Annotated in this window: 53 protein-coding genes and 1 tRNA gene (2 of these 54 running past the window's edge); 33 read left to right on the forward strand and 21 right to left on the reverse strand. The window is 72.8% G+C overall.

The genetic code is table 11. The annotated features are described in order from the left end of the window. The 4 genes from AC4MBH_RS10260 to AC4MBH_RS10275 all read left to right on the forward strand — a co-directional run. On the forward strand, positions 1–970 hold the 3' portion of the coding sequence (locus tag AC4MBH_RS10260) for an aldehyde dehydrogenase family protein (RefSeq protein WP_491794755.1). The gene continues 530 nt to the left of window position 1, outside the view; only the last 970 of its 1500 coding nucleotides appear in the window; its start codon lies beyond the left edge, outside the window; the stop codon is at positions 968–970. Continuing rightward, complete coding sequence (gene eda / locus AC4MBH_RS10265) at positions 970–1623, forward strand: bifunctional 4-hydroxy-2-oxoglutarate aldolase/2-dehydro-3-deoxy-phosphogluconate aldolase (protein ID WP_491794756.1); 654 nt, start codon at positions 970–972, stop codon at positions 1621–1623. The genes AC4MBH_RS10260 and eda overlap by 1 nt, the downstream gene beginning before the upstream one ends. Beyond that, positions 1620–2717, forward strand: coding sequence for a sugar kinase (locus AC4MBH_RS10270; protein WP_491794757.1), 1098 nt, complete (start codon positions 1620–1622; stop codon positions 2715–2717). The genes eda and AC4MBH_RS10270 overlap by 4 nt, the downstream gene beginning before the upstream one ends. 235 nt (positions 2718–2952) lie before the next feature. After that, positions 2953–4578, forward strand: coding sequence for an FMN-binding glutamate synthase family protein (locus AC4MBH_RS10275; protein ID WP_491794758.1), 1626 nt, complete (start codon positions 2953–2955; stop codon positions 4576–4578). Positions 4579–4602: 24 nt separating this feature from the next. Here AC4MBH_RS10275 and argS read toward each other — a convergent pair whose 3' ends face one another. Beyond that, entirely contained in the window at positions 4603–6345 is a 1743-nt protein-coding gene (gene argS / locus AC4MBH_RS10280) for an arginine--tRNA ligase (protein WP_491794759.1), read from the reverse strand. Between the two features lie 230 nt (positions 6346–6575). On the opposite strand from argS, the gene AC4MBH_RS10285 reads away from it, so the two are divergent. Continuing rightward, positions 6576–6866, forward strand: coding sequence for a response regulator transcription factor (locus AC4MBH_RS10285; protein WP_491794760.1), 291 nt, complete (start codon positions 6576–6578; stop codon positions 6864–6866). 20 nt (positions 6867–6886) lie between these two features. Here AC4MBH_RS10285 and AC4MBH_RS10290 read toward each other — a convergent pair whose 3' ends face one another. From AC4MBH_RS10290 to AC4MBH_RS10300, 3 genes are all read right to left on the reverse strand, one after another. Next, a complete protein-coding gene (locus tag AC4MBH_RS10290; protein ID WP_491794761.1) occupies positions 6887–7498 on the reverse strand; it encodes a hypothetical protein in 612 nt (203 codons plus the stop codon). Further along, on the reverse strand, positions 7495–8841 hold the full coding sequence (locus AC4MBH_RS10295; RefSeq protein ID WP_491794762.1) for an MFS transporter: 1347 nt from the start codon (positions 8839–8841) through the stop codon (positions 7495–7497). Before AC4MBH_RS10295 ends, AC4MBH_RS10290 begins: the two co-directional genes overlap by 4 nt. A 70-nt stretch (positions 8842–8911) precedes the next feature. Next, positions 8912–9895 (reverse strand): GNAT family N-acetyltransferase, encoded by a 984-nt coding sequence (locus AC4MBH_RS10300; RefSeq protein WP_491794763.1) that lies wholly within the window; start codon positions 9893–9895, stop codon positions 8912–8914. 63 nt (positions 9896–9958) lie between these two features. Between AC4MBH_RS10300 and AC4MBH_RS10305 the strand changes: the two genes are divergently transcribed. Continuing rightward, a complete protein-coding gene (locus AC4MBH_RS10305) occupies positions 9959–10927 on the forward strand; it encodes an MsnO8 family LLM class oxidoreductase (RefSeq protein WP_491794764.1) in 969 nt (322 codons plus the stop codon). A gap of 167 nt (positions 10928–11094) precedes the next feature. Continuing rightward, entirely contained in the window at positions 11095–11532 is a 438-nt protein-coding gene (locus AC4MBH_RS10310) for a hypothetical protein (protein ID WP_491794765.1), read from the forward strand. A gap of 108 nt (positions 11533–11640) precedes the next feature. Here the strand turns inward: AC4MBH_RS10310 and AC4MBH_RS10315 are convergent, their stop codons facing one another. Next, positions 11641–12174: a hypothetical protein gene (locus AC4MBH_RS10315; RefSeq protein ID WP_491794766.1), complete on the reverse strand. Its 534-nt coding sequence runs from the start codon at positions 12172–12174 to the stop codon at positions 11641–11643. Between the two features lie 84 nt (positions 12175–12258). Further along, entirely contained in the window at positions 12259–13149 is an 891-nt protein-coding gene (locus tag AC4MBH_RS10320; protein ID WP_491794767.1) for an oxidoreductase, read from the reverse strand. Between the two features lie 101 nt (positions 13150–13250). Between AC4MBH_RS10320 and AC4MBH_RS10325 the strand changes: the two genes are divergently transcribed. Further along, positions 13251–14126 (forward strand): helix-turn-helix transcriptional regulator, encoded by an 876-nt coding sequence (locus AC4MBH_RS10325; RefSeq protein WP_491794768.1) that lies wholly within the window; start codon positions 13251–13253, stop codon positions 14124–14126. Between the two features lie 7 nt (positions 14127–14133). On the opposite strand, the gene AC4MBH_RS10330 is transcribed toward AC4MBH_RS10325, so the two are convergent. The 5 genes from AC4MBH_RS10330 to AC4MBH_RS10350 form a co-directional block, all read right to left on the reverse strand. Continuing rightward, on the reverse strand, positions 14134–14739 hold the full coding sequence (locus AC4MBH_RS10330; RefSeq protein WP_491794769.1) for a response regulator transcription factor: 606 nt from the start codon (positions 14737–14739) through the stop codon (positions 14134–14136). Next, on the reverse strand, positions 14736–15836 hold the full coding sequence (locus tag AC4MBH_RS10335; RefSeq protein WP_491794770.1) for a sensor histidine kinase: 1101 nt from the start codon (positions 15834–15836) through the stop codon (positions 14736–14738). The genes AC4MBH_RS10330 and AC4MBH_RS10335 overlap by 4 nt, the downstream gene beginning before the upstream one ends. A 9-nt stretch (positions 15837–15845) precedes the next feature. Then, entirely contained in the window at positions 15846–16280 is a 435-nt protein-coding gene (locus AC4MBH_RS10340; protein WP_491794771.1) for a DUF6069 family protein, read from the reverse strand. A 156-nt stretch (positions 16281–16436) separates the two neighbouring features. Further along, positions 16437–16754: a hypothetical protein gene (locus AC4MBH_RS10345; protein WP_491794772.1), complete on the reverse strand. Its 318-nt coding sequence runs from the start codon at positions 16752–16754 to the stop codon at positions 16437–16439. Beyond that, positions 16747–17046, reverse strand: a complete 300-nt coding sequence (locus AC4MBH_RS10350; RefSeq protein WP_491794773.1) for an ArsR/SmtB family transcription factor — start codon at positions 17044–17046, stop codon at positions 16747–16749. The genes AC4MBH_RS10345 and AC4MBH_RS10350 overlap by 8 nt, the downstream gene beginning before the upstream one ends. Positions 17047–17230: 184 nt before the next feature. Between AC4MBH_RS10350 and AC4MBH_RS10355 the strand changes: the two genes are divergently transcribed. The 4 genes from AC4MBH_RS10355 to AC4MBH_RS10370 all read left to right on the forward strand — a co-directional run bounded on the left by AC4MBH_RS10355 (position 17231) and on the right by AC4MBH_RS10370 (position 20886). Beyond that, positions 17231–17740 (forward strand): SigE family RNA polymerase sigma factor, encoded by a 510-nt coding sequence (locus AC4MBH_RS10355; RefSeq protein ID WP_491794774.1) that lies wholly within the window; start codon positions 17231–17233, stop codon positions 17738–17740. Beyond that, positions 17737–18747: a hypothetical protein gene (locus AC4MBH_RS10360; RefSeq protein WP_491794775.1), complete on the forward strand. Its 1011-nt coding sequence runs from the start codon at positions 17737–17739 to the stop codon at positions 18745–18747. The genes AC4MBH_RS10355 and AC4MBH_RS10360 overlap by 4 nt, the downstream gene beginning before the upstream one ends. Before the next feature lie 63 nt (positions 18748–18810). Further along, positions 18811–19737 (forward strand): nuclease-related domain-containing protein, encoded by a 927-nt coding sequence (locus AC4MBH_RS10365; protein ID WP_491794776.1) that lies wholly within the window; start codon positions 18811–18813, stop codon positions 19735–19737. Between the two features lie 141 nt (positions 19738–19878). Beyond that, positions 19879–20886, forward strand: coding sequence for a zinc-dependent alcohol dehydrogenase family protein (locus tag AC4MBH_RS10370; RefSeq protein ID WP_491794777.1), 1008 nt, complete (start codon positions 19879–19881; stop codon positions 20884–20886). A 38-nt stretch (positions 20887–20924) separates the two neighbouring features. On the opposite strand, the gene AC4MBH_RS10375 is transcribed toward AC4MBH_RS10370, so the two are convergent. Both AC4MBH_RS10375 and AC4MBH_RS10380 read right to left on the reverse strand, forming a co-directional pair. Next, positions 20925–21872: a GlxA family transcriptional regulator gene (locus tag AC4MBH_RS10375; protein WP_491794778.1), complete on the reverse strand. Its 948-nt coding sequence runs from the start codon at positions 21870–21872 to the stop codon at positions 20925–20927. Positions 21873–21979: 107 nt separating this feature from the next. Continuing rightward, complete coding sequence (locus AC4MBH_RS10380; RefSeq protein ID WP_491794779.1) at positions 21980–23242, reverse strand: serine hydrolase domain-containing protein; 1263 nt, start codon at positions 23240–23242, stop codon at positions 21980–21982. Between the two features lie 133 nt (positions 23243–23375). Here AC4MBH_RS10380 and AC4MBH_RS10385 point away from each other — a divergent pair, with 133 nt between their 5' ends. Together AC4MBH_RS10385 and AC4MBH_RS10390 are read left to right on the forward strand one after the other, a co-directional pair. Further along, positions 23376–24521, forward strand: coding sequence for a sensor histidine kinase (locus tag AC4MBH_RS10385; RefSeq protein ID WP_491794780.1), 1146 nt, complete (start codon positions 23376–23378; stop codon positions 24519–24521). Beyond that, positions 24518–25219: a response regulator gene (locus AC4MBH_RS10390; protein WP_491794781.1), complete on the forward strand. Its 702-nt coding sequence runs from the start codon at positions 24518–24520 to the stop codon at positions 25217–25219. The genes AC4MBH_RS10385 and AC4MBH_RS10390 overlap by 4 nt, the downstream gene beginning before the upstream one ends. Before the next feature lie 165 nt (positions 25220–25384). On the opposite strand, the gene AC4MBH_RS10395 is transcribed toward AC4MBH_RS10390, so the two are convergent. Both AC4MBH_RS10395 and AC4MBH_RS10400 read right to left on the reverse strand, forming a co-directional pair. Beyond that, on the reverse strand, positions 25385–26413 hold the full coding sequence (locus tag AC4MBH_RS10395; protein ID WP_491794782.1) for a glycosyltransferase family 2 protein: 1029 nt from the start codon (positions 26411–26413) through the stop codon (positions 25385–25387). 13 nt (positions 26414–26426) lie between these two features. Further along, complete coding sequence (locus AC4MBH_RS10400; RefSeq protein ID WP_491794783.1) at positions 26427–27971, reverse strand: glycosyltransferase family 39 protein; 1545 nt, start codon at positions 27969–27971, stop codon at positions 26427–26429. Between the two features lie 354 nt (positions 27972–28325). Here AC4MBH_RS10400 and AC4MBH_RS10405 point away from each other — a divergent pair, with 354 nt between their 5' ends. The 15 genes from AC4MBH_RS10405 (at position 28326) to AC4MBH_RS10475 (ending at position 46838) form a co-directional block, all read left to right on the forward strand. Beyond that, positions 28326–30344, forward strand: coding sequence for a hypothetical protein (locus AC4MBH_RS10405; RefSeq protein ID WP_491794784.1), 2019 nt, complete (start codon positions 28326–28328; stop codon positions 30342–30344). Beyond that, positions 30344–31264, forward strand: a complete 921-nt coding sequence (locus tag AC4MBH_RS10410; protein ID WP_491794785.1) for a glycosyltransferase family 2 protein — start codon at positions 30344–30346, stop codon at positions 31262–31264. Before AC4MBH_RS10405 ends, AC4MBH_RS10410 begins: the two co-directional genes overlap by 1 nt. Continuing rightward, on the forward strand, positions 31261–33357 hold the full coding sequence (locus AC4MBH_RS10415) for a hypothetical protein (protein WP_491794786.1): 2097 nt from the start codon (positions 31261–31263) through the stop codon (positions 33355–33357). The genes AC4MBH_RS10410 and AC4MBH_RS10415 overlap by 4 nt, the downstream gene beginning before the upstream one ends. Continuing rightward, on the forward strand, positions 33354–34058 hold the full coding sequence (locus AC4MBH_RS10420) for a class I SAM-dependent methyltransferase (protein WP_491794787.1): 705 nt from the start codon (positions 33354–33356) through the stop codon (positions 34056–34058). The genes AC4MBH_RS10415 and AC4MBH_RS10420 overlap by 4 nt, the downstream gene beginning before the upstream one ends. Beyond that, positions 34051–34977: a lysylphosphatidylglycerol synthase domain-containing protein gene (locus tag AC4MBH_RS10425; protein WP_491794788.1), complete on the forward strand. Its 927-nt coding sequence runs from the start codon at positions 34051–34053 to the stop codon at positions 34975–34977. Before AC4MBH_RS10420 ends, AC4MBH_RS10425 begins: the two co-directional genes overlap by 8 nt. Before the next feature lie 216 nt (positions 34978–35193). Beyond that, positions 35194–35667, forward strand: a complete 474-nt coding sequence (locus tag AC4MBH_RS10430) for a MarR family winged helix-turn-helix transcriptional regulator (RefSeq protein WP_491794789.1) — start codon at positions 35194–35196, stop codon at positions 35665–35667. Between the two features lie 440 nt (positions 35668–36107). Beyond that, positions 36108–37583, forward strand: coding sequence for an MFS transporter (locus AC4MBH_RS10435; RefSeq protein ID WP_491794790.1), 1476 nt, complete (start codon positions 36108–36110; stop codon positions 37581–37583). Positions 37584–37890: 307 nt separating this feature from the next. Beyond that, the gene (locus tag AC4MBH_RS10440; RefSeq protein ID WP_491794791.1) at positions 37891–38472 is read left to right on the forward strand and encodes a DedA family protein; all 582 of its coding nucleotides are present in this window, start codon (positions 37891–37893) and stop codon (positions 38470–38472) included. A gap of 194 nt (positions 38473–38666) precedes the next feature. Further along, positions 38667–39446: a phosphatase PAP2 family protein gene (locus AC4MBH_RS10445; RefSeq protein ID WP_491794792.1), complete on the forward strand. Its 780-nt coding sequence runs from the start codon at positions 38667–38669 to the stop codon at positions 39444–39446. Positions 39447–39686: 240 nt separating this feature from the next. Continuing rightward, positions 39687–41900, forward strand: a complete 2214-nt coding sequence (locus AC4MBH_RS10450; protein WP_491794793.1) for an MMPL family transporter — start codon at positions 39687–39689, stop codon at positions 41898–41900. A 117-nt stretch (positions 41901–42017) separates the two neighbouring features. Beyond that, a complete protein-coding gene (locus tag AC4MBH_RS10455; protein ID WP_491794794.1) occupies positions 42018–43244 on the forward strand; it encodes a sensor histidine kinase in 1227 nt (408 codons plus the stop codon). Continuing rightward, positions 43237–43917 (forward strand): response regulator, encoded by a 681-nt coding sequence (locus AC4MBH_RS10460; protein ID WP_491794795.1) that lies wholly within the window; start codon positions 43237–43239, stop codon positions 43915–43917. The genes AC4MBH_RS10455 and AC4MBH_RS10460 overlap by 8 nt, the downstream gene beginning before the upstream one ends. A gap of 483 nt (positions 43918–44400) precedes the next feature. Next, positions 44401–45603: a MalY/PatB family protein gene (locus AC4MBH_RS10465; protein ID WP_491794796.1), complete on the forward strand. Its 1203-nt coding sequence runs from the start codon at positions 44401–44403 to the stop codon at positions 45601–45603. A gap of 65 nt (positions 45604–45668) precedes the next feature. Continuing rightward, positions 45669–46307, forward strand: a complete 639-nt coding sequence (locus tag AC4MBH_RS10470; RefSeq protein WP_491794797.1) for a CGNR zinc finger domain-containing protein — start codon at positions 45669–45671, stop codon at positions 46305–46307. A gap of 375 nt (positions 46308–46682) precedes the next feature. Then, positions 46683–46838, forward strand: coding sequence for a hypothetical protein (locus tag AC4MBH_RS10475; RefSeq protein ID WP_491794798.1), 156 nt, complete (start codon positions 46683–46685; stop codon positions 46836–46838). A gap of 56 nt (positions 46839–46894) precedes the next feature. Here AC4MBH_RS10475 and AC4MBH_RS10480 read toward each other — a convergent pair whose 3' ends face one another. The 6 genes from AC4MBH_RS10480 to AC4MBH_RS10505 all read right to left on the reverse strand — a co-directional run bounded on the left by AC4MBH_RS10480 (position 46895) and on the right by AC4MBH_RS10505 (position 50852). Then, positions 46895–47404 (reverse strand): hypothetical protein, encoded by a 510-nt coding sequence (locus tag AC4MBH_RS10480; RefSeq protein ID WP_491794799.1) that lies wholly within the window; start codon positions 47402–47404, stop codon positions 46895–46897. Next, on the reverse strand, positions 47401–47898 hold the full coding sequence (locus tag AC4MBH_RS10485; RefSeq protein ID WP_491794800.1) for a SigE family RNA polymerase sigma factor: 498 nt from the start codon (positions 47896–47898) through the stop codon (positions 47401–47403). The genes AC4MBH_RS10480 and AC4MBH_RS10485 overlap by 4 nt, the downstream gene beginning before the upstream one ends. A gap of 161 nt (positions 47899–48059) precedes the next feature. Next, positions 48060–48647, reverse strand: a complete 588-nt coding sequence (locus AC4MBH_RS10490; RefSeq protein ID WP_491794801.1) for a hypothetical protein — start codon at positions 48645–48647, stop codon at positions 48060–48062. 224 nt (positions 48648–48871) lie between these two features. After that, positions 48872–48944: transfer RNA gene (locus AC4MBH_RS10495), tRNA-Ala, on the reverse strand. Between the two features lie 103 nt (positions 48945–49047). Beyond that, positions 49048–50349: a hypothetical protein gene (locus AC4MBH_RS10500; protein WP_491794802.1), complete on the reverse strand. Its 1302-nt coding sequence runs from the start codon at positions 50347–50349 to the stop codon at positions 49048–49050. Beyond that, a complete protein-coding gene (locus tag AC4MBH_RS10505; RefSeq protein ID WP_491794803.1) occupies positions 50346–50852 on the reverse strand; it encodes an RNA polymerase sigma factor in 507 nt (168 codons plus the stop codon). The genes AC4MBH_RS10500 and AC4MBH_RS10505 overlap by 4 nt, the downstream gene beginning before the upstream one ends. An 88-nt stretch (positions 50853–50940) precedes the next feature. Between AC4MBH_RS10505 and AC4MBH_RS10510 the strand changes: the two genes are divergently transcribed. The 4 genes from AC4MBH_RS10510 to AC4MBH_RS10525 all read left to right on the forward strand — a co-directional run. After that, positions 50941–52605: an ABC transporter ATP-binding protein gene (locus AC4MBH_RS10510; RefSeq protein ID WP_491794804.1), complete on the forward strand. Its 1665-nt coding sequence runs from the start codon at positions 50941–50943 to the stop codon at positions 52603–52605. Further along, positions 52602–54356, forward strand: a complete 1755-nt coding sequence (locus AC4MBH_RS10515) for an ABC transporter ATP-binding protein (RefSeq protein ID WP_491794805.1) — start codon at positions 52602–52604, stop codon at positions 54354–54356. The genes AC4MBH_RS10510 and AC4MBH_RS10515 overlap by 4 nt, the downstream gene beginning before the upstream one ends. Positions 54357–54390: 34 nt before the next feature. Then, positions 54391–55188 (forward strand): siderophore-interacting protein, encoded by a 798-nt coding sequence (locus AC4MBH_RS10520; protein ID WP_491794806.1) that lies wholly within the window; start codon positions 54391–54393, stop codon positions 55186–55188. A 345-nt stretch (positions 55189–55533) separates the two neighbouring features. Next, on the forward strand, positions 55534–57153 hold the 5' portion of the coding sequence (locus AC4MBH_RS10525) for a DEAD/DEAH box helicase (RefSeq protein WP_491794807.1). Its footprint extends 510 nt past the window's final position; the window shows 1620 of its 2130 coding nt (coding positions 1–1620); the start codon lies at positions 55534–55536; its stop codon lies beyond the right edge, outside the window.

Here is a 57153-nt window from a genome sequence, read left to right on the forward strand (position 1 = left end):
CATGGCCTGCTTCAAGATCGTCCCGTCCATCACCGCGGGCAACACCGTCGTCCTCAAGCCGGCCGAGCAGACCCCGCTGACCGCGCTGCGGCTCGGCCAGCTGCTGCTCGACGCGGGCCTGCCCGCCGGCGTCGTCAACGTGCTGCCGGGCTTCGGTGACGCCGGTGCCGCGCTGGTCGACCACGCCGACGTCGACAAGGTCGCCTTCACCGGCAGCACCGAGGTCGGCAAGAAGATCGCGGCCGGCGCCTCGCGCAACCTCAAGAAGGTCTCGCTCGAGCTCGGCGGCAAGGCGCCCAACATCATCTTCGCCGACGCCGACCTCGACGCGGCGATCGCCGGGGCCGCCCTGGCCGGCTACTTCAACGAGGGCCAGTGCTGCGTCAACGGCTCGCGCCTCTACGTCCAGCGCTCCGTCTTCGACCAGGTCGTCGAGGGCGTCGCCGCCGCGGCGCGCCAGATCACCGTCGGCAACGGGCTCGACCCGGCCACGACCATGGGCCCGCTCGTCTCGCAGGAGCAGCACGAGAAGGTCATCGGCTACGTGCGCGGCGCCATCGCCGACGGTGCGACGCTCAACGCCGGCAGCGGGGAGCCCGCGGCCGACCGCGGCTACTTCTTCGCGCCGACCCTGATCACCGGTGTCACCGAGCAGATGGCGATCCAGACCGACGAGATCTTCGGCCCGGTGGTCACGGCGATCCCGTTCGACACCGAGGACGAGGTCGTCGCGGCCGCCAACAACACCGTCTACGGCCTCGCGGCCGGCGTCTGGTCGGGCGACCTCGGCACCGCCCACCGGGTCGGTTCCAAGCTGCGCGCCGGCACGGTGTGGCTCAACACCTGGCACGCCGACGACGTCACGCTCCCGCGCGGTGGCTTCAAGCAGTCCGGGTGGGGCCGCGAGCTCGGGTCGTTCGGTCTCGACGACTACACCGAGCTCAAGACCGTCATCGCCGAGCTGCGCTGATGGTCGATGTCCTCCAGGGCCACCGGGTCGTCCCGGTGGTCGTGCTCGACGACCCCGGCAAGGCCGACGACCTGGGCGCCGCCCTGGTCGCCGGCGGTCTGCCGGTCGCCGAGGCGACGTTCCGCACGCCCGGGGCGGCCGCTGTCCTGCGGCAGCTCGCCCAGCGTCCTGACCTGCTGGTCGGCGCCGGCACGGTGATCACCGCCGACCAGGTCGACCAGGCTCACGACGCCGGGGCCCGGTTCGTCGTCTCGCCCGGACTCAGCGACGCCGTCGTGCTCCGTTGCCAGGCGCTCGGGCTGCCGGTCTTCCCGGGGGTCAGCACCGCCTCGGAGATCATCCACGCGCTCGACCTGGGACTCGACACGGTCAAGTTCTTCCCGGCGGAGGCGTGCGGGGGACTGGCCACGGTCAAGGCCCTGTCCGCGGCGTTCCCCCAGGTCCGCTTCGTCCCCACCGGTGGGATCACCGCCGAGAGCGCGCCGGCCTACCTGGCCCACCGCGCCGTCGCCGCCGTCGGCGGCAGCTGGATGGTCGCTCCCGACCTGCTCGCCTCGGGGCAGTGGGGCGAGGTGACCGCACGCTGCGCCGCCACGGTCGGCGTCGTCGAGCCCGCCCCCGTCCCGCCCGTCCCGCAAGGAGCCCCCGCATGAAGCAGGTCCGTCCCGTCGAGGAGTGCGAGCTCGACATCGTCGCGCTCGGAGAGGTCATGCTGCGGCTCGACCCGGGTGAGGGCCGGGTGCGCACCGCGCGCCGGTTCGAGGCCTGGGAGGGCGGCGGGGAGTACAACGTCGCCCGCGGCATGCGCAAGGTCTTCGGCCTGCGGGCCGGCGTGGTCACCGCGCTCGCCGACAACGAGATCGGCCGGCTGGTCGAGAACCTGATCATGCAGGGCGGTGTCGACACCTCGCTGATCCGCTGGGAGGAGTACGACGGCATCGGCCGCACCGTGCGCAACGGGCTCAACTTCACCGAGCGTGGGTTCGGCGTGCGCGGCGCCGTCGGCGTCTCCGACCGCGCCCACACCGCGATCGCCCAGATGACGCCGGGCACGATCGACTGGGACGACCTGTTCGGCCGGCGCGGCGTGCGCTGGTTGCACACCGGTGGCATCTACGCCGCCCTGTCCGAGAACGCCGCCGCCGTCGCCGAGGAGGCGATGGCCGCCGCGCAGAAGCACGGCACCGTGGTCTCCTTCGACCTCAACTACCGCCCCAGCCTGTGGGCCGGCATCGGCGGCACCGACTTCGCGCGCGACGTCAACACCCGGCTCGCCGGCCACGTCGACGTGATGATCGGCAACGAGGAGGACTTCACCGCAGCCCTCGGCTTCGACGTCGAGCACGTCGACGAGGACCTCCGGACGCTGCCGATGGACAGCTTCGCGGCCATGGTCGGCACCGTCGCCGAGAAGATGCCGTGGCTCTCGGTCATCGCCACCACCCTGCGCACCGTGCACACCGCCAGCGACAACGACTGGCAGGCCATCGCCTGGTCGCCCGAGACCGGGGTGCTGCAGTCGGCCCCGCGCGACCACCTGGCGATCTACGACCGGGTGGGCGGCGGCGACGGGTTCGCCTCGGGCCTGGTCTACGGGCTGCTGTCCGGGGCCGAGCTCCAGCACTGCCTCGAGCTCGGCGCCGCCCACGGCGCCCTCGCCATGACCACCCCCGGCGACACCTCCATGGCCTCCCGCGCCGAGGTCGTCGCCCTCGCCGGCGGCGGCAGCGCCCGCGTCCGCCGCTGACCCCCCACGCTGACCCGTCGTACATGTACGACGGGTCAGCGCGGATTTCTCGCTGACCCGTCGCAACGATGCGACGGGTCAGCGTCATTTCCGGGGTGACCCGTCGCAACGATGCGACGGGTCAGCGTCAATTCCGTGGTGACCCGTCGCAACGATGCGACGGGTCAGCGTCGGTGGGGGCCGGGACGTGCCAAGGTGTCTGGCAACGAGTGGGGCCGACGAAGGGGAGACACACGTGAGCAAGCGGTGGTGGATGGGGGTGCCGGCGGCGGCCGTCGGTGCGGTCGGTGCGATCGCGGTGCGCGACCTCACGCAGCGCAAGCACGCGATCCTGCGCAACTACCCGATCGTGGGTCACGGGAGGTTCCTGCTCGAGCGGGTCGGTCCCGAGCTGCGCCAGTACATCGTGACCTCCAACGACGAGGAGCGGCCCTTCAGCCGCGACCAGCGGCGGTGGATCTACGCCTCGTCCAAGCTCGAGAACAACTACTTCGGCTTCGGCACCGACAACGACCTCGAGCACAGCAGCGGCAACGTGATCGTGCGGCACCGCACGTTCTCCGACGCCAGCCCGACCCACGGCCGCGTCGGCCAGCAGTCGCAGCTGCCGGGCGCCAAGGTGCTCGGCGGTCCGCGCGGACGTCGTCACGCCTTCCGCCCGGCGTCGGTCGTCAACATCTCGGCGATGAGCTTCGGGTCGTTGTCCGGCAACGCGATCCAGGCGCTCAACCGCGGGGCCGCGGCCGCGGGCTGCCTGCACAACACCGGCGAGGGCGCCATCTCCGAGCACCACCGCCAGGGCGGCGACCTGACGTTCCAGATCGGGACGGCGTACTTCGGGTGCCGCGACGACAACGGCAGCTTCAGCCTGGAGCGGCTCAAGGAGACCATCGCCTCCGCGCCGGTCAAGGCGCTGGAGGTCAAGCTCAGCCAGGGCGCCAAGCCCGGGCTCGGCGGCGTCCTGCCCGGCCCCAAGGTGACCCCCGAGATCGCCCGGACCCGCGGCATCGAGCCCTGGGTCGACTGCCTGAGCCCGTCGCGGCACGCCGAGTTCGACGACGTCGACTCGATGCTCGACTTCGTCGAGATGCTCGGTGACGAGACCGGCCTCCCGGTCGGGATCAAGGCCGCGGTGGGCGACATGGAGTTCTGGGAGGACCTCGTCGAGGCGATGGCGCCGGGCGACCGCGGCGTCGACTACGTCAACATCGACGGCGGCGAGGGCGGCACGGGGGCGGCCCCGCTGGTCTTCGCCGACCACGTCGCCCTGCCGTTCCGGCTGGGCTTCAGCCGCGTCTACCGGCTCTTCGCCGAGCGTGGCCTGCACGAGCAGGTCACCTTCATCGGCGCCGGGAAGCTGGGGCTGCCCGAGAACGCCATCGTCGCGTTCGCGCTCGGTGTCGACCTGGTCAGCGTGGCCCGCGAGGCGATGCTGGCGGTCGGCTGCATCCAGGCGCAGAAGTGCCACACCGGCCACTGCCCGACCGGCGTGGCCACCCAGAACAAGTGGCTGGAGCGCGGGCTCGACCCCGACCTCAAGGGTGAGCGGGTCGCGAACTACATCCGCACGCTGCGCCGCGACCTGCTCAAGGTCTCCGAGACGTGCGGTGCCGTGCACCCCTCGCTCCTGGGACCCCGCGACGTCGAGGTCCTGGAGACCCTGACCCACGGGCGGTTGCTCGACGACATCTACGGCTACGACCCGTCGTGGACCCTGCCCTCGGCCGCCGACCGGGCCGAGATCACCCGGATCATGACCGCCATCGACGAGGACGAGCCGCACACCGAGGGTCCGCCCTCGACCGGCGAGGAGGGCCCCCCGGCCCGCTCGGCCGCCGGCGAGGCCGACGACCAGGGCTGAGCCGCCGGGGGTGGGCGCCGGTGCCTACATCTGCTCGGGCGACTCGATGCCGAGCAGGTCGAGCCCGGTGACGAGCACGCGGAGGGTCAGGGCGCACAGGGCGAGGCGGGAGGCTCGCACCTGCGGGTCGTCGGCGCCGAGCACCGGGCACTGCTCGTAGAAGACCGAGAACGCCTGGGCCACCGAGAAGAGGTGGCCGCACAGGCGGTGCGGCTCGAGGTGGCGGCCGACGTCGACCACGGTGGGTCCGAGCTCGAGCAGCCGCAGGCACAGCTCGCGCTCCTCGGGCGGTCCGACGAGGACGGGCGCCGAGGCGACCGAGGGGTCGGCGGGGTCGAGCCCGCCGGTGCGGAAGATCGAACGGACCCGGGCGGCGGCGTACTGGACGTAGGGCCCGGTGTTGCCGACCGGCGCGACCATGCGCTGGAGGTCGAAGACGTACTCGCTGTCGTGGGCGACCGACAGGTCGGCGTACTTGACCGCAGCCATGCCCACCTGGGGTGCGACGGCCGCACGGGTCGCCTCGTCGAGGGAGCCACGGTGCTCGTCGAGGACGGCGCGGGCGGCGGCGACGGCCTCGTCGAGCAGGGCGAGCAGGCGGAGCGGGGCGCCGCTGCGGGTGCGCAGGATCTTGCGGTCCTCGCCGAGGACGTTGCCGATGCGGACGTGCACCGGGGTGACGTCGGGCGGCAGCCACCCCGCGAGGCCGGCGGTGGCCCAGACCATCTCGAGGTGCAGGGCCTGCGGGGCGCCGATCACGTAGAGCATCCGGTCGGCGCGGAGGTCGCGGACGCGGCGCCGCACGGTCGCGAGGTCGGTGGTGGCGTAGCCGTAGCCGCCGTCGGACTTGCGCACGATGAGCGGCACCGGCTTGCCCTCGCGGCCGGTGTAGCCGTCGAGGAAGACGCACAGCGCCCCGTTGTCCTCCACGGCGATCCCCGCCGCGGCCAGCTCGTCGCAGACCGCCGCGAGGTCTTCGTCGTACGTCGACTCGCCGGCCAGGTCGGCGTCGGTCAGGGTGACGCCGAGCCGGCCGTAGACGGTGTTGAAGTAGTGCCGCGACAGGCCGACCAGGCGTGTCCAGGTCGCCCGGGTGGCGGGGTCGCCCGACTGCAGGGCCACGACCCGCGTCCGGGCACGTGCCGCGAACTCCTCGTCGCCGTCGAACTTCGCCCGCGCCGACTGGTAGAAGCGGCTCGGGTCGGTCTCGACCAGCCGGGCGTCGTCGGAGTCCTCCCCGACCTCGCGCAGGTGCTCGATGAGCATCCCGAACGGCGTGCCCCAGTCGCCGATGTGGTTCTGGCGGACCACGTGGTGGCCGAGGTGCTCCAGCGTGCGCGCCAGGCAGTCGCCGACCACGGTCGTGCGCAGGTGGCCGACGTGCATCTCCTTGGCCACGTTGGGCGCCGAGTAGTCGATGACCACGGTCTGCGGGTCCTCGACCGGTACGCCGAGGCGTGGGTCGGCAGCGGCGGCCGCGGCCTGGGCACCGATCCAGGCGTCGCTCAGGGTCAGGTTCACGAACCCCGGTCCGCTGATCTCGACACGGTCGCACACGCCGTCGACGTCGAGGTGCTCCACGACCTGCGCCGCGACGTCGCGCGGCGGCTGGCCGAGCCGGCGCGCGAGGGCCAGGGCGGCGTTGACCTGCACATCGGCGTACTGGCTGGGGCGCAGCACGGGGTCGGCCCCGCGGAAGGCGGCACCGAACGCTCGCTCGATCGCCGCGGAGACCAGCGGGGTCAGGACGGCTTCGGGTGACAGCACGCCACCCAGGCTAGGGAGTCGGGGCTCTGCGGCGCGCGGACCGCTCATTCCCACGGGTGATTCGCCCTCCACGAGGCCCGGGAACGCCGTGGTGTGTTGCTTTCCGGACCGATCCGTCGCAAGGTCGATGCAGACACATGCGCGACCCCTCACAGGTCTCTTCTTCATCCGTGGCATCGGTGGAGCGGTCACCCCGCCCGGCACCAGCACGACGAACGAGGAAGTCCCCGATGACCACAGCCTTCGAGCCGCAGCTCCCGCAGCTGCCGCAGCTCCCGCAGACCACACGAGACCGGTTCGTGGTGAGCGCCGCCACCGTCGAGGACCTGTCGCCCCGCGAGGTCGAGGTGCTGCGCCTGATCGCTGCCGGCCACAGCAACGAGGAGATCGCCGGCGAGCTCGCCGTCGCCATCAACACGGCGAAGAGCCACATCAAGGGCGCCTACCGCAAGATCGGCGTCACCTCGCGCTCCCAGGCGGTCCTCTGGGGCCTGCTGCACGGCTTGTTCCCCCGGAGCTGAGACCCGGCCGCACCTGGGCGTCAGAGCAGGTCGCGCAGCCGGTCGGCCAGGGAGTCCTTGACGGCCTCGGTGATCGCGGCCTCGACCTGGGCCTCGAAACCCGCCCGGTCGTCGAGGTCGGCCAGGAGCTCACGCAGGTCGAGGTCGTCGATGGCCCGGAGCAGCACGTCGTCGGTCTTCAGCGCCCCGTCGACCACCGAGTCGGGCAGGGCCCTGATCGCGGCCTCCAGGAAGCCGTTGAGGTCGGCTGAGCCCAGTGCTTCGTCGACCAGGTCGGACGCCGGCGGCAGCGACCCGTCGTCGGCCATGTCGCGGACGGCGGACCTCAGGCCCTCGCGCAGCGCGTCGATCTCGGCGTCCGTCCGGTCGTCGGTCTGGGCGAGGTCGAGCGTCAGCGCCTCGCGGCTGACGCCCAGGCGGCAGGCGGCGTCGTCGATGCCGAGCAGCACGAGACGCTCGGTCAGCCCGTCGATGCCGTCGGCGCGCGACGTCACCGTCCGCTCGGCGCACGCGTCGGCCGGCCGGAGGGGCTCGAAGGTCCCGCCACCGTTGGCGACCTGGACCCCGACCACGCTGCTGACCAGGACCACGGCGAGCACCGGCAGCCCGACCCAGCGCGGCAGGGTGCTCATGCGGCCCTCCGCCCGCGGGGCGCCACCACGGTGAGCAGCGCGAGCAGCGCGAGCCCTGCGCCGATCAGGAACGAGTCGCGGAACGCCCGGGTGGCGGCGCGCTCGAGCTGGACGTCGAGGTCGCGCTCGAGCCGCGCCGCGGCGGGCCGCGCCTCGGGGTCGAGGTCGAGCCTCGTGAAGGCGCGGTGCAGGTCGGGCACCCGGCCGCGCTGGCCGTCGAGCTCGCGGCCGAGCGACTCGGCGATCGCGATCTTGTCCTGCGGCTCCAGGGGCGCGTCGAGCACCAGGGCGGTGATGGCCTCCTGGGCCGGCACCTCGGCGTCGAGCAGGTCGGCGGTGAACACCGGGGTGAGGATCGCCAGGCCCAGGACGACGCCGACGTGGCGCGCGCCGATGGTCCAGGCGGCGTGCCGGGACCGGGGGAGGCGCAGCTCCATGGCCTGCGCGGTGAGCCGGTCGACGGTGAGCCCGAGACCGAGGCCCACCAGGGCCTGCGGCGCGATGCTCCAGGCGAGGTGGGCCGACGGCGGGATCGCCAGGCCCACCAGGCCGCCGGCGACCAGGAAGCAGCCGACCGCGGTCTCGACGTGGGCCGGTGCCCGCAGCAGCCGGGCGAGCGGTGCGGCCGCGAGGGCCGCGACCGGGACGACGGACACGGTCAGGGCGGCGGTGGCGGGGGAGTGGCGCCACCCCTCGACCAGCAGCAGGACCAGGAGGAACAGGGCCGCCGTCAGGGCGGCCGAGAGCAGGGCGAGGGTGAGGTTGGCGCGCACGGCCGGGCGGTGCCGGTCGGCGGCGGGCTGCTCGGGGGCGGCCCGGACGGCGAGCGCCGCCGGCACGGCCAGGGCGGCGAACGGCACCTGCACCACGAAGATGGCCTGCCACGAGACGGCCTGGGTGAGGAGCCCGCCCGCGACCGGGCCCGTCGCCGTACCGATGACGCCGGCGGTGACCCAGGCGCCGACGCCGCGGCGCTCGCCGTACGCCGCGACGAGCAGCTCCAGGCAGCCCACCAGCGCCAGCGCGCCGCCGAGCGCCTGCACGCACCGGGCCGCGATCAGCACCTCGATCGAGTCGGCGAGGGCGCACCACGCCGAGGCCCCGGCGAACACCGCGATGCCGGCTGCGCCGTACAACCTCGGCTGGGCCCGGGAGAACAGCGCAGCCGCCGGCACCACGGCCACGCCCAGCAGCAGGTTGAACGCGATGAGCACCCACGCGACCTGACCGACAGAGGCGTCCAGGTGGCCGATGATGTCGGGCAGCGCCAGCGTGACGACCGCGGAGTCGGCGAGCACCAGCGCCACGGTGACGGCGAGGAGGGGGGCCACGGCACGACGCACGCGGGTCATCCTCTCAGCGGGGACGGCCGGTCCGGGGCAGGCACCCTCCCGCCCGCTCAGGCTGACGTCGTCAGCCTGATCCGCGGCCGGGCAACGTCCGGTGCAGGGCCACCTCGAGCTCGACGGGGACGAACCCGAGCTCGGCGTTGATGGCGCGCATCCAGGTGTTCGCGTCGTCGCTGCTGGTCCGCACCCGGACGGCGCCCCGGGCTTGCGCGGCCAGGAGGTTGGCCACCTTGACCGCGGTGCCGAGCCGCTTCCCGCGGTGGTCCGACCGCACCAGGGTGCCCTCGACCTGCGCGGCCCGCGACCGGTCGCCGGGCACGAGCACGCAGGTCCAGGCGACCACCTCACCGGCAGGACCGAGGGCTACGGACTCGACGACCGTGCGTCCCTGGCGCTGCCAGGTCGCCAGCTCGTCGGCGTACTCCTCGGGCGACACCGGCGTCGGCTGCCAGCCCAGCTCGCCGCTCGGGGCCTCCGCGTCGACGAGACCCTTGAGCACGCCGACCTCGGATCGGAGGCGGTCGGGGACGCCGTCGACGTACGTCTCGACCGCGTACCCGTCGTACGGCGTCACCGCTGCGAGCCGGGCGTGCTCCAGGGCGAGCTCCACGACCGTCTCGGTGGTGGCGACCGTGTATCCCAGAGGTGCGGCGAAACGGCGGACGAGCCGCTCGACGGCCTCCGGCGTCGGCCGGTGCGCGTGGGCGACGGTGCGCCGCACCGCCGGGGGCGCGATCGCCTCGACGGCGGCGACCAGCGCCGAGCCCACGCCATCGCCCTGCCGTGCCGGGAGGACGGACACGTCGATCCACGCGGTGTCGGGGGTGTCGCGGGTCGTGGCGCACGACGCGACGCCGACCAGCTCGTCGGCGTCGTAGGCGCCGAGGAGGTTCCACCGCCAGCTGCCCGCCGCCCGCCACCCGGCCACCCGCGCGGCCTCGCCGAGCGGCACCCACCCGGCCCTCGCGTCCGCGTGCGCCGCGCACTCGACGGCGTACGCCGCCGCGACGGCGACGCCGTCGGACAGGTCCAGCGCCCGCACGTCCACCGCGCGAACCTAGCAACGTCGGCTGTCGGGGAAGGACCTGGAACCGCTCGCCGTTGACCCAGGGTGAGGCTCTCCCTGCTCGACCGTTCCCGCACCCGCGCCGGCCAGTCCGACGCCGCCGCGCTCGCCGCCACCGTGGCGCGCGCCGTGGACGCCGAGCAGCAGGGCTACCACCGCTTCTGGGTGGCCGAGCACCACGCGGTGCCGGGCATCGCGTCGAGCGCGCCGCCGGTGCTGCTGGCGGCGCTGGGGGCGCGGACCACGCGGATGCGGATCGGCTCCGGGGGCGTGATGCTCCCGCTGCACCAGCCGCTCGTCGTCGCGGAGCAGTTCCTGCTGCTCGAGGCGCTGTACCCCGGCCGCGTCGACCTCGGTCTCGGTCGGTCCCTCGGGTTCACCCCGCCGGTACGCCGGGCGCTGCGCCGCGAGGACCAGGACGCCGACGACTTCGACGCCGACCTCCGCGAGCTGCGCGGGTTCCTCACCGGCACCAGCGAGGTCACGGCGCGACCCGTGGTCGGCGGCGGCGTCCCGATGCACGTGCTCGCCGTCCGCCACGGGGTCGAGGTGGCGGCCCGGCTGGGGCTGCCCGTGGTGGTCGGCGGGCCCGACCTCCTCTCCGAGGAGATGTCCCGGTCCCTGTCCGACTACCGCCGCACCTTCCGGCCGTGGCAGGGGAGTGCTCCCTCGGTGACGGTGTCCCTCGACGTGACCGTGGCCGACGACGACGCGACCGCGCGCGAGCTCGCGCTGCCGGAGGCCTGGGCGATGGCCCAGTCGCGTCGGACCGGGGAGTTCCCGCCGCTGTGGGCGGTGCGCACCATCCGCGACGAGCACTGGCCGGACCAGGTGCGCAGCCGGGTGGAGGCGTCGCTCGACCGCGCCGTGGCCGGCAGTCCCCGTCGGGTACGCCGCCGCCTGGAGCAGGTCGCCGAGCGCACCGGCGCCGACGAGCTGATGGCCAGCACGTCGACGTTCGACACCGAGGCGTTGCGCGAGTCCGACCGGATGCTGCGCGACCTGGTCGCCTGACCGCACGTCGGGGGCTGCCGGGCCGCGACCACCGGGCCCCGGCAGTGGTGTGCCGGCCCCCCGGATCGGTCTGGGAGGATTAGGACGGCCCGGTTCGAGGTATGTCCCGGGTGCCACAACGGGCGCTCCGGCGCCCGCTCGCCTGTATCTCTAGGAACGGACACTCCATGCGCAAGATCCTGCGCGGCCTCGCGGTCGCCACAGCCCTCACCCTCGCCCCGCTCTCCGCGGCGATCCTCCCCACCGCGCCGGCCCAGGCCGCCGAGTCGTCCGCCACCCAGGTGGGCTCCGTCGCGTCCTCCTCGGCCCCGGTCTCGGCCTCGTTCGCGGCCAAGGCGCGGCGCACCATCAGCGTCCGGGACCTGCCGGGCCGCAACGCCCGCCTCCGGCTCGCCGTGCGGCCCGAGTACGGCAACAAGCCGCTGGTGATCCAGACCCGCAAGGCCGGCAAGTTCCGGACCACCGACCGCATCCGCACCAACGCCCGTGGCGTGGCCGTCAAGGTCTTCGCCGGCTCGCGCCGTGGCATCCGCTACCGCGTCGTCGCCCCGGGCGGTCGCGACTACGAGACCGCCGCGGTCTCGTTCACCGTCACGCGGTACTGAGCGCCCCACCGCTCGCACCACGAGCCCCGACCTCTCCGGAGGTCGGGGCTCGTGCGTCGTCCGGCACCAGGTCGGCGCGAGCACGGAGGCTCGGCGGCCCGTCGGTGGTCAGCCGCGGGCGACCCAGGGCGTGAAGCTCGCCGGGTTGCCGACCCAGTCGATGTCGCCCTGCGGGCCCGAGGCGCGGACCGCGACCCGGACCTCGTCGGGGCCGCCGATGGCGCCCTGTGCGATACGGGCGCGGACCCGGTCGCGGACGTAGTCGATGGTCACCTCGTAGCTGCCCTCCACCGGCTCGCCCCACTGGGCGACCCCGAAGCCCTCGGTCTCGTTGAGGCTGTAGTCGGTGCCCACGAACCAGCCGCCCACGAGCACGTACTCCGGTCCGCGGTCGTCCCGGTCGGTGTCGAGGTAGACCATGCCGCCCGATCCGCTGGTGTAGGAGCGGCGCAGGTCGTCGTGGGTGGTGACGACGACCAGGTTCTGCTGCCGGTTGGCGACCTTGACGGACAGGAGGTCCGAGCCGTGCGCGCTGTCGTCGGGGTCGGTGCGGGTGGTGCCGTCGGCGTACGCCGTGCCGGTCAGGGTCAGGGCCAGGGCGGCCGTCGCGAGGGTGGCCGTCAGGGTGGGGATGGTGCGCATGCGCGTGCTCTCTTCCGTGTCGTGTCCAGGTGGGTACGACGACAAGACGCAGCCCGGATCGCAAAGGTTGCAGCGCGCAGGGCCTCAGGCCTGCACCGACCCCGAGGAGGCGGCGATCGAGTCCAGCTGCGCGACGTCGTCGGCGGAGAGGGTGAGGCCCGCGCCGGCGACGTTCTCGCGCAGGTGGGTCGCTGACGACGTACCGGGGATCAGCAGGATGTTGGGCGAGCGCTGGAGGAGCCACGCGAGGGCGACCGACATCGGTGTGGCCCCGAGCCGGGTGGCCACGGCGCTCAGGACGTCGGACTGCACGGGGCTGAAGCCACCGAGCGGGAAGAACGGCACGTAGGCGATCCCGTCGGCGGCGAGGGCGTCGACGAGCCCGTCGTCGTGGCGGTTGGCGACGTTGTAGAAGTTCTGGACGCACACGACGGGGGCGATCGTCCTGGCCTCGGCCACCTGCTCGTGGGTCACGTTGCTGACGCCGAGGTGGCGGACCAGTCCCTGCTGCTGCAGGTCGGCGAGGGCGGCGAAGGGCTCGGCGAGCGAGCCCGGCTCCGTGCCCATGGGGCTGCCGACGCGGAGGTTGACGACGTCGAGGACGTCGAGCCCGAGGGTCGCCAGGTTGGCGTGGACGGCGTCGCGGATCTGCTCGGGGGAACGCGCCGGCGGCCACCCGCCCTCCTCGTCGCGCACGGAGCCGACCTTGGTCACGACGTGCAGCGAGCCGGGGTAGGGGTGCAGCGCCTCCCTGATCAGCTCGTTGGTGACGTGGGGGCCGTAGGCGTCGGCGGTGTCGATGTGGCTGATGCCCAGGTCGAGGACGTCGCGGAGGACGCGGACGGCGCCGTCGTGGTCGGCCGGCGGACCCAGGACGCCGGGCCCGGCCAGCTGCATCGCGCCGTAGCCGAACCGGGTCAGGACGAGGTCGTCGGCGAGCGTGAACGTGCCGCCGGGCAGGGTGTTCGTGGTCATGCCACCACGGTGCGCGGCGCCGCGACGCGCCGCCAGGGCCCCCGTGGTCCTGGGACCCGCAGGGACAGTCACGGGCGGACGTCCCGCCGTACCCTGGAGGGGTGGGCAGCGACGACAGGTCGGACAACAGGCTGGGGGAGTACCTCCGGGCCAGGCGCGAGCTGGTCCGCCCCGAGGACGTGGGCCTGCCCGACCTCGGACCGCGGCGCCGCGTCGCCGGACTGCGGCGCGAGGAGGTCGCGATGCTGGCGGGGATCAGCTCCGACTACTACCTGCGGCTCGAGCAGGGCCGCGACCACAACCCGTCGGTCCAGGTGCTCGGGTCGTTGGCCCGGGTGCTGCGGCTCGACGACACGGCGACGGCGTACCTGATGGGCCTCGCCGTGCCCGCGGCGCGGCCGCGCCCCCAGCGACGCCGGCGCGAGGTCGTGCCCGCCGGGGTGGGGCGGCTGGTCGACACGATCGGGCTGCCGGCGTTCGTCGAGAGCCGCCACTTCGACGTGCTGGCCGCCAACCCGCTGGCGCGCGCGGTCAACCCCAACCTCCGCGTCGGTGACAACCGGATGCGCGCGATGTTCCTCGACCCCGCCGAGCAGGCCCTGTGCCCCGACTTCGACCGGGCCATGGCCTTCATGGTCGCGAGCTTCCGGCGCTCGGTCGGCACCGACACCCACGACCCGCGGGTCGTCCAGCTCGTGGGCGAGCTGTCGGTGGCGAGCGAGGCGTTCCGCCGGCTGTGGGCCCGGCACGACGTCCACGTGCGCGAGGGTGCGCAGACCCTGATGCAGCACCCGCAGGTGGGGTCGCTGGCGCTGGACAAGGAGCGGCTCGCCGTCGAGGGCGGCGACGGTCTGGTGCTGGTGCTCTACCACGCCTCCCCAGGTGCGGAGAACGCCGAGAAGCTGGCGTTGCTGGCCTCCCTGGTCGCGCAGCCCGGGTCGACGGAGCCGGTGAGTCCCACCGAGGCGCCCGTCTGACGCCTGCTCAGAGCCAGCCCTGCCGGCGCGCGAGCAGCGCCGCCTCGGTCTTGTTGCGGGTACCGGTCTTGCCGATGGCCTCGGAGAGGTAGTTGCGCACCGTGCTCGGCGAGAGGTGGAGCAGGGCGGCGATGTCGGCCACGGTGGACCCCCTCTCGGCCGCTGCCAGCACGTCCCGCTCGCGGTGGGTGAGGGGACTGGGCGGGGTCCGCAGCGCGGCACCCGCGAGCTCGGGATCGATGACGGTGCGACCCGCGACGACCTGCCGGACCGCCTCGGCCAGCCCCTCGACCGGGCCGTCCTTGACCAGGAAGCCGACCGCGCCCGCCGCCATCGCCCGTTGCAGGTACCCGGGTCGGCCGAAGGTCGTCACGATCACCACCCGGCACTGCGGCAGCTGCGCGGCGAGGTCGGCGGCAGCCTCCAGGCCCGAGCGACCGGGTAGCTCGATGTCGAGCAGCGCGACGTCCGGCCGCAGCGCGAGCGCCGCGGGCACGATGCCGGTCCCGTCGGAGACCTGGCCCACCACCTCGATGTCGGGCTCCAGGTCGAGGAGCACGGCGATGGCGCCGCGCATCATGGCCTGGTCGTCGGCGAGCAGCACGCGGATCACGCGCGCGCCCCGGGCACGGTCGCCACGAGCTCGAACCCGTCGTCGCGGGGTACGACGGCCAGGTCGCCGCCGCCCCCGGCGAGCCGTTCGCCCAGCCCCTCGAGACCACCGCGGCGCAGCGTCGGCGGCACGGGTGCGCCCACGCCGTCGTCCACGATCCTCAGCTCCACCCGCCCCGCGGTACTGGCCAGCGAGATCCGGCAGGTCGAGGCGCCGGAGTGGCGGAGCACGTTGGTGACGCCCTCGCGCACGACCCACGCGAGCAGCTCGTCGGCGGTCTCGTCGAGCGCGACGCCCGACCGGTCCACGCTGGAGGCGATCCCGGCCGCGTCGAGGGCGCGGCAGGCGCCGTCGAGCTCCTCGGTCAGGCTCGGCGCACGCATCGCGTCGACCGCCTGCCGCACGTCGACCAGGGCCCGTCGTCCGATCTGCTCGATGTCCACCGCGTGGCCGACGGCCGCGTCCAGGTCGTCGGTGGCCAGGCGGCGTACGGCCTGTGCCTTGACGACCATCACCGACAACGTGTGGCCGAGCAGGTCGTGGAGGTCGCGCGAGAACCGGTCGCGCTCCTCGGCGACGGCGACCCGCGCCAGCTCCTGGCGGGTCTGCCGCAGCTCCGAGATCGTGTCGATCAGCGCCGCGAACGCCGAGGCGGCCAGGCCGGCGAGCAGGACCACGAACCCCAGGGTGAGCGCCCGGCTCGCCTCGTGCGGCGCGACCGCCCAGGCGGCCCACATCGCCGCCGCGGCCGTGGCCGGTACGGCGGCCACGAGCCGGCGTCCGCGGAGCGCGCACGGCAGGGCGTTGGCCAGCAGCACCCAGGTGGGCAGCCACTGCGCGCTCTCGTACGCCGCGCTCGCGGCCGTCGCCGCGACCAGCGTCGTCAGCGCGACGGGCGCCCACCGGCTGCGCCACGGCGGTCCGCCGGTCACGGCCGCGGCCACGGCCGAAGCGGCGATCACCAGGATCGTCGCGACCTGCGACGCGACCGACCCGGTCGAGCCGTGCAGGTCGAGGACCGGACCGAGCAGGAGCACGGGCGTCCAGACCAGCACCGACGCGTTGCGTCCCCACGACCCGCGGAGCCGGCTCCTCACGCGCTCACGCTACGCGGCCGTCGTGCCGGCGTCGCAGCGCCGGCGTCCCAGCCCGCCGATGACCACCGCGCCCGTGACCAGGTGCAGCGCCGCCAGGCACGCACCGCCCGACATCGTCTCCGCCGTCAGGGGCCCGGCGAGCGACAGGGCGAGCAGCGTGAGCGCGAGCCAGGTCCAGAGCACGCGCCCGCGGGCGGTACGTCGCTCCAGCGCGTGCAGGAGCCCGGCGCCGGCGACGGTGACGACGACGGCGGTGACCACCACCGACACCAGTCCGACCTCGTGCGTGCCGGAGCCCGACCGGACGGTCAGGTCGACCGGGGTCGCCCAGGTGATCACGCACCACCCGAGCGCCACGGCGCCGGCGGCAAGCGCCGCCACCGCCAGGTCCTCGCGTCGTCGACAGGGCCGCGTCCCGGCCGGCGTCGTGTCGTGCAGGGTCATCGCCCTCACCTCCGTCCTCGCCCACCGTGGGCGACGGCACGACGCTAGGCGGGCGCGAAGCCGACCGGCAGGGCCGAAGCGTGGTCGGTCGACCGGGACAGATGTCCTGGCGGCTCGACGCGGCGCGCGCGTCGTACCGGGCCGCCAGGCGTCGCCTCAGGCGGCGTGCTTGCAGGTGGCGCAGCTGCAGTCGGCACACACGCACGAGGTGCACGGCTCGCCGCCGCAGTGCGCGCAGGAGCACACGGCGTGGTTGCAGGTCGGGCACGAGCACGTGGCGCAGACGCAGGTGGCGCAGCTGTCCTGGCAGTCACCACACCGGCACCGGGTGCACTCGTCGTAGTGACCGTCGTGCTCGTGGTGGACGTGCCCGTCGTGGAGGTAGTCGACGTGGTCCTCGTGCACCACGGCGTCGTGGCCGCAGCCGGGCCCATGGGTGTGTGCGTGCTTCTCGGCCAGGGCGTGCTCAGTCATGTCGGCTCTCTTCTGTGTGGGTCCAGGCGTCGAGGAACACGTGTGCCACGTGCTCGTCGAGCAACCGGTACGTGGTCGTCCGGCCGGTCCGGGTCGAGGTCACGACCCGGGCTCCACGCAGCACCCGCAGGTGCTGCGACATCAGGGGCTGTGAGATGCCGAGCTCGTCGGCGAGCTCGGTGACGGTGCGTCCCCGTTCGGTCAGTCGGTGGACAGCTGCCGCGCGCACAGGCGACGCGAGGGCTCCGAAGAGCTCACCCACCTCGGCGTACCGCTCGACGGCTGGATCCACGTCCAGATGGTCGTATGCGCAAGTCCTTATGTCAAACGAGAACTGTTATCGATAAGTGACGTGTCGGCACGCCTGAGGGACACTGGCGACGGCGAGCCGGCGCGCACCTCGAGCGCGCCCAACCCGACGACCCTCCAGTTCCGTCTGGGTAGTGACGACGAGCCGGACGACGGGGAGGAACGAGATGGCGCGCGACCACGACGAGGAGTTCGTCGAGTTCGCCGCGGCGTCGCTGCCCGGACTCCGCCGGACCGGCTACCTCACCTGCGGCGACTGGCACCGTGCCGAGGACGCCGCCCAGGAGGCGCTGATCCGGGTCTACCGCTCCTGGCGTCGGGTGGAGAGGCGAGAGGGCCTGCTCTCCTACGCCCGGCGGACCACCGTGCGCATCCTCATCGACGAGTCGCGGCGCCCCTGGCGTCGGGAGACGCCGACCGAGGAGCAGCACGACACGCGCGTGCTCGACCCGACCACGGCGTCGGACGAGCGCGACGCGATGGTGCGGGCCCTGTCGTCGCTGTCACCCAGGCGGCGCGCCTGTGTCGTCCTGCGCTACTACCACGACCTGTCCGTCGCCGAGACGGCTCGGGTGCTGGGGTGCTCGGAGGGAACGGTCAAGAGCCAGACCTCCGACGCGCTCCGGGCCCTCCGGCCGCTCCTCGACGACGTCGCGGACACCAGGAGCCCCCGATGAACGACCTCCACGACCTCCACGACCGTCTCGACCGGGCCGCCGACGACGCGGACCGCCCGGTGGCCACCGACCCGGTCGAGCTGCTGCAGCGGGCGCGCGCCGCGCGCCGACGGCGACGGCAGGTCCGCACCGGCGGCGTGCTGGTCGGTGCGTCCGCGCTGACCGCCGCGGCCGTCCTCGCCGTCCCCCTCGTGCAGGGCGACACCGGCACGCCGGCGGAGCCGGACCGCTCGCAGCCGGCCGCGACCGCGACGGCGGCGCCGCCGCCGGCGCCGGCCCGGCTGCGCGACGCCGAGATCGTGCGGCGCTGCGAGCCCCAGCTGCAGAAGTTCTACGCCTACCCGATGTACACCCCGCAGGAGTGGGAGGTCGCGCACGACCGGCCGTACGCCGTCGGTGACCTCGTCCAGCTCGCGGACGGCAGGTTCAGCAGCAACCCGGTGCTCTGCGTCATCCCGGCGGAGGGGCAGGAGCAGCAGGACGTGCCGTTCACCCGGTTCGCCGTCGACCCCGACCGCCCCCGGGCCGTTGCCGAGCTCTGCTCCGAGAGCTCCACCTCCCTCACGCGGGGCGAGTCGTGGGTCGACCTGCGGGACGCCGAGGTGGTCGCCGTCGACGGCGACAGCGACGTCACGGTCGCCCTGCTGCGCCGCGGTGGCCAGCACTTCGCGTGCTCGCTCTCCTCGCCCACCTGGGACGCCGGCCTCACCGACGTCCACCGCACCGGGCGCGGCGAGATCTACCTCGCCGGCTCCACCACGGGCGGCAGCAACAAGTCCATCGTCGGCGGGGCGGCGTCGTACTACACGGGTGCCGGCCTCACCGATCCTCGCGCCGAGACGCTCCGGGTGACCTTCACCGACGGCACCGTGGTGGAGCGACCGGTCGGCGACGGCGGCGCGTACGCCGTGATGATCCGGGTGCCGGGCGAGGGCGGCCTGCAGGACCACACCACCGAGGTGATCGGAGCCGGCGGCGCGGTGCTCGCCGAGTACGCGCCGATGTAGGGACGCACGGAGAGTGGCTCCGTGGCCCTCAAGTGTCGCGCGTCGGGAACCGACCTAGGGTTCATGGCCCTGCCCGGTGAGTCCGCCGCCACGATCGCGCACCGTCAGCGCGAGCGCGCCAGGCGTCTGAACGCGTCCGCCGAGCGGTGGGAGCGTGGCGTCGAGGGCGAGCGACGTACGGCAGCCGCCCTGGAGGCGCTTCCTGCCGGGTGGGTGGTGCTGCACGACGTCGTGTGGCCCGGGCGGGCGCGCGCCAACATCGACCACGTCTGCGTCGGCCCGGCGGGCATCTTCGTGATCGACACCAAGAACTGGTCGGCGCCCGTGACCGTGCGCGACGGCGTGGTGCGGGTAGGAGGACGCCGTGGGGACCGGACGCTCGACGCGTCCCGGGCCATGGCTGCCGCCGTGGCGGACGTCGTGCCGGCGGAGCACCGTCACGCGGTGCGAGCAGTGCTCTGCTTCGCCGGGGACGCGGGAGTCCGCGGTGGGGACGTCGTCGAGGGGGTTGCGGTGTGCCCCGTCGACGACCTGGCGGCCCTGGTGTCGGGCGGCTCGCCGGTCCTGCACCCGCAGCGAGTCGCCCAGCTGGGCCACCGGCTCCGGGCCGCTCTTCCCGCCGCAGCCGGTCCCCGCTCCCCGAGCGGTTCGGCGCCGTCCCAGGAACACCGCCAGGCGCTGCACCTGCCCCGCCCAGGCGGCGTTCCCCGGACCTGGCCTCCGCTGCCGACTCGCCGCCGCACCCGGCGGCGCGCCGGTCGTGGCGGCGGTGACCTGGTGCGGCTCGGCGTGGCGGCCGCGGTGGCGGGGCTGCTCCTTGCCCAGCCCGGGTTGGTCCGGGAGGTGGCGGACGACCTGGCTGACCGGGTGACCGGAATCGTGATGCCGGAGGTGAAACCGGCGCCTCCGGCCGAGCCGGAGCCACGGCAGGAGCGCGGGAAGAAGCCGGGACGCGACCGCGAGCGGGAACGCCCCCGCTCCTCGCGCTGACCGCGGTGCGACGGGGTGTCACTATCCTCGCGGATAGTGGCATTGTTGCCACTGGTGGGCGTGGGTCAGGCACACGACGCTGGGGGAGAACCGCCGGTCCCGGCGCGTCGTCGCACCCAGACCCCCATGAGGAACGCCGATATGACCGAACAGATGAAGGCCGTCGTGCTCGCCAGGTTCGGAGGGCCCGATGCCTTCGAGCTGCGCGACGTCCCCGTACCGCACGTCGAACCCCGCCAGGTACGGGTGCGTGTCCACGCGACCGCCGTCAACCCGCTCGACTACCAGATCCGTCGCGGGGACTACCCGGAGCACGTGCCGCTCCCGGCGATCACCGGGCACGACATCTCCGGCGTGATCGAGGAGGTCGGATCGCACGTGACCGAGTTCCGCGCCGGCGACGAGGTCTACTACACGCCCCAGATCTTCGGCGGCCCCGGCTCCTACGCCGAGCAGCACGTCGCCGACGTCGACCTCGTGGGCCGCAAGCCGCAGAACCTCACGCACCTGGAGGCAGCGAGCCTGACCCTCGTCGGCGGGACGGTCTGGGAGGCCCTGGTGACCCGGGCCCAGCTCACCGTGGGGGAGACGATCCTGGTCCACGGAGGCACCGGCGGGGTCGGCACGATCGCGATCCAGGTCGCGAGGGCGATCGGCGCCCGGGTGATCACCACCGCCAGAGCCGGCGACCACGAGCTCGTGCGCTCCCTCGGGGCCGACGCGGTGATCGACTACACGACGACCGACCACGTCGAGGCCGTGGCCGAGCTGACGCAGGGGCAGGGCGTCGACGTCGTCCTCGACACGATCGGTGGTGACACGCTCACCCGGAGCCCGCTGGCGCTGGCCGACGCCGGACGCGTCGTCAGCATCGTCGACATCGCGCAGCCGCAGAACCTCATCGAGGCCTGGGGCAGGAACGCCGCCTACCACTTCGTCTTCACCCGGCAGAACCGCGGAAAGCTGGACGCGCTCACCACCCTGGTCGAGCGCGGTCTGGTGAAGCCGGTCATCGGCGCGACCCTCCCGCTCGCACGCGTGGGCGAGGCTCACGAGATCCTGGAGAACAGGCAGTCGTACGCACTCCACGGCAAGGTCGCCATCGACGTGGCGGGCGACACCGTCGCGCTGCCCCCTCGCCGCTCGTAGCCGGAGCGCTCCCACCGCGCGGGCGCTGATCGCGGTGGTCAGGCGCGCCCGGAGAACGTGGCGCGGTACTGCGAGGGGGAGACGTCCAGGAGCCGGCGGAAGTGCAGTCGGAGGTTCGAGCCGGTCCCCAGGCCGACCTGGTCGGCGATGCGGTCGACCGACAGCGTCGTGCTCTCCAGGAGCTCGCGGGCGGTGTCGACCCGTGCCCGGAGGATCCACTGCAGCGGGGTGGTGCCGGTCTCCTCGGCGAAGCGGCGCAGGAAGGTACGGGGCGACATCCGCGCGTGGGCGGCGAGCCCGGCGATCGTGAGCGGCTGGTCGAGCCGCGTCAGGGCCCACTCGCGTGTCGCGGAGAGGGTCTCGCCGTGGGCTGCCGAGCTGGCCCTCGGCAGGTACTGGGCCTGCCCCCCGGTCCGGTAGGGCGCGGTGACGAGTCCTCGGGCGATCTCGTTCGCCGCGCTCACCCCGAGGTCGCGCCGGACGATGTGCAGGCACAGGTCGAGACCGGCCGCGGCCCCCGCCGAGGTGAGGATGGGTCCCTCGTCGACGAAGAGCACGTTCGGCTCGACCGTGACCTGCGGGTGCAGCTGCGCGAGCTTGTCCGCCGCGTCCCAGTGCGTCGTCGCCCGCAGGCCGTCGAGCAGGCCGGCATCCGCGAGGGCGAACGCGCCGTAGCAGATCGAGGCGATGCGTGCCCCGCGGGACGCGGCGCTCCGGAGTGCCTCGCACACCTCCGCCGGTATCGGCCGGCCAGCCGGGGCGTATCCCGGGACGACGACCGTGTCCGCGTCGGCCAGTGCCTCCAGGCCGCGCGGGACCGCGTAGCCGAAGCCCCCGTGGGACGGCACCGTCCCGGCGGTGACCCCGCAGGCCGACACCTCGTAGGGGAACCCCGACTCCGGGTGGAACACCTCGGCCGGGATCCCGACGTCCAGCGGCAGCGCCCCGTCGAGCACGAGGACCACCACCTGGTGCGGTCGCTGCATCACCGCCTCCGATCCGGTCGACGCACATCGACGTGTCACCATCCTTGCACGTGGGCGCATTGTCGCCATCCGTCGAGCACGTCATGGCGGCGCCGTCCGCCGACAGGTCAGTCGTCGGGGTACAGCGCGTGGTCGATGACATCGAGGGCGATGTCGTGCTCGACGGGGGTCACACCCGCCGCGGGCATGGGGGTGTCGGTGTTCAGCGAGACCATCACGCTGCGCCTCCCGTCGGGCGTGACGCCGTTGCGGGTCATGAAGCCCTGGATGTCCCCACCGTGCTCCCAGTACCCGCCGTGGGAGGTCGGGACGTGCATCAGGCCCAGGCCGTAGCGGGCGCCGGGCCAGCCGGCGGCGAAGTCCTCGTCGACCGGCACGGTCCTCTTCATCTCCGCCAGCTGCGCCGGCTCGAGCAGGCGTCCGCTCAGCAGGGCCCGCAGGAAGGTGTTGCCGTCCTCTGCGGTGCTGATCATCTCGCCGGCGGCACCGCCCCAGGTCGAGTTGAGCTCGGTGACGTCGTACTGCTTGCCGAAGACGGGGTCCTCCAGGCTGCTGCTCTCGAGGAGGAAGTGGTTGTAGCCGCGGGCGTGCGGCTGGGGGATCCTGGGCGAGCCGTAGGGGAAGCTGGTGTGGCGCAGGCCCAGGGGCTCGACGACCTGCGTGCGCACCGCCTCCTGCCACGGCCGCCTCGTCACCTTCTCGAGGATCTGTCCGGCGAGGAGGTAGTTGGTGTTGGAGTAGCCCCAGCCGGTGCCGGGGGCGAAGGTCGCCTCCTGCGCCAGCGCCAGCTCGAGCTGCTGCCGCGGGGTCACGGTCTCGTAGCGGTGGTCGAAGAAGCTCTCGAACGCCAGCCACCGCAGCTGCTGGGTGTAGTCGGGCAGGCCGCTGGTCTGGTTGAGCAGCTGCCGGACGGTGATGTCCCGACCGTCGTTGCCGTTCCCACGGACCAGCCCGGGGAGCCACTTCTCCACGGTGTCGTCGAGGGAGAGCCGACCCTTGCCGACCAGCTTGAGCACGGTCGCGGCGACGAAGGTCTTCGTGAAGCTCGCGATCCGGACGTGGCCGTCGTGGGGCATCGGCGTCCTGGCCCGTTGGTCGCCGTACCCGCCGCGGACGTTGATGGTGCCGCGATGGGTGGAGACCTGGACCAGGACGCCCGGGGCTCCCTGCTCGACGATGCGAGCGACGTCCTTCCGGAGCGTGTGCCGGAGCGAGGCGTCCTGGTGCCGGCCGCCGTCGGAGACGGTCGCGGCGCCGGGGGCGTGCGGTCGGGTGACTGCCTCCGACGTGGTCGAGACCGCGGTCGCGGTCAGGACCGCGGTGGTCACGAGAGCGGTGATCTTCTTCGTCGTCCTGGTCGGTGTCCTCATGCAGTCGAACCTAGGGACGTGCCGACGTCGGGTCGTCCCCCCACGACGGGCACCTCGCCTACCCCGCTGGGGGTACGCCGACGGCCCACCGTGGGGGGACGCCGGGAGGACTCGCCGCGCCTACAGTGAGGATGTGCGAGAAGTCGGTGTCGTCCCTCGCTCCACGACCGGGAGGCTCATCGACACCGGTCTGGCCGTCGCGCTGACGGCGCTCGCGCTCGCGACGCTGCTCGGCCAGAGCACCGGTCGGGTCCCGTGGGGCGCGCTCGTCCTGGCGGTGCTCGCGGTGGCCCCCGTCGCGGCACGCCAGACCGCCCCGGTGGGCTCGATGTCGGTGATCGTGGCCGCGTCGGCCGCCTTCGCCCTGCTGGGGTACGGCGACTCGCCGAGCGGCTCCATCGGGCTGTTGATCGCGATGTTCAGCGTCGCCACCCTCCGCCCGCGCCCCGTGGCCGCGGCGGCGTACGCGACCACCGTGCTGGTCTCGGTGCTGATCTTCGAGACCGCCGACGGCGTGCTGTGGTCGCAGGTCGCCCAGGCCGCGGTCGTCTACCTGGCCGCCTGGGGGCTCGGGGAGAGCACCCGGCGGTGGAGTGCCCGCTCGGCCCTGGCCGCGGCCGAGTCCGTGCGAGCGGTCGCCGAGGAACGGACCCGGATCGCCCAGGAGCTCCACGACGTCGTCACCCACCACATGTCGGTGGTCTCCCTGCAGACCGGCGTCGCCGGCTACGTGATCGACACCGATCTCCCGGCCGCCCGCGAGGCACTGGCCGCGGCCGGTGGGGCCAGCCGGGACGCGCTCGGCGAGATGCGTCGCCTGCTGGAGACCATGCGCGGCGGGGCGCAGGAGGCGGCGCCCTACGCGCCGGCGCCGGGCCTGGGCGACCTCGGCGCGCTGGTCGACCGGCTCGGGGCCGCGGGCCTGGCCGTGGACGTCCGTCGCGAGGGGCCGGCGCGGTTGTTGCCGCCGGGGCTCGACCTGACGGCGTTCCGGGTGGTGCAGGAGTCGTTGACGAACGTGCTCCGGCACTCGCACGTCGCCAGTGCGCGGGTCACGATCACGCACGGCCCCCGCCTCCTGACGGTGGAGGTCCGCGACGACGGCAGCCCGGCCCACCCCGCGACCCAGGAGCGGCCACCCGGCCGCGGGATCGCGGGGATGCGCGAGCGCGTGGAGCTGTACGGCGGGGTGCTCGAGGTCGGCCGTCAGGACGACGGCGGGTTCCGCGTGCTGGCGCGGCTGCCGGTGCCCGAGCGGCTGCTGGAGGTGGCCCGGTGACCCAGCCCATGAACCAGCCCGTGCCCGACGGCCGGGACATCCGGGTGCTCGTCGTCGACGACCAGGCCCTCATCCGCGGTGGCCTCGTCGCGCTGCTCGACGCGGCACCGGGCTTCGCCGTCGCCGGCCAGGCCGCCGACGGTCTGCAGGCGGTCGCGCTGGCCGCCGAGACCGCACCGGACGTCGTGCTGATGGACATCCGGATGCCGGAGCTCGACGGCATCGAGGCGTGCCGCCGCATCCTCGAGGCCGCCCCGGACGACGGCCCCCGGGTCGTCGTGCTCACGACCCACGACCTCGACGAGTACGTCTACGCAGCGCTGCGGGCGGGCGCCGCCGGCTTCCTCCTCAAGGACACCCCGCCGGAGCGGATCCTGTCCGCGGTGCGCGCCGCGGTGGCCGGGGACATCCTGCTGTCGCCCCGGGTCACCCACCGGTTGGTGGAGACCTACGCCACCGCGCACCGTGCCGCCCGGCACGCCGACGCCGGGCTCGCACGGTTGACGCCGCGGGAGTCGGAGGTCCTCAGCCTGGTGGCCACCGGACTGTCGAACGCCGAGATCGCGGCCCGCCTGGTGCTGAGCGACGAGACCGTCAAGACCCACGTGAAGCGGGTGCTGTCGAAGCTGGGGCTCAACAGCCGAGCGCAGGCCGTCGTCGTCGCGTACGAGAACGGGCTCGTGGTGCCGGGTTCCTGACCCTCCTGCTCGAGAGGGGCCCAGGACGTCGGGGAGGGACGGGTCCCTGGCGGCGTCGTCGTAGGAGACTGCCCCGGCGGTGACCCCGCAGGAGCGGACACCTCGTGGGGGAACCCCGACCCCGGGTGGAGCACCTCCGCCGGGATCCCGACGTGCACGAGTCGGTCAGACCGGCGACGAGCTGGCCGAGACGCTGCGGGGTCCGGGCGTCGGCCAGTGTGCGTCGAGCTGCGGCCTACGCTCCGGCCGGAGCTCGGCTGCGGACTTGCCGAAGCGTGCCTTCTTGGTGTGCTCCAACGTGATCTCGATCAGGATCCGGTTGGTGCGGATCAGGTCGGAGATGACGCCGAGCATGAGGCTCATCGCCGCGACGATCAGCAGGAGGGCGCCGACCAGGAGCGACTGGACGTGCCCGCCCTCGTCACCGCGCGACAGGAGCACTGCGTAGCGGACGAACGGGATGAACCCCGCGATCCCGAACAGCATCGTCAGCCACAAGAAGATGGCGTAGGGCCGGTACATCATGAACGACCGGATGATCGCGGCGGCGGACTTGAGCACGTGCTCCGCCGTGGACCCGAAGAGACGGGACTCGCGCGTCTTGGGGTTGGTCACGATCGGCAGGCTGGCGATCTTCAGCTTCTTGTTGCCCGCTTGGATGATCGTCTCCATGCAGTAGCTGAACCGGGTGATCGTGTTGAGCACCATCAGGCTCTCGCGCGAGTAGGCGCGGAAGCCGCTCGCCGCGTCGGGCAGTCTCGTGCCGGCCGCCCGGTTGACCACCGCGCTGCCGAACCGCTGGAGCATCCGCTTGGACGTCGAGAAGTGCTCGACCAGGTGCACCTGGCGGTCGGCGATCACGAGGTCGGCCTCGCCGTCGACGATCGGACGCACCAGGTCGCCGATGCGCTCCTGGGGGTACTGGTTGTCGCCGTCGGTGTTGACGACGATGTCGGCGCCGAGCTCGAGGGCGTGCACGATCCCGTCGTGGAAGGACCTGCCCAGGCCCTGGTTGCGCACGTGGTGCACGAACTCGGTCACGCCGTGGGCCCGGGCGACCTCGACCGTGCGGTCCGTGCAGCCGTCGTCGATGACGAGGACGATGATCTCGTCGATGCCGGCGATGCTGGACGGGATCGACTCCAGGACCCCGCCGAGGGTCTCCTCCTCGTTCAGGCAGGGGATCTGCACCACTAGTCGCACGGCGTCACCGCTCCAGGACCGGCGGTGAGGGCGTACGCAGGGCCTGGGTGATCGAGTACGTCGCCGTCGCCAAGCCCGCGACCACCATCAGCAGTGCCAGGAGGGAGATCAGCCCGGCCGCCGGCACGATGCTCTCGGACAGCGACGTGCGCAGCGCGGCGACCACTGGTCCACCGTCGATGTCGTCGGTGCGCAGGACGATGCCGGCCGCATAGGTCACGACCCCCGTGGCACCGAGTGCGCCCAGGAGCGCGACGGCGTGGGGTGCCAGTCGGCCCAGGGCGAGGAGCAGCAGGGCGCCCCCGACCGCCCAGAGCCCGATCGCATCGAGCAGGTAGCGCTGGTTCGCGCCGCCGCGCTGACTCACGTGCGAGGCGAGCTTCGTCATGCTGGTCAGGAACAACACGCCCAGGAGGAGCATGGCGACGACGCCGGGCCGGTCGACGAGTCCGCGTCCGCGGTGGCGGACGGCCGCGACCGCAGCGCCGACGAGCACGACGAGCAGTGTCGTCGTCATCAGCACGTAGGGCATCTTGTCGTCGGAGATCGACGGCACGGGGGCCACCAGTTGAAGGAGCTGTGTCCACCACGTGTACGGGTGCAGCAGGTAGCCGAGTGGTCCGGACGCCGCACCGGGGGCGAGGTCACGCGACTGCACGGTCTCGATCGTGTACACCGCCGAGCCACCGGTGAGGTCGCCGTACCGGTCGAGGTTGAGGAGCATGAACCAGCCTGCGCCCACGGCGACGGTGGCCACGATCGCCAGGCCCCTCGCGGCCGCCTGCCGCACGGCAGCCCGCTCGGGATGGGCCAGGCGGAGCGTCGGCCAGAGCGTCAGCGCGACGGTGTACGCCACGGCGATGACCGCGACGGTGACGAAGGTGACCCGGGTCAGCATGCCCAACGTGCACAGCGCCGCCAGGAGCGCGACGGTGCGGGTGTCGAGGCCGGTGCGCGTCGCGCGGACCAGGACCATCGTGACGAGTGCGGCGAGGAGGATCGACAGCGCGTCGTTCTGGATGGCGCCGGAGGCGGCGAGCAGGGCAGGGTTGACGGCGACCAGCGCGCTGGCGGCGATGACCACGGCCCCACGCAGCCGGCGGGGCGCGCGAGCCGTGATCTCCGCCGCGATGCGGGCGACGACCAGGATGGTCACGAGGGTCATCGCCGCGTTGAGGAGCCGGACGGCGTACAAGCCGACAGCTGGACCTCCCAGTGCGTCGCCGAGGCGCATCAGCGGACCGGCGATCGCGTAGAAGAGCGGCGGGTGGTTCGCGACGTGCTGGACGTAGCCGGTCTGGCCCAGCTCGGGGAACTGCGGGATGAACTGCCCGCCGGCCGAGGGGAGGTGACCGTGGGCGACCTGCCAGGCGTAGTCGACGTGCGCGCGCTCGTCAGCGGGACCGAACAGCGGCACGCAGAAGACCCAGATGAGGGCGAGCCCGAGGTAGAGCACGAGCACGCCACCCATCCCGCGACGGAACGAGCGCGAGCTCACCAGCTCGCTCCAGTGGTCCTGGCGAGCAGGGGGCGCGGACACCGACGACACGACAACTCCTCCCCGGACGTGGACGCTTCAGGCGGATACCTGGGGCGGACAGTAACCGGATCCGGTGTCGATCTCGTGTCGATCGTCCGGCCCGGTCGGCGGTCCGCCGCGGGGGTTCGGCGGTGTTCACCCAGGGGTCCCTCGGCTGTTCTCCGGGCGTTCGCGTCGTGTTTCCCGGGTCCGTGAAAGTCTCGGCGTCGCCGCCGTCCGGAGAGGCGATCGATGGAAGGTGGTGACGTCCTGGCCTCGCGTCTGAGCCATCGCGCCGACTCACCGGTCACCGAGTCCCTGGCACCGAGGACCGATCGTCGCCAGAGCGCGGCGGCGCCCCGGCTGTCGTCGCTGGTGTCGTGGGTGAGTGGCGCGGTCGTCGTCGCGGGCGTGGTCATGGGTGTGCTCGGGGCGCTGCGGACCGGCATCTCGTGGGACGAGCCGTACCACGTGATGCGGCTGCGCAACTACCTCGACGAGGGCTGGTTCGCGCTCGACTGGTCGAACGAGATCAGTGGCTCGAGCACGAGCGAGAACAACACGCTGGTCTACGGCCCGGTCGCGATGCTGCTCCTCCACGGTCTGGCGGTGGTGGTCGGGGTGGATCAGTGGGGCTCCGTCGCGACGACGCCGGCGGCCTACGACGTGCGACACCTCGGGGTGCTGCTGATCGGTCTCCTCGGGACGGCGGCCGCCGCCGGCACGACCAAGATCCTGCTCGGATCCTGGCGCTGGGGCCTCTTCACGGCCGCCGCGCTCCTGGCGCTGCCGATGTGGACCGGTCACCTCATGTTCAACATCAAGGACGTCCCGGTCGCGACCGGTTGCACGGTGATGACGTGGGCCCTGGTCTCGATGCTCTCCCCGCCCGAGGGCCACCGGCTGCTCCGCGTCCTCGCCCTCGCCGTCGGCATCACGCTGATGGTGGGCACCCGGCCGGCCATGGCGTCGGCCGTGCTGGCGGCCCTGGTCGTCCTCGTGATCGGGGTGGTCGTCGCGCGCCCCGCCGGCAGACCACGCACCGTGGCGACCGAGGTCGCGGCGGGGGTGGCCACGGCGTGCGCGGTCCTGCTGGCGTCCTACCCGAACCTCTTCTTCCGGCCCGGCCTGCTGCTGCAGTCGAGCGAGCAGTCCGCCAGCTTCCGGGACGGTCGCGACGCCGAGTACCTCTACGTCCCCTTCACCTACACCGCACAGGTACCGCTGCTGCTCCAGGCGCTCTTCGCGATCGGCCTCGTCTCGGCGGTCGGGTTCGTCGTCCGCCGGTGGCACGACGACCCGACGCACGCGACCCGCTTGGCCCTGGTCGGGGTGCAGGTGCTCGCCGTGCCGCTGGTAGCGATCGCGAGGAACTCCGACCTGTACAACGGGCTCCGCCAGCTGCTGTTCGCCTTCCCGATGTGGGCGGTGCTGGTCACGCTCGGACTGGCGAGGGCGCTGGCCTGGGGCCACGCGCACGGCCGCACCCGCCTCGTGGGCGGGCTGGCCGCAGTGGCGCTCGTGGCGCCCACGGTCGACCAGGCGCTGGCCTTCCCCTACCAGTACACCTACCACAACGTCGCGCTCGACGCGACGGGCGTGCACGTCGCCTCCGACTACTGGCGCACCAGCGTCCCCGAGCTGTTGCCGACCATCCCGAGGGACGGCCCGATCGTCTGCGGGCCGACCCGCTCGACCCCGAACGGGGCCCTGGCCGGCAGCGCCGAGGCCGCAGGAGTCGCGGCGGAGTCGATGGTGGCCGGCCGCTACACGATCGACAGCAGCGTCGACTGCCGTGTCGACCCGCTCGGTCCGCTGTCGTCGGCGTGGACGGCGCAGGACCTCCCCCACGAGTCCGCGCTGGCGCGCGAGGAGTTCTACGTGATCATCGACCGCGACCACGCAGTGCCGCGCAACTGCAGCCGTCTCTCCGCCGTGACCCGCGACCGGCACACCAGGGAGATCGCGATGACCTACGTCGCGCTGTGTCGGCTCGAGCCGTCGCGGCTGTCGGCGTCGGTCACCTTTGCGCGAACGGACGGCGCGAACATGACGCCGCCGCAGTGGTCCTACGCACCGGTGGGATGGGTGACGCGCTCCTCGATGGACGCGATCGACGCCACGGGCGAGTCCGCGAGCCTCTACTTCGAGGTCCCGTCGGAGTGTGCCCGCGTCGCCTGCTCGCTGCAGCTCGACGCTGACGCCCCAGCCGATCTCACCGCCGTCGTCGATGACCGCCCGACCGACGTGGGAACGACCACCGGGTCGGTCTCGATCCCGCTGCCCTCCGGGGTGTCCCACCCCTGGGTCACCTTCGAGCGCACCTCCGGAGAGCCACTCGGCCTCCGGGTCCGCAGCATCCGCGTGGTCCCTGCCGGGACCGCCCCACTGGGAGACCAATGATGACAACCGTGATCTGGGTGGTGGTGCCCGCTCTCAACGAGGCCGACAACTTGGTCGTCGTGGTGCCGAGGATCCTGTCGGAGCTCGCCCTGCTCGAGGAGGACGGGCACGTGCTCGTCGTCGACGACGGGTCGACGGACAAGACCCGGGAGGTCATGACCGACCTCGTGGACCGCCACTCCGGGGTCGACCTCATCTCGCTCGGTCGCAACCTCGGCAAGGCCTCGGCCCTTCGGCGTGGCTTCGAGCGGGCGCTGTCCGCGGGGGCCGACGTCGTCGTGATGATGGACGCCGACGGCCAGGACGACCCCGCCGAGCTGCCGCTGCTGCTGGAGCGGCTCAAGGACGGGGCGGACCTGGTCACCGGGGCACGGACCGTCCGCAACGACCGGTCGGTCAAGCGGACGACGTCCAAGCTCTACAACGCCGTCACGGCCCGGATCTCCGGCGTCTCCGGCAAGGACTTCAACTCCGGCTTCAAGGTGATGCGGGCCGACGTCGCGCGCGGTGTGTCCCCGATGCTCTACGGCGAGCTGCACCGCTACCTCACCGTCATCGCCCACTGGCTCGGGTTCCGGGTGGCCGAGGTCACCGTCCAGCACCACGAGCGTCTGCACGGAGCCACCAAGTACGGACTGGCCCGGTTCTGGCACGGCTTCGTCGACCTCGTCACCGTCCGGTTCCTGATGACCTACGAGAGTCGGCCCTCGCACCTGTTCAGTGGCATCGGCCTGACGAGCCTGGCCGGCGGTGGACTCGCGCTCACCTACCTGTTCATCGAGAAGCTCGCCGGTGAGGCGGTCGGTGGGCGGCCGCTGCTGATCGCCGGGGTCGTCCTCGTCCTGGGCGGACTCCAGCTCGTGCTGTTCGGCCTGCTCGCCGAGCTCGTCGTGTACTCGCGGCAACGAGATCGCGTGTGAGGCAGGCCCCGCAGCTCCGCCGACCCGTCCTGGGCGGTCCGCCACCGCGGATCCTGGTGACGACCAGCGTGATCGTGCTGGCCGTGACCACGGTGCTCGCCGTCCTCGGCGCCACCCGGACCGGCATCACGACCGACGAGCCGATCCACGTGATGCGGCTGCAGAACTACTTCGAGACCGGGTGGTACGCGCTCGACTGGGACTACCGCGGCGAGGGACCGGGCAGCGACGGCACCAACACGTTCGTCTACGCGCCGGTCGCCATGATGCTGCTGCACGCCTGGTCGGTCCTCTGGGGCGTCGAGGGATGGGGCGAGGTCGCGACCAGCCCGCACGCCTACGACGTCCGCCACCTCGGGATCGTCGTCCTCGCCCTGGTCGGGGTGGTCGCGGTGGCCGCCATCGGCCGGGTGCTGTTGCGCCACTGGGGCTGGGGTTGTGTCGCGGCGTCGGTCCTCGCGGCGACGCCGATGTGGACCGGGCACGCCATGGTCAACGTCAAGGACGTGCCGGTCGCGACAGGTCACACGCTCGCGACCCTGGGGGTCCTGCTGTACGTGCGGTCCGAGCCACCCGGCGTGCGGCTCCGGCTCGCACGCGCGGGCTGTCTCGTCGCCGGACTGGTCCTGGCCATCGGTACGCGCCCCGGGATGTGGGCCGGTCTCCTGGTGCTGCTCGGGGTCGGCGCCGCCGGTGTGCTGTGGTGCGCGACCACGCGCCGTGGGCGCATCCTCGCCCTCGTCGAGGCATCGGCGACGTGCGCCGTCGCCGCTGCCCTGCTCGTCGCTGCCTACCCGCGACTCTTCGCCTCGCCGCTGCGCGCCCTGCCCCGCACGAGTGAGGCGTCCTCGAGCTTCCTGGCGAGCGACCGGTCGGACCGGCTGTACGTGCCGCGGCACCTCGCGCAGGAGCTGCCGACCCTCCTGCTGGCCTTTGCGGTGACCGGGACGGTCATCGCCGTGGTGCTGCTTCTCCAGCGCCGGCAGCACGACCGGGTGCGCGCCGCACGGGTCGCGGTCGTCGGCGTGCAGGCCTTCGCGGTGCCCGTGGTCGCGATCGTGCTCGGCTCCGACCTGTACCACGGGTTGCGGCAGCTGCTCTTCGCGCTCCCCGCGCTCGCGGTCCTGGCGGCGTGCGGGATGGCGTGGTGGCTCGGGCAGCCGCGACCACCGCTCAGGCGGGCTCTCGTCCTGGCCGCGGCCGCGGCCCTGGCGATGCCGACCATCGACCAGGTGACGCTGCAGCCCTACCAGACGTCGTACGTCAACATCGCCACCGACGTCCTGAGCGGCCGCGACGTGCCCCCGGAGGCGCGGCTGGGCGGCGACTACTGGCGGGCGAGCGTCACCGAGCTGGTCGAGGCTGCGCCCTTGGACCTCCAGCTCGTCTGCAAGGCCACGACCGGTCGGGAGTCGGGCATCGCGTACCCCTTCGTCAATGCGGGATCGACCTACTCCACGAGCCGGAGCCTGGACTGCCGAGAAGAGGCCAACGGCCCGCTCGCCCCGATGGGACTCCCCGTCGTCCGGCCGCGAGCAGCGGTCGACGCGTTCGACGCGGTCTTCATCGGCACCCTGCCGACCAACTGCACCGCGCTCGACGAGGTGACCCGGTCGCGGCACGGCTTCGAGGTCGTCCTGAGCACCCTGGGTCGCTGCACGGTCGACCCCGCGAGGCTGACCCTGGACGGCGTCCGGGCAGACGACCCCGCCCTGGGGACCACGCTCAGGGGCGACCTGTGGCGCTACGCCACCCACGGGTGGCAGCAGTGGCCCGGCCGACCCGAGCTGACGTCCCCGGTGTCGGTGGCCGACCTCGCCTTCCGGCCGGCCAAGGCCTGCGCCCGGCGCGGGTGCACGCTCGTCATCGCGGGCGAGGCCCCGGCGGACGTCGTCGTCACGCTCGACGGCGAGCAGGTGACCGCGGTACGTGGCCCCCGTGGCAGCCTGAGGGTGCCGATCTCGGCCCGGCGGGCCGCTCACGACGTGTGGCTCTCCCTGGCCCGGCCTCTCGGGCAGGCCCTGGGGATGCGCATGACCGGGTTGTCGCTGGCGATCCGGTCGCCGAGGACCATGACGAGAGGACCCAGATGAAGGCGGCGTACATCGCAGGGATTCGAGCACTGCGTCGGGTGCTGGGAGCGCTCGGGCTGTTGCGGCTGCTCGACCGTTGGGCCACCCGGTCGCGCACCGGGCTGTGGGTCCGGTCGCTCCTGTCGACCTACGACCTGGAGGAGCTGCTGCGCTACGACGTGCCGTGGTGGACCTTCGAGGCGGCCGACCAGGTGGATGCGTTCCTGGCCACCCGGCCCGACGCCCGGGTCCTCGAGTGGGGCTCGGGGGCCTCCACGGTGTGGTTGTCCCGTCGAGCGGGCTCGGTCACCTCGGTCGAGCACGACGCGACCTGGGCCGAGCGCGTCCGGCCGGTCCTGCCCGACCATGCGGTGGTGCACGTCGTCGAGCCGGAGCCGGCGACCGGTCGCTCCGAGCAGGAGCTCTCCGAGAAGCCGGGTTTCGAGGGGCTCGACTTCCAGCGCTACGTGGCGACCGTGGATGGGATCGAGGGCCGCTTCGACCTCGTCGTCGTCGACGGACGAGCACGCAACGCGTGCTACCGCCGGGCGATCACGAGGCTGACACCCGGCGGCGTCCTCGTCTTCGACAACGTGGACAGGAAGCGCTATCGAGACGCGATCGCGAGCTCCCCGGTCGCCGTCGAGGTGGAGTGGACCCGCGGGTTGACCCCGGCGCTCCCGTACCCCACACGCTCGGCCCTGGTGCGATTGCGTGACTGACGGCTCCAGGTCGAGCTGGGACCGGTTCCAACCGGCGCTCCGGCTCGTCTTCCTCGTCGCGGTGCTGACCTTCGCCTGGCTCGGGCTGCGCGGCCGGTTCGACGAGCTCGGCGACGCGTTGCGGGACACCTCCCTCGTGGGAGCGCTGGGTGCGGTGGTGCCGGTGCTCGTCGGCCTGGGCGCGACGGGGTTGATCTGGCTGCGGATGATGGCCTGCCTCGGTGCGCGGGTGCCGGTGGTCGACGGCTTGGCGGTCTTCTTCGTCGGCCAGCTCGGGAAGTACATCCCTGGGTCCGTCTGGTCGATCGGGGCGCAGGCACATCTCGCGAGCCGGCGCGCGGTCCCCGGTCGGACCACCGTGGCCGTCGGACTCCTGTTCCTGGGCTACCACGTGGCCACGGCGGTCGTGCTCGGCACGCTGACGGTGCTCCTCGGCGCGCTCGAGGCGCCGTGGCCGCGCTGGGTGTCGGTCCTGGCGCTCGGCGTCTCGGTCGTCGGCCTGCTGCCGCCCGTGGTACGCCGGGCGGGCGAGCGCGTGGCGGGCCGTCCGGTGCCGATCGGCTGGATGGACACTGCGGCGGTCGTCGCGCTGATGGCCCTGGCCTGGGCCGGCTACGCGCTGTCCCTGGTGCTGCTCTCCTCGGACCTGCCCTGGGACGACGCGATCGCCCTCGGCGGGGCGTTCGCGCTGGCCTACGCCGTGGGCGTGGTCGTGGTGCTCGCGCCGGCTGGTGTGGGCGCCCGGGAGGCGACCTTCGTGGTGCTGCTGACGCCGCTCACCGGGGTGGCCGCGGCCACTGCCCTGGCCCTGCTCGCGCGGGTGGTGCACTCCGTCGCAGACGCGGTGATGGCAGCCGGGTGGTGGCTTGCCGCCCGTTCCCGCGACGAGGTCGGCTGGGGGAGCGAGGGCCAGCGCTGACCCTCTGCGCGGCGCCCGCAGGCCGGGCACCGTGCAGGCCGGGACAGGCAGCGAGTCGGATCGCCACGACCAACCTCCACCAGCACGTCATGGGGGCCGGCGCCGCCCCGGCTGGAGTCGACCCCAGTCCCACCTAGGTGGCCCGGCCCGGCCCGGCCCGGTCGGCGCGGTGCGCGCGCGCCGCAAGATGGTTGCGCAAGCGAGTAATGTCGTGTCGTGCCTCGACGCCAGAGCGACCAGCTGACTCCGGCCGAGAACGTGCTCGTCCACTCCCTGACCGAGACGGCGGTCGCCATGTTTGCGGTGTGGGAAGCGGACCTGATGCAGCGGCACGGGTTGTCGCGAGTCGAGTTCACGGTGCTGCAGCTGCTCGCAGATGCGCCGGATCGCTCGGCACAGCTGTCGCCCCTGGCGGCCTCAGCGCAGCAGTCCCTCAGCGCGATGAGCCGTACCGTCGGGCGACTGGAGGGCCGCGGCTTTGTGGAGCGGCATCGGTGTGACGCCGACGGCCGCGCCGCTCGGGCCGTGCTGACGAAGGACGGCCTGGCCAAGTTCCGTCAGGCGCGACGCGATCACTTCGCCGTGGTACGCCGTACCCTCCTCGACCACCTGTCCGACGCGGACATGGCCGCCGTCGCGGAGCGGGTCAGCTGTGTGCAGGAAGCGCTCGCCGCGCACGGGACCAGCTGACGAGACGCGTTCGACGCGCGCCGTCGAGGCACCGCCCACCGACCGGGCGGGGGCACAGCTGCCACGCGTGCTCTCACGCCCGGTCGTCACCTCGAGTAGTCCCTGCGCCTGCACGCAACCCTGATCCCCAGCTGCTTCCCCGGTCCAGTCGACCTCGCGCCGGCTGGCGCGCGCCCTCCTGCTGAAGGCTTGCCGGCACTGGTGCGCTGCTCACCACGCAGGCGCGGGAGCCATGGGCTTTCCCGGGCCCCTGGGCGTTGCCGGCCGGCCGTCGCAGCGTTCGTGGCTCGCCCGTCTCGGCCTGGCTCGAATAATTTGCGTGCGCAAGCAACTATCGCTACCGTCGTCGACGTACACCGATGCGTGTACCTGCGTTGAGGGTGCACTCATGCGTCCCGCGACATCGACCAGCTCCGTTGCCTATGAAAGGGCTGCATGACATGACCACGACAACGTCGTCCGCTGAGAAGGCGGACTCACTCCGGTACTGGGCGCTCGGCGTCATCCTGCTGGCACAGCTGATGGTCGTGCTCGATGCCTCGATCGTGACGGTCGCCGTTCCGTCGGCCCAGGCCGGCCTCGACATCTCCGTGGCTGACCGGCAGTGGATCTTCACCGCCTACACGCTCGCCTTCGGCAGCCTCCTGCTCCTGGGCGGCCGCATCGCCGACTACATGGGCCGAAAGCGGATCTTCGAGGTCGGGCTGGTGGGCTTCGCCGTTGCCTCGATCCTGGGCGGGATCGCTCAGAACCCCGAGACGCTCTTCGGCGCCCGCGCCCTCCAGGGCGCGTTCGCCGCACTGCTGGCCCCGGCGGCCCTCTCGCTGATCCAGGTGACGTTCACCGACACCAAGGAACGCGCCAAGGCCCTCGGCCTGTACGGCGCCATCGCCGGCGGCGCGATGTCGATCGGCCTGATCGCCGGCGGCATGCTGACCGAGTGGGCGTCGTGGCGATGGACCATGCTGGTGAACGTCCCCATCGCCGTCGTCGCACTCATCGGATCCCGCGTCGTCGTCCGCGAGAGCAAGGCAGAAGGCGACGCCCACTACGACGTCGCCGGCACCATCGCTGTCACGGCCGGACTCGTCTCCCTCGTCTACGGCTTCACGAAGGCCGAGTCGAACGGATGGGACTCCGGCACGACGCTGTCGTTCCTGGCCGTCGGCGCCGTCCTGCTGCTGGTGTTCATCGTCATCGAAGCCCGGAGCACGTTCCCCCTGCTGCCGCTTCGACTCCTCACCGATCGCACCCGAGGCGGCACGCTGCTGGCCATGCTGCTGACGATCGCAGCCCTGTTCAGCACGTTCCTCCTGCTCACCTTCTACCTGCAGGGCACCCTCGGCTACTCGGCGCTCAAGACCGGTCTCGCGTACCTTCCCTACTCCGTCGGCACCTTCGTCGGCGCCAGCATCGCAGGCACCCTCGTGTCGCGGATCGGACCGATGCCGCTCATGGTCACGGGCATGCTGCTCGGCGCCGCGGGTCTCGTGCTCTTCGCGCAGGTCGACGTCGACACGAGCTTCGTGGGCCTCATCCTGCCTGCCGAGATCGTCACCAGCCTCGGGCTCGGCTTGTCCCTGGTCGCGCTCACCTCGACCGCGCTCGCCGGGGTCGACCCCGCCGACGCCGGGGTAGCCGGCGCTCTCGTCAACACCACGCAGCAGATCGGGAGCTCTCTCGGCATCGCGGTCATGAACACGATCGCTGCCACGGCGACCGTCACCTACATCAAGGACCACGGTGGGGGCATGCAGGCCGAGGGAGTGGTGCACGGCTTCACCGTCGCGTTCCTGGTGGCGGCCGCCATCCTCGTGGCGAGCGCCCTCGTCGCGCTCACCTTCGTCCGTGTACGGCGCAAGGACGTCATCGACCACACGGACGAGGCCCTGGTCGACCTCTCCGAGGTCATCTGACACCCGCCCGCCACTACCGGACGTACTGCAGGCGCGGTACCGGGGATTGCTCCTCCAGCACGATGACGGCGGGCGGGGGTGCGGCCGATGGTGGTGACGTCGGGTCTCGCGCCGCGGACCTACGTCGTCGAGGGAGTGCCATGTCCACGTTGTCGTCCAGGGCCGGGCCATCCGGTCCCGGCCACCGAGGGGTCGTGGCGGTCACCCGGGCCGTGCCGACCGGGGTGTTCGTGCTCCTCCCTGCGAGATCAGCTGCGACGGTCCACGAGCACGTCGAGCGCGCTCCCGCACCAGGTGGGCCCGTCTCGTGAGCAGCCTGGTCCACGTCCTCCTCGGGGCGGTCATCGCGTTCGCCGAGGCCCTCCCCGGGGTCGGACTCGTCCTGCCCGGCGAGGTGGCCATCACTGGGCTGGCGGCCAGCCTCACGCCGGGGCAGAGCTGGGTCCTCATCGTCGCGGTCGCCCTGGGGGCCAGCCTCGGCGACCACCTCAACTACCTGCTCGGGCGCCGGTACGGCGCGCGGCTCGGACGGTCCCGGATCGTCCGGAGGTTGGGCCGGCACCACTGGGACCGCGCCCTGGACACCGTCCGCCGCCGCGGTGCATGGGCGTTGATCAGCACCCGTCTGGTCCCCGTGGTCCGAACGCTGATGTCTGGCGTGGCCGGAGCCTCCCAGATGCCCTACCGCCGGTTCGCGGTGGCGTCCTTGGTCGGATCGCTCCTGTGGTCCGCCGCATGGGTGGGCGCCGGAGCCGTGGTGAGCAGCGCTCTGGTCAACCCGCCGCTGTTGATCGCACTCCTGGCAGCGGTCCTCGGCCTGCTCGTCGTGAGAGCACGCCGCCGCCGACTGCTGGTGGCGCCGGCACGACGTAGCCCGTCGGCGCCGTGACGACGAGCCAGGCCTGCCTCCCTGCTCGTCGACGGTGCTCCTCCGACGCCTGAGCCCGGTACGGGTGACGCCCGACCGCATCCTGCACGTACCGCGGGAGGAGTAGACGCGGGACTGCGAAGCGACGACGACGCGACCCGCACCCGACGGGACGGTGTGGACAACCACCGTCACCAGCGTCCGAGGGGTCCCACATGATCGAGCTGTACGAGCCCACCAGGAGGCACGGCCACCGGGTCGGGGGAGCGCCGGGTTCCGCCGCCGAGCAGACGGCGCCCGGCACGGCGTGCCTGGGGTCCACCACCCGGCGACCCGGACGACGCGTGGTGCACGCCGCGGTCCTCGTCGTCGCGAGCCTCCTCCTGCTGACGGCGGCCGTGGCGAACGGCTGGACCACGGGACTCGACCAGTCCGGCCGACACCTCACCGGATGGGCTGGTGCGCAGGGCGTGGGGCCCGTCCTCCACCTCGTCGAGAGGACCTTCGACGGCTCCGCGACGCGACGCTGCGCAGCGGTGCTGGCCGCGGTCCTGCTGCTGTGTCGGGCCCCCCGGCTCGCGGTGCTGGCCCTGGCTGCGACCTGGGGGACGACGTACGCCACGACCGGCCTGAAGCGCCTGGTCGCCCGCGACCGGCCGGCCTGGCAGGTGGGCGAAGGCACCTTGGACAGCTTCGCGTTCCCCTCGGGGCACGCGTCCTCGGTCACCGCGCTGGTCGGGGTCCTGGTGGTGGTGGCGTGGACGTGTGCCGCCGGGAGCCCCGTCCGGCGGGCGATCACCGCTGCCGTCGGTGCGAGCGGCTCGGCTCTGGTCGCCCTCGTGGCCGCCGACCGTGTCCTCATGGGTCGCCACTACCCGGCCGACGTCCTGGGCGGCGTGCTGATCGGCAGCGGCGTCGTGCTCGCCCTGACGATGGTGCTGGGGCTGGCCGGCTCGTCACCGCCGTCGGCGAGCACCGCACGGCCGTCGCGCTGACGGGTCGAGCACGAACCGCCGACTCCGGGTGAGCCGCGCTCGCGGACGCGGTGTGGGACGGGTCGGGTCGCCCGCGTCGTGGACGCGACCGTCGGCCCGCCGTACTCCACGGTCCGCGGGACCTACCGCGACCGCGGTACCCGGGTTACTGCACCGGCACGAGGACGGAACGCCGCGGCGAAACCAGAGTGCTGACAACGGGGTTCGCGCCGCGGACTCACATCGTGAAGGAGCAACACCATGTCCAAGTTCTTGTCCCGAGTGGGGGCGTTCAGCGCCGGCCACCGCGGGGTGGTCGCAGTCGCCTGGGTCCTGCTCACCGGCGTCTTCGTGGTCCTGACCCTCAGCGGAGCCAAGTTCTCCGACTCGGCGTTCTCCATCGCGGGCGCAGAGTCGACGACAGCGCTCGCGACGATGCAGGACGAGTTCCCCGAGCGGGCGGACCCCGACGAGGGGGAGCTGCTGATCGTCGTCGAGGCGGCCGAGGGATCCTCGGTCACCACGCCGGAGTCGGTGGCGATGGTCGACGACCTCGTCGAGCGGGCGAAGGACGTGCCGGCAGTGGTGGACGCCGCCAGCCCCTTCGACGAACAACAGCCGTTCGTCTCGGAGGACGGCGCCGTGGCCGTCTCGACCCTGTCCGTGGCGTTGGAGGTCGACGGGGCCGAGGTCGACCAGGTCGAGGTCGAGAAGGACCTGCGTGCCGCCGCCGCTGACCTCACCGGGGCCGGGTTCACCATCGAGGTCGGAGGGGCCCTCGACGACGGGCCGCCCCAGATCCTCAGCATCACCGAGGCCATCGGGGCGCTCATCGCGTTCGTCGTCCTCCTCATCACCTTCGGGTCCCTGGTCGCAGCCGGCGCCAACATGCTCATGGCACTCGTCGGCGTCGCCGTCGGTGTGCTGGGCGTCCTCGGGTTCTCCTCGATCGGCAGCGGCATCCAGTCGACCACCCTGGTCCTGGCGGTCATGCTCGGACTGGCGGTCGGGATCGACTACACGCTCTTCATCCTGTCCAGGTTCCGCGACGAGCTGAGAGCAGGGGTCGACATCAAGACGGCGGTGGCTCGCGCGACCGGGACCGCCGGTTCGTCGGTCGTGGTGGCCGGCACCACCGTGGTCATCGCACTGGCCGGGCTCGCGGTGGTCCGGATCCCGTTCATCACCGAGATGGGACTCGGTGCCGCCTTCGGTGTCGTCGTGGCCGTGCTGATCTCCCTGACGGCGGTGCCCGCGATGCTGATGACGATGGGTCGCAAGGCCCTGCCGAAGAAGGAGCGCGACGGCACCGTCGACGTCGCCGTCGAGGCCGCCCCCCGCACGGAGGGCCGGACCGCGGCGGTGCTGTCGCGGTGGGTCAACCTGACCGTGCGCCGACCCGTCTCGGCCGTGCTCCTCGGCACCGCCTTCATCGCCGTCCTCGCCGCACCGGCCCTGTCCATGACGACCGAGCTGGACCCGCCGGGTGGGCCCGACCCGAAGAGCTCGCAGCGCGCGGCGTACGAGACCGTCAGCGCCAAGTTCGGTGCCGGTGAGCAGGACCCGCTGATCGTCCTCTTCGAGGGTGCCGACCCGGTCGGTGCCGCGGAGGCCGCCTCAGGCACGATCACCGCGGTCGACGACGTCGCGGACATCAGCCCGGTGCAGGTCTCCGAGAGCGGAACCACCGCGTTCGTCGCCGTCAGCTCGGCGTACGGCCCCACGGACGAGCGCACCAGTGCTCTCGTCGAGGATCTCCGCACGGAGCTGAAGGACGTCGCAGGCGCCACGGCTTCGGTGACCGGCCAGACCGCGGTCGACGTCGACGTCAACAAGCAGCTGTCCTCGGGCCTGGTCCTGTACCTCGCGCTCGTGATGGTGCTCTCGCTCATCCTGCTCGCCATGGTGTTCAGGTCGGTGGCGGTCCCCGTGCTGGCGACCGTCGGGTTCCTGATGTCGCTCGCTGCCGGACTGGGAGTCGCGACGGCGGTCTTCCAAGAGGGCTGGGGCGGTTCGCTGCTCGGCCTGGACGAGTCGAGGCCCATCGCCTCGCTGGTGCCGATCATCGTGGTCGGCGTGCTCTTCGGTCTCGCGATGGACTACCAGGTGTTCCTGGTCTCCCGCATCCACGAGGCCCACCGGCGCGGCCTCAGCACCCGGCAGGCAGTGATCCAGGGCTTCAAGTCCGCGTCGCCGGTCGTCATCGCCGCCGCGACGATCATGGCCGCGGTGTTCGCGGGGTTCGCCTTCAGCCACGACTCGATGGTGGCCTCGATCGGCCTCGCCCTGGCCGTGGGTGTCCTGGTCGACGCGCTGGTGGTCCGGATGATCCTGGTCCCCGCCGTTCTCGAGCTCATGGGCGAGGCGTCCTGGTGGATCCCCCGCTGGATGAACCGGGTCCTCCCGAACCTCGACGTGGAGGGCAGCAGCCTCGACGACGCCCCGGTGGCGGAGGAGCCCCAGCCGGTCGGCTGAGGGCCGAGCACGAAGGGTCGACGTCATCCCGCCCGGCTGGCGGTGAGTCCCGAGAGGGCTCGCCGCCGGTCGGCGTACATTCGATCCCACGACAACCAGGAAGGCCTCGGTCTACCGATGCAGCCATCGTCCGAGCCATCGGCGGCCCCACGGTCCCAGGCGTCACGGATCTCGGACCTGCGCAGCACCGACCCCTGGGTCGCCGCCCCCACGACGCTCGTCACCATCGCCCTCGTCGCCGGTCTCGTCGATTCCGGGTTGAGCGAGACCGAGAACCGGGTCTACCTCGGCGGGGTGCTCGTCCTCGGCATCCTCGGTCTGGTGTGGGCGCTCCGGCGCAGCTGGCTCGCCGTGGCCGTCGCCGCGCTGCTGGTCGCCCTCGAGGTCCGAGACCCGGCTCCCGGCGGGACCTGGGCCGTGGCCGGCGGGCTGCTCTTCCTCTTCGCGCTGCAGCGCCAGCGCCTGGACGCCGTGCTGGCCGGGCTCGCCTTCGCCGGGATCGGTGTCCTCGTGGACATGCCGTGGTCCAACGACGGAGTGAGCGGGGGCGTGTGGGGGATCCTGACCCTCGCGGCCGCCATGGTCGGCATCGGGCAGTGGGTCCAGGCCCAACGCCGCTACGTCGTCGCGGAGGTCGGCCGGCGACGCGAGGAGACCGAACGGCGCCGGGTCGAGATAGCACGTCACGTCGCCGAGGAGAGGTTGCGGATCGCTCGCGACCTGCACGACAGCGTCGCGCACCACATCGCGGTCGTGAACGTCCAGACGAACCTGGCCCGGGCGAGCCTGTCACGCTCGCCCGACGCTGCAGACCTGGCCCTGCAGAGCGTCCAGACCGCAGCGCGCGACGTCCTGTCCGAGCTGCAGATGGTGCTGGGGGTGCTGCGCGGTGACCCGGACACGGCCGACCTGCCCCACGAGGTGGAGCCCGAGCGGCTCCACGACCTCGCCGCGAGCTACCAGGAGATCGGGCTCGACATCGACGCGACGGGGCTCGACCTCTTCCCGAGGTTGGCGAACCAGACTCGCGCGGTGGTCTACCGCGTCCTCCAGGAAGCGCTCACGAACGCGCACCGCTACGGCGACGGACGCGTGACGCTGAGTCTCGGGGCAACCGCCGACGAGGGGCACCTCTCGGTGGCGGTGAGCAACACCTTCAAGCCCTCCGCCGTCGCCCTCGCGACCGGGGGAGGTCACGGGCTGCTGGGGATGGGTGAGAGGGTCCGTGACGTCGGCGGCTCGTTCCGCGCCGGCGTCGAGGGGCACGAGTTCGTGGTCCGCGCTCAGGTCCCCTGGACACCCAGCCCGGCGCCGAACCAGGTACAGGACACCCACCATGGCTGACATCAACGTGCTCCTCGTCGACGACCAGGCCATGATCCGTTCGGGCATCAGGGGCCTGCTCGAGCTCACCGACGGGATCGTCGTCGTGGGGGAGGCGAGCGACGGGCGCCACGCGCTGACCATGAACCGAGCGCTCAGCCCGGACCTCATCCTGCTCGACCTGCAGATGCCGGAGATGGACGGCATCCAGACGATTCGCGCCCTGCGGGCAGAGGGATCGACCGTGGCGATCCTGGTGCTGACGACGTTCGACAAGGACGACAACGTGCTGACGGCGCTGCACGCCGGTGCCAACGGGTTCCTCGGGAAGTCGGCCGACCGCGACGAGCTCGTCGAGTCCGTGCGATCGGTGGCCTCGGGGCGAGCCTTCCTGTCCGCCGTCGCGACCGACGCAGTGGTCCATCACCTGACGCGGGCCGGTGAGCGGGCGAGCACGCGGGTCGCCCGCTCCGACGAGGAGGCACGTCGGCTGGCGGAGCTGACCTCTCGCGAGCGGGAGATCGTCGTGCTGGTCGTACGTGGACTGTCCAACTCCGAGATCGCCGAGCACCTCTTCATCTCCTCCCTGACGGTCAAGACCCACGTCAACCGGGCGATGCGCAAGCTCCAGGTCTCCGACCGTGCGCAGCTCGTCGTCGCAGGCATGCGCGTCGGCCTGGGTGAGGCCGACTGACCACCGGAGGAGGTCAACGCCCTACCGGAGTGGCGACCGAACGGCGGGACACCGCAAGCCGGTCGTCCTCCTGCTTCGCGCGAGGTGCTCGGCTGGCGCGTCGCAAGACCCGAGTCCGCCCCACAGGCACCGTTCGGAGCGCGGGGATGACCCGGTCCGGGTCCTCGGGGTCATGGATCTCGGTCGCCCTCGGCGAAGGCGGTGACGCCCTCACCGACCTTGCCGAGGTCTCTCCAGGCCCCGGTGTGGACGTCTCGGCGTGCTCGCGTAGCCACTGGGGATCCGTTGACACCTCTGTTCTCGACACCTATGGTCCTATAACCGTTGAAAACGGTTTCAACAGTTACGCCGTGATGCCCGCCTCGACCTCGACCACCCCGCGCCACCTTCCTGGCTCGAATCCACTGCGGACCAGTGAGCGCTGGCCGCACGCCTCAGGTCGCCCGTGCCACGCGCCCGTCAACGACCAGCCAGGAGATTGCGATGGACTCGACGGCCCAAGCGGCTCGAACCCTGCAACAGCTGACCCAGCGTCGGAGTGAGAAGTGGGACCTCGTCGAACCCGGGGTCGTGGCCTCCACCGTCGCCGAGATGGACTTCCCCGTAGCACCCGCCATCACCGAAGCGCTGGGACGAGCTCTGGCTCGCCACGACCTGGGGTACGCCCACACCGCAACGAACGAGCTGCGTTCCTCGTTCACCGGGTTCGCCAAGCGGCGGTTGGACTGGGACGTGGATCCCGGACAGCTGACCCTCGTCCCGGACGTGATGGTCGGAATCATCGAGGTCGCCCGCCTGCTCGCCTCGACCCGCGCTCCCGTCTCCTTCGCGTCGCCCTGCTACCCGCCCTTCAGCCGCGAGCTGCCAGACGCGGGCATCCGTACTCGACGGGCGCCGCTGAGCACCACCGGTGTCGTGGATCTCGACGAGGTGGAACGCCACTTCAGAGCGGGCACGAGGGTCTTCCTCCTGGCCAACCCTCACAACCCCACCGGGCGCGTTGCTGACCGCGACGAGCTCGCCGCCCTGGCGGACCTCGTCGCTCGCTACGACGGTTGGGTCATCGCCGACGAGATCCACGCGCCCCTCGTTCTCCCCGGGAGCACCCACACGCCGTGGCTCGAGGTGTCCGACCACGCACGCGAACACGGGGTGGCCGTCACGTCAGCCTCCAAGGCCTTCAACATCGCTGGCCTCAAGGCCGCGCTGATCGTCACCGCGTCGGAGCGCGCCGGCAGGCGGATGAAGGACCTCCCCTACATGGGCGAGCGCAGCGGGCTGCTGGGCGTGCTTGCCGCTGAGGTCGCTTTCGCGGACTGCGACGACTGGCTCGACGGCACCTTGGACACACTCGCCCGGAACCGGGACCTGCTGGTCCGTCAGCTGCACGACCGGCTGCCCGCCGTCACCTGGACGCCACCCCAGGCGAGCTACCTCGCGTGGCTGGACTGCTCGGGGCTCGGACTCCCGCAAGAACCCGCCGACTTCTTCCTCGAGAACGCGCGCGTGGCACTGGGTCGGGGCACGGACTACGGGCCGGAGAGCCGTGACTTCGCCAGGCTGAACTTCGGCACCCACACCGAGATCGTCGTCGAGATGATCGACCGTCTCGCGACCAGCCTGGACGACCGACGCCACGGCGAACCTCCCGACCCGGAGACCGCCGCGACTCCGGCCGAAGGGTGAAGCGAACGATCCGCGTCCCGCGCATGCGCGTCCGAAGGTCCCTTCGCTCCATGTACCGTCAGAGCGTGGGATCGATCGACGGCGGACCGGTCCCATCGGACGCACTCGCCGACCTGCCTCGCGTGGGCGGTTTGCTCAGCCTCGACTTCGCCAACACCATCGACCCGCGTCACGGACCAGTCCGCACCGAGTACCTCCACTCCTACGACGCACTCGTGAACTGGGCCGGCTGGGTCGGCGTGCTTCAACCCCAGCGGGCGGAACAGCTGCTCCGCGAGGTGGGCGCTCGGCCTCGAACGACGCAACGAGTGTGGCGGGAGGCGCTCGAGCTCCGCGGCCATGTCCATCAGCTCCTGCGTCCCAGCGGACCTGACGACGCCGTCGCTTCCGCCGAGTACCTCGATCACTGCTACCGAGCAGCCTCCCAGCATCGAAGGCTCACCCACCGCGATGGCACGTTCGCGCTCGAGTGGGACTCGTCAGCATGTCCGGACGCGCCGCTGTGGCCGGTCGTCATGGACGCTGTCGAGACGGTCGCCGACCAGCGCCGTCGCTCCCGCATCCGAGAATGCGACGGCCACAACTGCGGCTGGTTGTTCCTGGACACCAGCAAGAGCGGGCGCCGACGGTGGTGCAGCATGGAGATCTGCGGAAACCGAGCGAAGGCGGAGAGATACCGGCGCCGCCAGCCCGCCCCGTCCTGACGACCCCGCGAGCCCCTGAGGACCACCAGCTCGGGAACCTCGACTCCCGAACGTGCCGACCAGGTAGGGGGAGTGAGGGCCCGGCGCGCCCGGGGGCGAGCGGGGGGTGGTGGAGCTGGACGACGCCGGCGTGATCCCGAGTGCGGATCCGCCCTGGAATGACGAAACCGCAGGTCGGGGGCGACCTGCGGTCCGGTGGATCGGGGTGGAGCTGAGGGGATTCGAATTCCTGACCTTCTCATTGCGAATGGGACGCAGATAGGCTGATTGACTCGGTGACCTCGCACAACACCAGGTCAGACCCAAGATGTCGGTAGTGCCACCTACGCTGCACATGGGTTTCACGATGGGTTCATAGGCACGAAGGGGACGGCCGTGGCACAGGCCAAGAAGGCTCGCCGCCAGTACGGCACCGGCGGCATCAGCAAGCGGAGCGACGGCCGCTGGGTCGGACGCATCGAGGCCGGCTACCTCGCCAAGTTGGTCAGACCTTCTGGATCAGCGCGGCCGGCAGCCAGTCCTGGACGGTGAGGCAGTCGCCGTCGACCCAGCGGCGGTAGATGCCGTCGACCCTCCCGGTGAGCGTCCTATTCAGAGCAGTAAAGGACGGAATCTACGAGGAAGTCCGGGGAATCGAGGAATGTGAGAAGGGCAACGGCGGTCCCATCCGGGCGCAATACGAAAGCGCCTTGCTTGCCGGGTTGCACCGCGTAGTCACTTCCCGCATAGGGGCTGCGCTCGAGCCACGACTCGACAGCGAGTTCCGGCGTCGCGAAGCCGTCCGGGACGACGGCCCTGTAGCCGCCGGGTGCTTCGAGCATCTCGTTGGAGGGGCAGGTCAGCGAGGTGGGGGTCACGCCTGCCGCGGTCGGGCTATCAGCTGCGACCGGTGCACGCGCTGAGCCATCCCGGGCTGCGTCGACTAGGACCGGCGTCAGGATGACGCCGCTGAGCGCCACCACCCCAGTGAGACCGATTCCGATCCGGCGGCGCCGCTGGCGCCTACAACTGAGAGTCACGACTTTCTCCGACATGGTGGAGAGGTCGGGGGGCTCAGGAATTCCTCGTTCGAGGAGTTCGGGCAAGTCGTGTGTCATAGGGACTCCTGTGGGTTCAAGCCAGCGTCGAGAAGGCCGGTACGTCGGAGCCCGACCAGCGCCCGGTGGTGATGGGTTTTCACGGACCCGACCGAGCAGCGAAGAAGATCGGCTGTTTCCCGCTCGGTCAGATCCTCGAAGTACCTCAGGGTGATCACGGCCCGTTGGCGGGGCGTGAGGGTGCCGAGGGCTCGACGCAAGTCGAGCGAGAGGTCGATATCGATAGCCGACTGGGGTTGGTCAGGAACCTGGTCCGCCACCTCACCAGTCCAACGCCGTCCACGCCAGGAGAGGTACGTCGTGAACAGGGCCCGCCTCACGTAGGCCTCGAACGACCCGCCTGCCGAGACTCGTTGGAAGTGGGGCCACGCCTTGACCAGCGCTGTTTGGACGAGGTCCTCGGCTGTTGCGCCGTCGCCAGTCAACAACCAAGCGCTGCGCCAAAGCGCCGGGCCGCGTGACGCGACGAACTCGCTGAACCCGTCAACGGTCACCACCCACCTCCCTCCCGGGGTCTCAACCTGTCTAACTCGGTGAGCGGCACGTTCGGTTGACGACCAGCGGTAAGCTTCGAGGCCGCTCGATACTGGACCACATTCAGTTAGCACAGAGCCATCGAAGGTGCTGCAGGCCGACACCCAGGGCAGCGGCCGCCTCACGCGCCGGCACCCATGCCGCCGGGGGAGGGTCTGCGATGGCGCTCGCGGAGCTCACCCGGCACCTCGCAGTCGACGCTGACGAGGCCGAGGCGGGCCGTGTCATCGGCTACCTTGCCGCGGTCGCCAACGAGACCGACTCTGAGCAGCAGGTGCCGGGCGCGCCGGAGGACGACGGCTAGTTGTCGGTACCGCGTGGCAAGGTCCGGGTTCTGGTAGCGGCGACCTACATGGGGTGGCGCCGGCCAGCGGAGAAGACCGAGAGCCACGGGCAATGTCGCGGCGTTGAGGCAGGAAAGGCTGAAGCACCATTCCAGCACCGCGCCGACCTGGGCATCGACGCCGTGTGGGACTCGCTCCCCGGCGACCGCCACGGTGACCACCACCTCGACGGGGACCGGATGGTCCTTGACCACCGCCTGACCCGTCGCCAGACCATCTCCTGACTCGCGCACGAGCTCGGCCACCAGGCGTTCGGCGATCGCTGCTCCACGCGGCCGGTCGAGGAGCGCGCATGGGAGTACGCCGCGGCGTTCCTGATCGACCCGGCCGACTACCGCGCCGCCGAGGACATGGTCGGCCACCACGCCGCGGCGCTGGCCTCAGAGCTCGAGGTGACACCCAAGGTGATCACGGCCTGGCGCCAATGGTGGTCCAAGCGGGGTCGGTTCCTGGGCGACGATCGCCTCGAGGGCGACGCGTAGGCGAACGCGACTGGGGTTTCACCTTGGGTCTCAAACCCGCTGAGACGGGTCCGGCAACAAGAAGCCCCTGACCGCATCACTGCTGGTCAGGGGCTGTGCGGTTCCGGTGGAGCTGAGGGGATTCGAACCCCTGACCTTCTCATTGCGAACGAGACGCGCTACCAACTGCGCCACAGCCCCGGAGCGTCCCACGAGGTCGTACGACGCGAGGCGCAACGGTAGCACCCGGACCGGCGCCGTCCGAACTCGGCGACCGGCGGTGCCGCGGCCGGCCCGGGTCGGGTCAGCGCGGCTCGACCGGGATGCCGACGTCGCCGACGAAGGCGGCGAGGTCGGCCGGGGTGGAGCTCTCGGGCACCCGGTCGAAGGTCCACCAGGCGGTGACGCCGTCGTCGCGGACGAAGGCGGCCGACACGAAGCCGTCCGGCTGACGGAGGACGACGACGCCGTCGTCGACCGGCACCTCCTCGCAGGACTCGTCGTCGGTGGTGCACGTGCCCAGGCCGAGGGCCTCGTCCAGGTCTTCCTCGGCCTCGCGGGAGAAGGCGAGGGTGAGCCGGGCCTCGGCGTCGCCGGCCCCGGGGATCGGCAGCTGCACCGTGCCGCCGGTCCACGGCTGACGGGTGGGGGCGAAGACGCCGTTCAGGAACACCGACGACGGGCCGAGCCCGAGATCGGCCGACCACCCGGCCGCGAGGGTGCGCAGCCGGACCAGGTCGGCGCGCATCGTGGCGTCGGGCCCGGGCGCGACGTCGTGGCGCGGCCACGGCTGGTCGAGGTCGGTGGCCTGCACCCGCAGCGCCTCGCCCGAGGCGAGGGCCTCGGCCGGCTCGGACCGGTAGAGCACGGGCAGGGTGCCGACGACCCGGACCGTCACGTCGTCGAGGTCGACCTGCGCCGTGCCCACCATCTCCGACCCCTGTGGCCCTTCCTTGCCGGTGCTGACCGTCCGACCGGTGTCGGAGGTGGTGCGCGGGTCGAGGCAGTCGGCCCACCCGAAGCACGACGCGAAGTCGTTGAGGTAGGGCGAGCGGGTCCACCACGACTCGAGGTGGAGGTAGCCCCGCCCGGCGACCTCGAAGCGCAGCGACGCCTGCGGGCTGACCTCGGTCGGTGCCCGCCAGTCGCTGTAGTCCTCGCCGGGGATCGGGTCGGTCGGGCCCTGCGGCGCGTCCCGCGGCCACACCCGCTCCCACGTGACGTCGCGGCCGGGGTAGAGCTCCTCGAGCCGTCGGGTCATCTCCCCGGCGATCCGCCGCTCGCCGGCGTCGGTGAGGTGCAGGTCGGGGACCGGGAAGCCGGTGGGCGCTGTCGTCGACGGCGCGACCGGCTGCTCGTCGGTGCCGGCGGACCCGAGGAGTCCGGGGCCGGCGATCGCGAGGGTCGCGGCGATCCCGGCGACGGCAGCAGCCGCCGCGCCCACCGTCGTACGACGCCGTCGCACCCGGCGCCGACCGGCGGCCTCGAGGGCGGCCGTCGAGGCCCCGTCGACCCAGTCGACACCGTGGTGCGGGCCGGTGGCGACGAGCCGCTCGAAGACCGCTCGGACGTCGTCGTACGTGTCGTGGGTGTCGTGACCGGTCACGGTCGCTCCTCCAGCATCTCGGCGGCGGCCATCCGCTCGCGCATCGCGCGGACGCCGTGGTGGGTGAGGCTCTTGACGGTCCCCTCGGAGCAGCCGAGGGCGCGGGCGGTGTCGTGCACGCTGAGGTCCTCCCAGAACCGCAGCACCAGGCAGGCCCGCTGCCGCGGCGCCAGCGTCGCGAGCACCGCCAGGAGGTGCTCGCGCTCGCTGCCGGGCTCCTCGGCCAGGGCTCGCTCCGGTACGTCGGCCACGAGCAGCACCGGGCGCCGTCGCCGACGGCGCAGCTCGTCGAGCCACAGCCGGGTGATCGTGGTGGCCACCCACGCCCGCACCGAGCCGTCGCGCTCGAGCCGCCCCCAGGCGCCGTACAGCCGGACCATCGCCTGCTGGGCGAGGTCGTCGGCCTCGGTCCAGTCGCCGCACATCAGGTACGCCGCGCGCCGCGCCCGCGGCAGCTCGGTCGCCACGCAGTCGCTGAACCCGTCGGGTCCGGTCCTGGTCATCGAGACCTCCTCGACCCTTCTACACGCCGCCGGGCGCCGAGAGGTTGCCGTCGTCGGGCACGAGATCGAGTGAGGCTACCCTTACCCGGTGAGGGGGACGGGTCCGGGCGCAGTCGTGCGCCTGGGGTTCCGCCGCTCCCGCGGTGGCCTCGCGGCGTGCACCGCGATGATCTGCGTGCACCAGGTCTGCGAGGCCACGACCCCGGTGATCGTGGGGCTGGCGATCGACAACGCGATCGTCCCGGGCTCGGTGTCCAAGGTGCTGGTCTGGGTCGCCGTCCTCGCCGGGGTGTACGTCGTCCTCTCGGCGTGCGGAAACGGCGCGGGACCCGTCGGGGCCCGGGCCGCGACCCGCGCCGAGCACGACCTGCGGCAGCGCATCGTGGCCCGGCTGCTCGACCCGCGCGGCACGACGAGGCCGCAGTCGACCGGGTCGGCGCTGAGCATCGCCGGCTCCGACGCCGAGAAGGTGGGCCAGACGGTCGAGGTGGCGGCGGTCGGCGTCAGCGGCCTCGTGGCGCTGCTGGTCGCCTCGGCCGCACTGCTCTGGACCTCGGTGACGCTGGGGCTGGTGGCGCTGGGCTGCGTCGCGGTCGCGGTGTTCGTCGTGCCGCTGCTCTCACGGCCGATCCAGGAGCGCAGCGCCGCCCAGCAGCAGGCCGCCGCCGACAGCTCCGGCCTCGCCGTCGACCTCGTCGAGGGCCTGCGGGTGCTGCACGGGCTGGGCGCCCAGCGGCACGCCGCCGACCGCTTCCGCGCCTCGAGCCAGGCCGCGCGGCACGCCCGCACCCGGGCCGGCACCGCCCAGGCCGCCCTCGACGGGGTGACCCTGGTGATCGCCGGGTTCCTGCTCGTCGCGGTCGCCGGCGTCGGCGCCCACCTCACGGTGGAGGGGCAGATCACCGCCGGCGAGCTCGTCGCCGGCGTCGGCCTCGCGCAGTTCCTGGTCGGGCCCGTGACGCGGCTGTCCTGGGCCGCCTCCGGATTCGCCACCGTGCGTGCCTCGGCGCAGCGCATCGCCGACCTGCTCGACGCGCCGTACGCCGTCGACGACGCCGCCGCCGCGCGCAGCGGGACCGCCCCGACCGGCGGCGGGTTGCGGGTCACCGGCCTCACCGGTGACCACCTCGCCGGCCTCGACCTCGATCTCGCCCCCGGCGAGCTGGTCGGCCTGGTGTGCGACGACCTCTCGGCCCGCCGCGAGCTGCTCGACGCGCTCGCCCGGCGCCACGACCCCGTGTCGGGGACCGTCCTGGTCGGCGGCGTGCCCACCCACGACCTCGCGCTGGACGACCTGCACCGCGCGGTCGTCGTCGTGCCCCACGAGGCCGCGCTCTTCACCGAGGCGCTGGCCGACGTCGTCGGCGACGTGCCCGGCCCGGCGCTGGCCGCCGCGCGGGCCGACGACGTCGCCGCCGCCCTGGTCGACGGCGGGTCGCGCCACCACGGCACCACCCTGTCCGGCGGCCAGCGCCAGCGGCTCTCCCTGGCCCGCGCCCTCGCCGCCGACCCGCCCGTGCTCGTGCTCGACGACCCCACCACCGCGCTCGACGCCGTCACCGAGGCCGAGGTGGCCGCGGGCCTGCACGCGCTCCGCGCCGGACGGCGTACGACGCTCGTGGTGACCTCGAGCCCCGCCGTCCTCGCCGTCGCCGACCGGGTGGCGCTCGTCGCCGACGGCCGCGTCGTCGCCACCGGCACGCACGCCGGGCTCGCCGACGACGAGCGGTACGCCGCCGCGGTGCTGGCGTGAGCACGATCGAGACCCAGGCGCTGCCCGTCGCCACGGCCGCCCAGGCCCGGCGGCAGCTCGCGGTCGCCGTCCGTCCCGACCGCCGCGGTGCGGTCGTCGCGGTGGCGCTGCTGCTGGCGACCACCGTCGCCGGCCTGGTGATCCCGCCGGCGCTCGGTCGCCTGGTCGACATCGCCCAGGCCGGCGGCCCCAGCAGCGAGCTCACCGGGCCGCTGGTCGTGCTCGGGCTGGCGGTGGTGGCACAGGGCGTGCTGGCGGCGTTCGGCCGCGCGATGCTCAGCCGGGTCGGCGAGGCCGCGCTCGCCCGGCTGCGCGAGACGGTGCTCGACCGCGCGCTCGGGCTGCGCCAGGAACGCCTCGAGCAGGGCGGCACCGGCGACCTGGTCAGCCGCGTCGGCGACGACGTCGACCGGGTCAGCGATGCGTTGCGCCAGGGCTTCCCCGAGTTCCTCTTCTCCGCCCTCACCGTGGCGCTCACGGTGGTCGGTCTCGCGGTGATCGACTGGCGCTTCGCCCTGGCCGGACTGGCGGCGCTGCCGTTCCAGGCGCTGGCCGGCCGGCTCTACCTGCGGGTCAGCCCGCCGCTGTACGCCGCCGCCCGCCGCGCCGAGGGCGTCCGCTCCCAGCAGCTCGTCGAGACCCTCGGCGGGCTGCGCACGGTGCAGGCGCTGCTGCTCGGCCCGCGGCACCTCGACCGGGTCGCCGTCCGCTCCGAGGCCGCGCGGCGCGCCCACCTCGACGCCGTCGACAAGAGCGCCTGGTTCTTCTGCCGCATCCACGTGGGCGAGCTCGTCGGCACGGCCACGGTCCTGGTGGTCGGCGCGGTGCTCGTCGGCGACGGGTCGGCGACCGTCGGCGAGGCGACCGCCGCGGCGCTGTACTTCCTGCGGCTCTTCGACCCGATCAGCCTGCTCCTGGTGCTCCTCGACGAGGTGCAGAGCGCCACCGCGTCGCTGGCGCGGCTCGCCGGCGTGGCCATGATCGACGACCCCGAGCCCGAGGGCGCGCCACCGCCGGCGGCGCCGGTGCTGCGGGTGCGCGGCGTCCGGTTCGCCTACGCCGGCGGCGACGACGTGCTGCACGGCGTCGACCTCGACGTCGCCGCCGGCGAGCACGTCGCCGTCGTCGGGTCGAGCGGGGCCGGCAAGACGACCCTGGCGGCGCTGGTCGCCGGCATCCACGAGCCGCGCGCCGGCACCATCGAGATCGGTGGGTCCTCGGTGGCCGCGCTCGGCCGCGCGGAGCTCGCCGAGCACGTGACGCTGGTCAGCCAGGAGGTGCACGTCTTCGCCGGGTCGGTCGCCGACGACCTGCGCCTGGCGCGGCCCGACGCCACCGACGACGACCTGGTCGCCGCCCTCGACCTGGTCGGGGCGCTCGGCTGGGTGCGCGCCCTGCCCGAGGGGCCGGCCACCCGGGTCGGCAGCGGCGGGCTCGCCCTCAGCCCGGTCCAGGCCCAGCAGCTCGCGCTGGCCCGCCTGGTGCTCCGCGACGCCGACGTCGCGGTGCTCGACGAGGCCACCGCCGAGGCCGGCAGCTCCGGCGCCCGGGTGCTCGAGGCCGGCATGCGCCGGGCCCTGCGCGGCCGCACCGCCCTCCTCGTCGCCCACCGCCTCACCACCGCCGCCGAGGCCGACCGCGTCGTCGTCCTCGAGCACGGCCGGGTCGTCGAGGACGGCCCGCCCGCCGAGCTCGCCGCCGGCGACGGCCCCTACGCCCGGCTCTGGGCCGCCTGGTCGGCCCATCGCTAGCGTCCCCACCAGTCCCCGACAGATCGGACACCCCATGTACGGCGAGGTCATCACGACCGAGGTCCTGACCCCCCAGCTCGTCCGCGTCGTCCTCGGCGGCGCCGGGCTCGACGGGTTCGCGGCCCCCACCGACAGCGACTCCTACGTCAACGCACAGTTCCTCCCCGACGACGCGCCGTACGACGTGCCGTTCGACGACGACGCCGTGCGCGACCTGCCGCGCGAGCAGCGGCCCTACCCGCGCCGCTACACCGTGCGTCGCTGGGACGTCGAGCGGCGGCAGCTCACCCTCGACTTCGTGGTGCACGGCGACGTCGGCCGCGCCGGCCGCTGGGCCCAGCGCGCCGTGCCCGGCGACCGGCTGCAGCTGCGTGGCCCCGCCGGTGGCTGGACCCCGCACCCCGACGCCGACACCTACCTCCTGGTCGGCGACGAGAGCGCCCTGCCCGCGATCGCGGCGTCGGCCGAGGCGGTGCCGGCCGGTCGGCCGGTGGTCGCGGTGGTCGAGGTGGAGGACCCCGCGGGCGAGGTCCCGCTGACCTCGCCCGGCGATCTCACGGTGGTGTGGGTGCACCGCGCCGGCGCCGACCGCCCGCTCGAGGACCTGCTCCCGGCCGCCGTCGCCGACCTCGCGCTCGAGGGCGTCGTGAGCGCCTTCGTGCACGGCGAGGCCGTGGCCACCCGCGCCGTACGCCGACAGCTGCTGGAGCGCGGCGTCGTGGACCGGCAGCACCTCTCGTGCTCGCCGTACTGGCGCCGCGGCATGGACGACGAGGAGTGGCGCGCGGTCAAGGGTGCCTGGACGCGCGAGGTGGAGACCGACGTCCCGTAGCCGGGCGGGCCGGGGGAGCGGTGAGGTGAGGACCGAAGTGCCCGGGTGAACGGTCCCAGGGTCACCGCCCTCACCGCGACCCACCGCGTCCCCGAAATCCCGGACGCCGCCCGGATGCCGTGACAGCATCGGGGCCGCGCTACGCTGGCCCCACGCCGGGGTCAGACCGGCGTCTCGCCACACCGGTCACCAGCCGCGTGGCAGCACCCCCGTCGGCGACCACCGCCCCGGGCCCGCATCGCGTCCACCACCCGCGACACCGGCCCGCCGCCCGGTCCCGGCGTAGACCGCGGTACCCGCCCAGCTCGACCGATCCAGGGTGCCGCTGCTCCGGAGGAGGAGTCCTTGGCTCGAGGAGGGCAGCGCCAGAACGGCGGCACCCGCACCCAGCGACGTGGCCGCCAGCTCGACAACGAGGGGATCATCCCGATCCTCGCCCGCGCCGTGCGCGAGGTGGAGGGCGCCGCGCAGCGGGGCAAGGTGAAGCCGTCGAGCCGCACCAAGTTCCAGGTGGTCGCGCTGCTCGCCCGCGAGGAGCGCACCCGGGTCAAGGTCGACAGCACGATCACCGAGGGCCAGCGCGCCGACATGCTCAAGCGCCTCGACGGCATCGGCACCATCCTCGCCAAGACCACCGCCCGCGACACCTCGCTGCTCCAGCTGCTCGCCGAGGACGCCGCCGTCTCCGACGCCGCCCGCGAGCTCAAGCGCGAGATGCTGGTGGCCGCGGGTGTCGAGGTGCCCGAGGACGAGGTGCAGAGCGAGCCGGTCGCCCACGTCACCTACGACCCCGACCGCCAGGTCGTGCCACGGTCGGTGCTGTCCTTCCAGCTCGCCAACCCGTTCCTGGTCCCCGACTTCTCCGGCGTCGCCCGCCCCTACCAGGCGCGCCACCTCTCCGGCTGGGAGCTCATCGAGCCGCTGCTGGAGTCCTTCGAGCGGGCCGCGGGCGGGGCGTCGTCGTGCATGGCGCTGCCCGAGGACTCCTCGGTCAAGGCCCCGGCCGGTCTGGAGCTGATGCACCACCAGGCGCAGGTCGTCGCGGCCGCCGCCGCGGGCCACCGCACCTTCCTGCTCGCCGACGAGCCGGGCCTCGGCAAGACCGCGCAGGCGCTGCTCGCCGCGCAGGCCGCCGACGCCTTCCCGCTGCTGGTGGTCGTCCCGAGCGTCGTCAAGACCAACTGGGCGCGCGAGGCTGGGCTCTGGACGCCGCACCGCCACGCCACCGTCGTCAACGGCAACGGGCACGACGTCGACGGCTACGCCGACATCGTCATCGTCAACTACGAGATCCTCGACCGCCACGTCGGCTGGATGCGCAACCACGGGTTCCGCGGGATGGTCGTCGACGAGGCCCACTTCATCAAGAACAAGTCCTCGCAGCGCTCCCAGCACGTGCTGCAGCTCGCCGACTCGATCCGGGCCCGGACGCCGCGTCCGTTGATGACCGCGCTCACCGGCACCCCGCTGATCAACGACATCGATGACTTCCGCGCCATCTGGCAGCTGCTCGGCTGGATCGACGAGAAGAAGCCGCTCACCGACCTGATGGAGCGGCTCGAGGACACCGGGCTCACGCCGATCGACCCGCCGTTCTACCCCGCCGCCCGCCAGGCCGTGATCGACCTCGGCATCGTCCGCCGCCGCAAGGTCGACGTCGCCTCCGACATCCCGGCACGTCGGATCGCCGACCTGCCCGTCGAGCTCGAGGGCGAGGTCGGCCGCTCGATCCGCGAGGCCGAGCGCGAGCTCGCCCGACGCCTGGTCGAGCGCTACGACATGGCGCTGGCCACCCGGCGTACCGGCGTGACCACCGAGGGCATCGACCACGACCTGGTCCGCCGCGTCGCGACGTGGGAGCGCGAGGACACCACCTCGACCGGCACGTCCAACGGCGACAACGTCTTCACGATGATGCGCCGCATCGGCCAGGCCAAGGCCGGCCTCGCCGCCGACTACGCCGCC

The organism is Nocardioides sp. WJ219 (assembly GCF_058559815.1).

Bases quoted from the DNA above. Each gene is read 5' to 3' on its own strand.
- eda (WP_491794756.1), top strand. From the start codon at position 970: ATGGTCGATGTCCTCCAGGGCCACCGGGTCGTCCCGGTGGTCGTGCTC.
- AC4MBH_RS10270 (WP_491794757.1), top strand. From the start codon at position 1,620: ATGAAGCAGGTCCGTCCCGTCGAGGAGTGCGAGCTCGACATCGTCGCG.
- AC4MBH_RS10285 (WP_491794760.1), top strand. From the start codon at position 6,576: ATGACCACAGCCTTCGAGCCGCAGCTCCCGCAGCTGCCGCAGCTCCCG.
- AC4MBH_RS10290 (WP_491794761.1), bottom strand. From the start codon at position 7,498: ATGAGCACCCTGCCGCGCTGGGTCGGGCTGCCGGTGCTCGCCGTGGTC.
- AC4MBH_RS10310 (WP_491794765.1), top strand. From the start codon at position 11,095: ATGCGCAAGATCCTGCGCGGCCTCGCGGTCGCCACAGCCCTCACCCTC.
- AC4MBH_RS10315 (WP_491794766.1), bottom strand. From the start codon at position 12,174: ATGCGCACCATCCCCACCCTGACGGCCACCCTCGCGACGGCCGCCCTG.
- AC4MBH_RS10320 (WP_491794767.1), bottom strand. From the start codon at position 13,149: ATGACCACGAACACCCTGCCCGGCGGCACGTTCACGCTCGCCGACGAC.
- AC4MBH_RS10340 (WP_491794771.1), bottom strand. From the start codon at position 16,280: ATGACCCTGCACGACACGACGCCGGCCGGGACGCGGCCCTGTCGACGA.
- AC4MBH_RS10345 (WP_491794772.1), bottom strand. From the start codon at position 16,754: ATGACTGAGCACGCCCTGGCCGAGAAGCACGCACACACCCATGGGCCC.
- AC4MBH_RS10355 (WP_491794774.1), top strand. From the start codon at position 17,231: ATGGCGCGCGACCACGACGAGGAGTTCGTCGAGTTCGCCGCGGCGTCG.
- AC4MBH_RS10360 (WP_491794775.1), top strand. From the start codon at position 17,737: ATGAACGACCTCCACGACCTCCACGACCGTCTCGACCGGGCCGCCGAC.
- AC4MBH_RS10365 (WP_491794776.1), top strand. From the start codon at position 18,811: ATGGCCCTGCCCGGTGAGTCCGCCGCCACGATCGCGCACCGTCAGCGC.
- AC4MBH_RS10370 (WP_491794777.1), top strand. From the start codon at position 19,879: ATGACCGAACAGATGAAGGCCGTCGTGCTCGCCAGGTTCGGAGGGCCC.
- AC4MBH_RS10375 (WP_491794778.1), bottom strand. From the start codon at position 21,872: ATGCAGCGACCGCACCAGGTGGTGGTCCTCGTGCTCGACGGGGCGCTG.
- AC4MBH_RS10380 (WP_491794779.1), bottom strand. From the start codon at position 23,242: ATGAGGACACCGACCAGGACGACGAAGAAGATCACCGCTCTCGTGACC.
- AC4MBH_RS10410 (WP_491794785.1), top strand. From the start codon at position 30,344: ATGACAACCGTGATCTGGGTGGTGGTGCCCGCTCTCAACGAGGCCGAC.
- AC4MBH_RS10420 (WP_491794787.1), top strand. From the start codon at position 33,354: ATGAAGGCGGCGTACATCGCAGGGATTCGAGCACTGCGTCGGGTGCTG.
- AC4MBH_RS10435 (WP_491794790.1), top strand. From the start codon at position 36,108: ATGACCACGACAACGTCGTCCGCTGAGAAGGCGGACTCACTCCGGTAC.
- AC4MBH_RS10445 (WP_491794792.1), top strand. From the start codon at position 38,667: ATGATCGAGCTGTACGAGCCCACCAGGAGGCACGGCCACCGGGTCGGG.
- AC4MBH_RS10450 (WP_491794793.1), top strand. From the start codon at position 39,687: ATGTCCAAGTTCTTGTCCCGAGTGGGGGCGTTCAGCGCCGGCCACCGC.
- AC4MBH_RS10455 (WP_491794794.1), top strand. From the start codon at position 42,018: ATGCAGCCATCGTCCGAGCCATCGGCGGCCCCACGGTCCCAGGCGTCA.
- AC4MBH_RS10460 (WP_491794795.1), top strand. From the start codon at position 43,237: ATGGCTGACATCAACGTGCTCCTCGTCGACGACCAGGCCATGATCCGT.
- AC4MBH_RS10465 (WP_491794796.1), top strand. From the start codon at position 44,401: ATGGACTCGACGGCCCAAGCGGCTCGAACCCTGCAACAGCTGACCCAG.
- AC4MBH_RS10480 (WP_491794799.1), bottom strand. From the start codon at position 47,404: ATGACACACGACTTGCCCGAACTCCTCGAACGAGGAATTCCTGAGCCC.
- AC4MBH_RS10505 (WP_491794803.1), bottom strand. From the start codon at position 50,852: ATGACCAGGACCGGACCCGACGGGTTCAGCGACTGCGTGGCGACCGAG.
- AC4MBH_RS10520 (WP_491794806.1), top strand. From the start codon at position 54,391: ATGTACGGCGAGGTCATCACGACCGAGGTCCTGACCCCCCAGCTCGTC.